Genomic DNA, 56,254 nt, shown 5'->3' with positions numbered 1-56,254 from the left:
GCCCTGGTGGCCGACGGCCTGGTCGCCGTCGCCCTGGCCGAGCGACTGTTCGGCATTGCCCATCGATTTGCCGGCCTCGCCAAAGCCCTCATTGGGCTCCATGCCCATGCCTTCGAGGCCTTTCTTCAACTGATCGAGCTCGCTCTGCAACTGGCCCTGGCCTTCCTGCAGCTGCTTCAGCGCATCGGCCAAATCCTTCGGCGACATTTTCGGCCGGCCCAGCGGATCGCGGTCCTGGCCGGGACCGGGCCGCTGCTGCTGGTCGTCGGACTGGCCCTGTTCGCCATCCTCGCCAAGCTGCTGCTGCTCGCCGCCTTCGCCACGCTGCCCGCGCTGCATCTGGTCCAGCCGGAAGGTGTCGTTCATCATTTCCTGCTGGCGGCGCATGATATCGCCGAGCTTGTCCATCTGCTGGCGCATCTCGCTGTCCTGCTCGCCGCCCGGCTGCTGGCGGCCGGCCTGCAGGTTGTTCATCATGTCCTGCAGCTCGGAGAGAAGCTGCTGGGCCTTGTCGCGATCGCCCGATTTGGCCAGATTCTCGATCTGGTCCATCATGCGGTCGATATCGCTCTGGCGCAGCTCGCGGCCGTTCTGCTGCATCTGCGGCGCATTCGGGTTCTGCTGCGCGCGCTGGGCGAATTCCTGCAGGAACTGGTTCATCGCCTCGCGCAGTTCCTTCATCGCCTTTTCGATCTCCTGATCGCTGGCGCCGTTCTTGATGGCGTCCTGCAACGCCTGCTGCGCCTGGCGCAGCCGCCGCTCGGCGGCCGACAGATTGCCTTCCTCGATGCCGAGCGCGATCTCCCACAGATAGGACACGACGTTGCGCAACTGATCGTCGCTCTCGGAGAGCTTCAGCCGGCTCCTCGCGCTCATGATGGCGAGATAGTTCGACATGTTGTCGAACGTGTCCTCGGGCCGCAGCGTGACCGCATCCATCAGGTCGAGAACGCGCGGCTTGGCATTGGTGTCGAGCGCCACCAGCCGGCGCTGTTCGATCACCGCTCTAGCCAGCGGATTGGCGAAGGGCCGCTCCGGCATGACAAGCGTTTTGGTTTCACTGGTGGCCGTGTGGCCGGCGTCGTCCGTTGCAGTGAGCGTCAGCTTGATGTTGCTGCCGGCCCAGACATGCTCGGTCAGGTCCTTGGTCGTCTTGGCCGCGCTCGGCTTGCCGCCGCGGCGCGGCAGCGTCAATGGCATGTCGGGCGCGCCGTAGAGCGGATGCGCGTTGGCGGCAGGCGGATCCGACAGCTCGAAAACGGCCTTGGCGGAGGCTGCACCATAGTCGTCGGCGATCTCGTAATTGAGCTCGATGGCGCCGTTGACGGCGCGCTTCGGCTCGCCGATGAAGCGGATCGTCGGCGGCTTGTCGGGAATGACGGCAAAGGCCCAGTGGCCAAGATCGCCTTCGCCGGATTTCAGCGTCAGCGTGCCGTTGGTGTTCAGCTTGCCGGAGAACTGGCGCACTTTTGGTGCGGTCTGGCCGGCGGCAGGCGCGGGGCCTTTCGGCGCGGCGGGCTCGATGGCGCGGTCATTGCCGCCTTGATCGGCATAGCTCAGCGTCTCCTCGCCCGAACCGCCGGTGACGCGCAGCGAGATGTCGCTGCCTTGCGGAACGGAAAAGGTCTGGACGGCCTGGTTGGCATCGGCCGTCAGGAACACCGGGGCCTTGCCGGTGTAGGCAGGCGGCGTCACCCAGGCGTCGATGCGCGGGGGCACGGCATCGTGCGCGGCGCGGGCGACAAAAGCGTCGCTGGCCCTGCCGCCAAAGGGTCCGAAGGAGAAGGCAAGCGCCGTGACGAACAGCAGCCCCGCCACGGCGCGCAAGCCCCAGCGGTCGTAGTCCGGCACGCCGGTGCGCGGCCGGTCGGCGCCGAGGCTCGAAAGCCGTTCGGCCATGCGCTTCTGGTGCTCGCGCCACAGCGCCTGCGAGAAGATGCTCTCGGCGCCGCTCGGCCGGTCGGTCTGCACCTGCACCGGGCTGTGCAGCAATTCGTTCGCCGCCTCGATGCGCCTGTCGATCTCGGCTGCCGAGGGCATGCGGAAGAAGCGCAGCGGGTAGAGCGCGGCGACCGCCGCCAGCGCGAACAGGATCAGAAGGCCGACGCGCGCCGCGTCGGGCAGGCGCGGGAACAGGCCAAACCACGAAAAGCTGAAGAACAGGCTGGCGACGACCAGCAGCGGCAGCACGAGCGGCCAGGCGCGCTCGAAGGTCATGGAGGCCCGCGTCGCCAACCGGCTGAGCGCCAAGCGCCCTGCAAAGCCGCGTCCATCGCTGGCCCGGCTGCGTTCGCCGCTGGAAATGGGTCGTTCGGTCATCGGCCCTTCCTGCCCGGGCACGATAGCCCGGACGTCATCGCCAGAAGGATACCAGCAAACACGGCAAAGGCGAGGCGGGTTCCAAAAAACGTGAAGCGGTTTGGCCGGGTTATGATCAGAAATTGGCGAGATTCGTGTTCGAGCCGCAGACGAGGACGGCCACGCGCTCGCCGTCTCCGGGCACATAGCGTCCGGAAAGCAGGGCGGCGAAGGCGGCGGCGCCACCCGGCTCGGCGATGATTCGCACGCGGTCCCACAGCGCCTTCTGCGCCGCGACGATGTCGTCGTCGCTGACCAGGATCGAGCCCTCGACGAAGGCCTCGGCGATCGGAAACATCATTTCGCCGACGCGCTTCGGCGCCAGCGAATCGGCGGCGATGCCTTCGGCGGGCGCATCGACCGGCTCTCCGGCCTCCAGGGCGCGGTAAAGCGTCGGCGCTCCCTCGGGCTCGATGGCGACGATGCGGATGCGGCCAGCGAACCAGGCCGCGATGCCGCCGATAAGGCCGCCGCCGCCGACCGCGACCAGCAGCGTGTCGATCCCAGGCAGGTCGGCCTCGACCTCCATGCCGAGCGTGCCCTGGCCGAGCAGCGTTTCCTCCTGGTTGAAGGCGTGGATCTGCAGGGCGCCGGTTCTGGCCGCGAAGTCTTCGCTGGCGGCCAGCGCTTCGGCATAACGCGCGCCGCCGACGACCAACTCGGCGCCGTAGCCGCGAATGCGCGCGAGCTTCGCCGGCGGGCTGACCTCGGGCACGAAGATGGTCGCCTTGTGCCCGAGCTTCATGGCGGCGTAAGCGACGGCGGCACCATGATTGCCGCCGGACGCGGCGACCACGCCGGCTTCGGGCACTCGGCGTTCGAGCAGGTTGGTGAAGGCGCCGCGCGCCTTGAACGAGCCGGAATGCTGGAGGCATTCGAGCTTCAGGTCGACCGGAAAGGCGGGCCGGTCGAAATCCGCCATGTCGACGCGCATGACCGGCGTGTGGCGTACATAGGGCCGGATGCGCGACTCCACGGCGCCGATGCGTTCGCGCGTGATCGTCTTTTTTTCCAGCATGGGCCAGCTCCTTGAGGCGCGCCGCTCGGTTACTTCAGCCAGTCGGGGACCGAATCCAATCCAATCAGGTCCTCATAGGTCTGGCGCGGCCGCACGACGTGAAAACGGTCGCCATCGACCAGCACCTCGGGCACCAGGAGCCTGGTGTTGTAGGTGCCGGCCTGCACCGCGCCATAGGCGCCGGCGGTGGAAACCGCGATCAGGTCGCCCGACTTCAATCTCGGAAGGTCGCGGTCGAGGCCGATGAAATCGCCGGTCTCGCAGACCGGCCCGACGACGTCGACTTTCATACGCGGTGCCGAAGCAGGCGGCTGCACCACCGGCCTGATGTCGTGGAAGGCGTCATAGAGCGTCGGCCGGATCAGGTCGTTCATGGCGGCGTCAACGACGAGGAAGTTCTTGGCGTCGCCTTCCTTCACGTAGATGACCTCAGACACGAGGATGCCGGCATTGCCGACGATCAGGCGGCCGGGCTCGAACATCACCTTGAGGCCGAGCTTGGTGACGTGCTTCCTGACGATTTCGGCGTAAGCGTCGGGCAAAGGGGGCGGGCTGTTGTCGACGCGGTAAGGAATGCCGAGGCCGCCGCCGAGATCGACATGCTCGATCTCATGCCCGTCGGCGCGCAGCGCTCCGACCAGCTCGACCAGCAATGCGAAGGCATCGTCGAAAGGCTGCAATTCGGTGATCTGGCTGCCGATATGGGTGTCGATGCCGGTTACCTTGATCCCGGGCAGTTCAGCCGCGCGGGCATAGACCTGCCGCGCGCGCTGCCAGGGAATGCCGAACTTGTTCTCGGCCTTGCCGGTCGAGATCTTCTTGTGGGTCCTTGCATCGACATCCGGATTGATGCGCAGCGAGATGGGCGCCACCTTGCCGAGGGCCACGGCGCGCGCCGACAAAAGCTCCAGCTCAGGCTCGGATTCGACGTTGAAGCAGAGAATGCCGGCCGAAAGCGCAAAGTCCATCTCGCGCGCCGTCTTGCCGACGCCGGAAAACAGGATCTTGCCGGCCGGGATGCCGGCGGCCAAAGCGCGGCGCAATTCGCCTTCGGAGACCACGTCGGCGCCTGCGCCCTGCCTGGCCAGCGTCCTCAGCACGGCCTGGTTGGAATTCGCCTTCATGGCGTAGCAGACCAGTGCGTCGAGGCCGGAAAAAGCCTCCTTGAAGACGCGGAAATGCCGGGTCAGCGTCGCGGTCGAATAGCAATAGAAGGGCGTGCCGACCTCGGCTGCGATGTCGGGAATGGCGACGTCCTCGGCATGAAGCACGCCGTCGCGGTAATCGAAGTGGTTCACGGTGTTGGTTCCGGAAAGTTGAAGCTCGATGAGACCGGGTCGATCTCACCGGCTCTACAGCAGGGGATCGAGGATGAACTTCCTGTCCTTGACGGGTTTTTCCGGCTCGGGCGGCACCGGCTGCTTGGCGCGTTCGGCATCCTTGCGCGCCTGCTCCGCCGCCTCATAAGGCGTGTCGAGGCCGGTCTTCCTGCCGCAGGCCGTGACGGTGACTACCGCAGCCAGCAGCGCCAGCGTCACCAAAATCCTGCTACGGGTCATCGATCCATCCGTTCGAAACTGATTGCGTGCTGCGCTTTTAGCCGAGTTCTCAGCGCTTTGCATCCCGGCAATTGTTTTGATGCATGTCGTTGTCCCAGAACCGCTGCACCCTTGTGGGCAACATGCATTAAGCCTTGGCGAGCCGCTTTTTCCAGTAACGGATCTGCTTTCGCACTTCCGACGGCGCGGTGCCGCCGAAGCTCGTGCGGCTCTTGACCGAATTCTGCACGGCAAGCACCGAGAAGATGTCGTCGGTGATGCCCGAATGGATCGAGCGCAGGTCGTCCAGCGAGAGCTTTTCCAGCCCGAGCTTCTTCTCCTCGGCCAGCGCCACGGCGCGGCCGGTGACATGATGGGCTTCGCGGAAGGGGAGGCCCAGATTGCGCACCAGCCAGTCGGCCAGGTCGGTCGCGGTGGCGTGGCCGGCGCCTGCGGCCTTCTTCATGGCGGCGGCGTTGACGGTCATGTCGCGCACCATGCCGGCGGTCGCCGCCAGCATCAGGTCGAGTGTCTCGGCGGCGTCGAAGACCGCTTCCTTGTCTTCCTGCATGTCCTTGCCATAGGTCAGCGGCATGCCCTTCATCACGGTCAGCAGGCCGACGAGATGGCCGTTGACGCGGCCGGTCTTGCCGCGCACCAGCTCGGCGGCATCCGGGTTCTTCTTCTGCGGCATGATCGAGGAGCCGGTAGAGAATGAGTCCGACAGGCGGATGAAGCCGAATTGCGGCGTCGACCAGATGATGATCTCCTCGGCGAGCCTGGAGAGGTGCGTCGCGCAGATCGCGGCAAGGCTCAGGAACTCGAGCGCGAAATCGCGGTCCGAAACGCTGTCGAGCGAATTGCGCGTCGGCTCGCGGAAACCCAGCGCCTTCGCCGTCATGTGGCGGTCGATGCCGAAGCTCGTGCCGGCAAGAGCCGCGGCGCCTAGCGGGCTTTCATCCATGCGCTCGATGGCGTCGCGGACGCGCGAGAGGTCGCGGCCGAACATCTCGACATAGGCCATCAAGTGGTGGCCGAAGGTCACCGGCTGCGCCGCCTGCATATGGGTGAAGCCGGGCATGACGGTCGCTGCATGCTCCTCGGCGCGTTCCAGGAACGCGGCGATCAGGTCCTTCAGCGCCAGGGCGACGCGCTGGCATTCCTGCTTGACCCAAAGCCGGAGATCGACCGCCACCTGGTCGTTACGCGAGCGGGCGGTGTGCAGACGTCCCGCCGCCGGGCCGATCAGGTCGGCAAGGCGGGCCTCGACATTCATGTGGATGTCTTCCAGCTTGGTCGAGAATTCGAACGTGCCGGCCTCGATCTCTTTCAAGATCGTGTTCAGCCCGTGAGCGATTTTTTCTTGATCGGCGGCCGAAATAATGCCCGTTTGAGCCAACATCTCGCTATGGGCGATCGATCCGCTTATGTCCTGCGCATAGAGCTTGCGGTCGAAGCCGATCGACGCATTGATCGCTTCCATGATCGCGGCCGGACCCGAGGCAAAACGTCCGCCCCACATCTGGTTGCTGGCCTTCTTGTCGCTCATCGCTATAACCCGTGCTCCGGAGCAGTTTTGAAAATGGCAGACGGCAATAGGTTCTTTTTTCCGGCCACGCGCCTCATCCTCGCCGCTTTGGTGGCGGGCGTGCTGGCCGGCGCGGTCGCGGTATATGTCAGCGAGAGCGGTTCTGGCAACAACGCTCCCGAGAAGGCCGTCGCGGTCGCCGGCAAGGACGATGCCGCCTGCGCGGCCAAGGCCGACCGCGCCAAGCAGGTTGCCGCCAAGGCCGTCGGCCAGGTCGCGGCCCTGCAGCCGGCCGATCCGCCGCAGTCGCTGAAGAGCCTTGCCTTCAACGGGCCCGACGGCAAGCCAATGACGATCGCCGACCACGCCGGCAAGACCGTGCTGCTCAATCTGTGGGCCACATGGTGCGCGCCGTGCCGCGCCGAGATGCCGGCGCTCGATGCGCTGCAGAAGGAAAAGGGCAGCAATGCCTTCGAGGTCGTCGCGGTCAATGTCGACACCGGCGACGATACGAAGCCGAAGAAGTTCCTCAAGGAGATCGGCGTCGAGACGCTCGGCTTCTACCGGGACCCGACGATCGCCCTGTTCAATGAGGCGAAGACGCGCGGGCTGGCGCTCGGGCTTCCCGTGACCATGCTGATCGACGGCGAAGGCTGCCTGATAGCGCATATGAACGGCCCGGCCGAATGGTCGAGCCCCGACGCCAAGCGGCTGGTGGAAGCGGCGCTCGAACCCTGATCGTGGCCGCTATCTTACCCGCACCGTAACCACCAGCGCCTCGTGGTCGGCGCTCGGGCTGCCGTCCGGCAACACCGCCGGCAGCGTCGCCGGCGCGCTTGCCGCAAGGCCGCGGGTGAAGAACCAGTCGATATGGCCGGTGGGCGTGCTGTCGCCCGCCGGGCGCCGCTGCGTCGGCTTGTCCAGCGCGTTGGCGCCGCGCCAATCGTAGCCACGCCCGGCCATGATGGCGAAGAGGGGCTCGTGGCGGTCGGGGCACATCAGCCGGTCCGGTTCGGCGTCGATGCGCGCCTGCCATGCGGCCGGATCGGTGTGACGCTCTTCATAGGTTGCGGTCAGCGTGTTGAAATCGCCGCCGATCAGGACCGGCGCTCCCACATCGTATCTGTCGATGGCGTCGAGGAGGTGGCGCGTCTGGTCGGCACGGCCGGCAGGCGTCGTACGGTTCTCGAGATGCACCGAGACGACGGTGACGCGGCGGTCGCCGACCATCACCTGGCCGCCAAGCGCCATGCGGCCGCCGACGCGCGGCTGGCCGTGCTCCGGCAGGAACCAGGCGCCGGCCGCATCCAGCCGAACGAGGAAAGGCCGCAGCAGCGAGACGGCGCTGGTTATGGCATTGCCGTGGAAGCCCTCGATGTTCTCGGCGCCGCCATTTGCCGCTTGCTCCGCCTCATTGCCGGCGCCGAGTTCGAGGAACTCGACGCCATAGGCATAGGAATGGCCTAGACGATCGGCAAGCCGACTCAGAAGATGGCCGTTGCCGGAGCGCGCCATGCCCTTGTCGACTTCGGACAGCAGCACGACGTGCGGCGCCCGGCCGGCGATCGTAGCAGCGATCGCATCGACATGACGCAGCCGCTCGACATTCCACGTCATGACGGTCAGGCTTTCGCCGGCGCTCTCGTGCGACGCCTTGCCGCCGATCTCGATCTCGCCGAGGGCGGGAACGGCGGCCGCGTGGCGCAGATGGGTGGCGCTGTCGCGCGGTCCGTCCCGCATGGCGTTGCGGGCGGCGACGGGTACGTGCGTGAGCTGCGGGACCAGCATGTCTCTTCTCATCCAGTTAGCCGGTTAATCACGGAGGCCTTTTCGACGCTTCGCAGCGCCCTAGCTTCCTAGAGCGCCGATGTGACGTTTTCATGCCGGCGCGACCGCTGCCAGGGGAGGAGAGACTGGCTGTCCATAGGGCCTCAGGGCCACAACAGAACTGTCACATACCTTCTCTATGAGAGCGGGCAAGGACTTGCGCAAAACCTTGTCACACTGCCACTCAAGAGGGAAAAACCATGACGATCATCAAGCGGGGCTTTGCCGCCCTTGCCGCTGGCGCGCTCAGCACCGCGCTTGCGATTCCTGCATTTGCGGAGCCGGTCAAATTCGATTTCTGGTTCGGTCTTTCGGGCGATCTCGCCCGCGTCGTAGACACGCTGTGCAAGAACTTTAACGATTCCCAGAAGGACTACCAGGTCGTCTGCACCAGCCAGGGCAATTACGACGCCACCCTGCAGAACACGATCGCCGCCTTCCGCGCCGGCAAGCAGCCCACCGTCGTCCAGGTCTATGACGTCGGCACCGCCACCATGATGCTGTCGGGCGCCTACAAGCCCGCCGACAAGCTGATGGAAGAGAACGGTTACAAGATCGACTATAGCGACTATTTCCCAGGCATCGCCCGCTACTACGCGACGTCGAAGGGCGAGATGCTGTCTTTCCCGTTCAACTCCTCGACGGCGCTGATGTACTGGAACAAGGACGCCTTCGCCAAAATTGGCAAGACCGAGGCGCCGAAGACCTGGGAAGACGTCGCCGCCGACCTCAAGGCGCTGAAGGACGCCGGCTATGATTGCCCGATGGCGATCAACATCTCGGCCAATGAAAGCTGGCAATTGATGGAGCAGTTCTCGGCGCTGCACAACCAGCCGATCGCCACCAAGAACAATGGCTATGACGGTCTCGACGCGCGTCTGGAAGTCAACAAGACCAAGTTCGTCCAGTACGTCACCGATCTCAAGAAGTGGTATGACGCGGGCCTGGTCAAGATCAAGTCCAAGGACCTCGGCCAGGACATGGTTCAGGCCTTCGCCACCGGCACCTGCCAGCTCATCCTGACCTCGGTCGGCGATCACGGCACGGTCGGCCGCACCCAGAAGGAAGGCATGAAATGGGACGTGGCCGAGCTGCCGGTCTATGCCGGCACCGAGCGCAAGAACTCGCTGGTCGGCGGCGCTTCGCTGTGGGTGCTGTCGGGCAAGTCGGACGCGGAATACAAGGGCGCGGCAGCGTTCCTCAACTTCATCCACGACCCCAAGACCGCTTTGTTCTGGTCGACCAACACCGGCTATATCCCGGTGACGAAGTCGGGTTTCGATTTCATGAAGTCCAACGGCTTCTACGACAAGGCGCCCTATAAGGGACGTGAAGTGGCGATCGCCAGCCTGACCGCGTCGGAGCCGACCGAGATCACCCGCGGCATCCGCCTCGGCAACTTCACCCAGATCCGCGCCGAGTTCGGCACGCAGATGCAGGCGATCTTCGCCAACAAGGTCAGCGTGCAGGAAGGCCTCGACGCGCTGGTCAAGAATGGCGACGCGATCCTCGAGCGCTTCCAGCAGACCTATCCGGGTAAGACCCTGCCCTGATCCCGGATACTGGAACGGCCGCCCGCCGAGCATCGACGGGCGGCCATTTCATATGGATTTTGATTTGGGCATGTCTTTGTCTCCCGAAACCGGTTCCCACTTTCGGGAGACATGCCTTAGTCTTGTGCCGCGCGAGCGGGTTGGCGGTTCAACGACATCGGCGGATCGATGGAAAAACGCGTCACTTTCAGCAAATGGACGATCGGCATCCTGTTCGCGGTGCCGCAGCTAATTCTGATCTTCACCTTCTTCTACTGGCCGGCCGGGCAGGCCGTGTACTGGTCGCTGACGCTGCAGCAGCCCTGGGGCGGCGGCAATATCTGGGTCGGGCTCGACAATTTCCGCTCGATCCTGTCCAACGCCAGCTACTGGGACTCGATCACCGCCAGCATGATCTTCGCCGGCATCAGCACGGGACTTGCGATGATAATCGCGCTGGTTCTCGCCGCCTTGACCGACCGCCAGCTTGCCGGCTCATGGCTTTACCGCGTGGTGCTGATCTGGCCTTACGGCATCGCCGCACCGGCGCTGGCGCTGGCGTTTCGCTTCATCCTGGCACCGGAAGCCGGCTTCATGGCCGTGGTCAACCAAGTCTGGCCCGGCTTCTGGGACCCCGGCCTTGACGGCACCGACGCCATGGCCTCGATCATCATCGCCTTCTCGTGGAAATATGTCGGCTATAATTTCATCTTCTTCCTCGCCGCCTTCCAGGCGATTCCGCGCTCGCTGATCGAGGCGGCGGCGATGGACGGCTCCGGCGTCATCAGGCGCTTCTGGGATATCCAGTTTCCGCTGATCACGCCGACCATCTTCTTCCTGCTGGTCATCAACATCACCGAGAGCTTCCAGGATTCCTTCGGCATCGTCGACATCATGACCGCAGGCGGACCGGCCAACGCCACCAATCTGATGGTCTACAAGATCTATTCCGACGGCTTCAAAGGCCTCGATTATTCGGGCGCCGCCGCGCAGAGCATCATCCTGATGCTGCTCATCATCGCGCTCACCATCGTCCAGTTCCGCTTCATCGAGCGGCGCGTGCATTATCGTTGAGGCGGGCCATGGTCGAGCGCACCCCGATCCTCAATTTCTTCACGCATCTGATCCTGTTCGTCGGCTTCGTATTCTGCGTGGCGCCGTTCGTCATCGTAGCGATCGCCGCCTCGCATAATCTAAAGGACGTCAACGACGTGCCGATGTCGCTGCTGCCGGGTAGCGATTTCTGGGTCAACATCAGGACGGCCTGGACGACCGCCGACCTCGGTCCGAAGCTGCTCAACTCCTTCATCATGGCGTTTGGCGTGGCCGCCGGGAAAGTCATCATCTCGGCGCTGACCGCCTTCTCGATCGTCTATTTCCGTTATCCCGGCCGCATGCTGATGTTCTGGCTGATCTTCATCACGCTGATGCTGCCGCTCGAGGTGCGCATCGTGCCGACCTACGCGGTGGTCGCCAACGTGCTCGAGCCCTATCAGGCGATCATGGACCTGACCGGCCTCTCCTGGCTGATCGAAAAGGTCTCGGGCGTGCAGGTTTCGCTCAGCCTGGGATTGCTCAATTCCTATAGCGGCCTGATCCTGCCGCTGGTCGCGACCGCCACCGGCACCTTCCTCTACCGCCAGTTCTTCCTGACCGTGCCGGACGAGTTGACCGAGGCGGCGCGCATGGACGGCGCCGGTGCGCTGCGCTTCTTCGTCGATATCCTGCTGCCGCTATCGCGCAACAACATGGCGGCGCTCGGCACCATCATGTTCCTGTGGGCCTGGAACCAGTATCTGTGGCCGTTGCTTATCACCACCGACCAGTCGCATGCGATGGCGGTGACAGAGCTGAAGCAGCTCATCCCCAATGTCGGCGGCGCGCCCGAATGGCATATCGCCATGGCCGGCACGCTGATCGTCATGCTGCCGCCGCTGATCGTCGTGGTGCTGATGCAGCGCTGGTTCGTGCGCGGCCTGATCGCCACCGAAAAATAGGGAGACGGAAAATGGCCTCCATCGCCATTCGCGGCGTCAAGAAGAACTACGCCAAGACGCAGGTCGTGCATGGCGTCGACCTCGACTTCGCGTCGGGCGAATTCGTCGTCATCCTCGGGCCGTCCGGTTGCGGCAAGTCCACGCTGCTCAGAATGATCGCCGGGCTGGAAGAGATTTCCGACGGCACGATCGCGATCGACGGCACGGTGGTCAACAAGCTCGAGCCGCGCGAGCGCGGCTGCGCCATGGTGTTCCAGAACTACGCGCTCTACCCGCATATGAGCGTGGCGCAGAACATCGGCTATTCGCTGAAGGTGGCCGGCGTTCCGTCGGCCGAACGCGCCCAGCGCGTCCAGGCGGTGGCGCGCGTCCTGAAGCTGGAGCACCTGCTCGACCGCAAGCCGATGGCGCTGTCCGGCGGCCAGCGCCAGCGCGTCGCCATGGGCCGCGCCATGATCCGCGAGCCGAAGGTGTTCCTCTTCGACGAGCCGCTCTCAAACCTCGATGCCAAGCTGCGCGTGCAGATGCGCTCCGAGATCCGCAAGCTGCACCGGCGCCTCAGCGCCACCTCCGTCTTCGTCACGCACGACCAGGTCGAGGCGATGACGCTAGCCGACCGGCTGGTGGTGATGAATGGCGGCCGTGTCGAGCAGGTGGGCACACCGGCGGAAGTCTATAGCCGGCCGGCCAGCCGCTTCGTCGCCACCTTCGTCGGCGCGCCGGCGATGAACATGCTCGAAGGCACCGTCACGCTCGACGGGCTGTCATTGCTCGGCGGCAGCCGCAAGCTCAACGTGTCGCGCACGGGCGTTCCCGTGGGCTCGAAAGTCGCGGTCGGCATCCGGCCGGAGGCGGTCCGCATGGTGGCGCCGGGCACGCCGGGAGCGCTCGCGGCGACCGTCGACCTCATCGAGGAATTGGGCGCCGGCCGCGTCGTCTATGTCGATCTCGACGGCGCGCCGTTCTCTGTCGTGACGTCGGAGATCGTCCACTCCGAACCGGGCAGCACGATCGGCCTGCAGTTCGCCGAAGCGGACTTGCACTTCTTCTCCTCGGAGACGGGCGGCAGGCTCGACGTGTTCAAGGCCTCGGTGCCGGAACCGGTGCTGTAAGGCGGGCCTTGCAAGGCTGACTTTGCAAATTATCTGAGGGTTCACGGAATGAAGATCATCCAGGTCACCGACGTCCATCTCGATCGTCGGCGCCAGATACGCTATGGCGCGGATCTGAACGAGCGGCTCGATCGCTGCATAGATCATATCAATGCTCGGCATGGAGATGCGGCGCTCTGCATCTTCACCGGCGATCTGGCCGACGACGGCGAAGCCGAGAGCTATGCCGATTTGAAATCGGCGCTGAGCCGGCTCACTGCGCCTTACCAGCTGCTGCCTGGAAACCATGACCGGCGCGCCAATCTGATCGCCGCCTTTCCGGATAACGGGACGGACGGCAACGGCTTCGTGCAGTCGGTACTCGACACGCCGGAAGGGCGACTCGTTTTTCTCGACAGCATGGCGGAGGGCCGCGTCACCGGCGAGTTGTGCGACAACCGGCTTGCATGGCTCGACGCACGGCTTGGCGAGGCGGCAGGCAAGGCCGTTTATTTTCCTGCATCATCCACCCGTCGAGCTTGGGCTCACTCTGCTCGACCCGCTCGGCCTCGAACAGCCGCAGCGGCTCATCGACGTGCTGACCCGCCACGGCAATGTCCGCTACATCTTCTTCGGCCATGTGCATCGCGACATCGCCGGCACCGTCGCCGGCATTCCGTTCTCGGTGCAGCGCGGCCTGCATGCCCGCTTCATGCTCGACCTGGTCGGCGACGAAGTGGTCGAGCAGGCGCCACCCGCCTATTCGATTATCCTGATCGATGGGCAGCGCGTGGTCATCCACAGCGTTGATTTCCTGGAGCAATGGCCGCTTTGGTCGCCTGCAACTGGGCAGCGCGTGCGCTGAGGCATGCCGATATTCAGGTGAGGCCGGCCTGCAAACGGCGGTTTCCTGCGCTTCCGGTGCTCACGTACTTCAAGTACGCTCCGCTCCGGTTCTCGAAACCCGCCGTTTTCGGCTCGGCCTGACCTGAATATCGACACGCCTCAACCCCGACCTAAGCAAAGACATGCGCCTTGCCGGTGACGGTCAAGCGCACGATCTCGCCGATCTCCGGCGCGTCCATGCCTGTCCTGCGCAGGATCAGCGGCGTGTTGCCGATGGCGGCCGCATCGGGCGGGTCCGGGCTGTTGAGCAGCCGCACCGCGACGGTGCAGACCGAACCCGCGAACTCGCAGTCCGTCACTTCGCCGAACAGCATGTCGGGTGTGCCCGACATGCCTTCGCGCGAGGTCCGTTTGAGCAGGATCTGCTCGGGCCGCAGCATGATGCGGGCGACATCGCGCCGTCCCTTCGTGTCGACGGCGATGCGGCCGAGCCGCGAGACGGCGAAGCCGTCCGCGATCCTGGCCGGCACGATGATGGCGTCGCCGAGGAACTCGGCGACCATCCTGTCCCTGGGTTGGAAATAGAGCTCTCGCGGCGTGCCGACCTGCGAGAACAGCCCTTCGCGCATCACCGCCACCTGGCTGGCGAAGGACAGCGCCTCGGCCTGATCGTGCGTGACCAGGATGGTGGTGATGCCCGCCTCTTCCAGAAGCTCGGCCACCGCCTTCCGCATCGAAGCGCGAAGCCCGGTGTCGAGCGCCGAGAACGGTTCGTCAAGCAGCATCAGCCGGGGCTTCATCGCCATGGCGCGGGCAAGCGCCACGCGCTGCTGCTGGCCGCCGGAAAGCTCGTGCGGCCGGCGCTTCAGGATCGCCTTGTCCAGCCCCACGATGTAGGCGAGCTCGACGATATGCTCGGCTCGCTTGTCGGCATTCCGCGGGATGCCGAAGCCGATATTGTCGGCGATGGTGAGATGCGGGAACAGGGCACCGTCCTGGGCCACCACGCCGATGCCGCGGCGATGCGCGGGCACGGCCGCGCCGCCGTTGGCGAGCACCTTGCCGTCGAGTGCGATGCGGCCGCGGTCCGGCGCCTCGAAACCGGCGATCAGCCTGAGCAAGGTGGTCTTGCCGCAGCCGGAAGGCCCGACGATCGCGGTGCGGCTGCCGCTTTCCACCGCAAGGTCGACGCCGGCGAGCGCCGTCACCGGGCCGTAGCTTTTCGCGACGCCGCTGAGTTCGAGAAAGCTCATCGTCCGGCCATCCGCTTCGACTGGATGTAGAGCCACCAGGTCATCGGCAATGACATCGCCACCATGATCAGCGCGTAAGGGGCGGCGGAGGCGTAGTCGATCTCGCCGCTATAGGACCAGAATGCCATCGCCAGCGTGCGGGTGCCGTTGGGCGCCAGCATCTGGGTGGCGGTGAGCTCGTTGGTGATGCCGAGCGCCACCATCGCCATGCCGGCCGCGGCGCCCGGCGCCGAAAGGCGGATGGTCGTCGACCACAGCGCCTTGACCGGCGGACGGCCGAGGCTGGAGGCGGCGCGCTCCAGCTCCACAGGCGCCTGCGCGATCGAGGCGCGCAGGCTTATCAGCGCGCGCGGCAGGAACATCAGCGCGTAACCGAACACGATGGTGAACAGCGTCTGGTAGAGCGGCAGCGCGACGCGCACGGTGATGGTCACCAGCGCCAGCGCGATGACCACGCCCGGCAACGCGCCGACGATATAGTTGCAGCTCTCGAGCAGGCGCTGCAGCGGCCCCGGCGCGCGGATCGAAATCCAGGCCATGGGCATGGCGGCAACCGTTGCAAGCACCGCGCCGGCGATGGCGAGGAACAGCGTCTGGCCGAGCGCCAGGCCGATCTCGTCCCAGCGCCAGACTTCCGTGCCCCCGGCGATCAGCCAGCGGCTGACCGTGACGAAGGGCACGCCGAGCGACAGCAGCGCGACGCCGGCCGGCAAAAGCAGGCATGGCAGGGTGGCGCGGCCGAGGCGAGCGCGCTGCTGCTTGCGCGCGGCGCCGGAACCGACGCGGGCATAGCGCTCCTCGCCGCGTATCATCACCTCGAGGGCGAGCAGGAAGAGGCAGCAGACCACCAGAACGGCGGCCAGCATGTTGGCCGCCGGACCGTTGAAGGTCGACTGGAACTGGTCGACGATCGCGGTGGTGAAGGTGTCGAAACGGATGAAGACATAGAGGCCGTATTCGGCCAAGAGATGCAGGCCGACCAGCAGCGAGCCGCCGCAGATGGCGAGCCTGAGCTGCGGCAGCACGACGCGCGCGAAGACCCGCCACGGGTCAAGACCGAGCGCCGCGGCCGCATCCTCCAGCGCCGGATCGAGGCGGCGCAGCGCGGCGGCGATCGGCAGGTAAAGGAATGGGAAATAGGCGATCACTGAGACCAGCACGCCGGCCCACAGCCCATGCAGGCCCGGAACGAAGCTGATCCAGGCATAGGAGTGCACGAACGCGGGGATAGCGAGCGGCGCGACCGAAAGCCACGACCACCAGCGATTGCCGGGCAGGTCGCTGCGCTCTGTAAGCCAGGCCAGCGCCACCGACAGCACGATGGCGATCGGCACCGTGACGACCACCAGGAGCACGGTGTTGACCAGCAATTCGCCGACGCGCGGGCGGAAGATCAGCGCCACCACGGTGTCCCAGCCGGTCTGGATCGCGACCCAGACGATGAAGGCGAGCGGCAGCAGCGCGATGAGCGAGATAAGAGCCGCGGCGAGCGTGATCCATGATGTGGGCCGGCGCTCCTTCATCCGGGCCGCAGGCAGTCTTGCCGGCGTCATGTCGATCGCCGATTGCATCAGGCAGGCCGCTGGGTCGCCTCCGCCTGCCGGCGGAAGCGGTCCGATGTGCCACTCAGGCGGGTCGAAGCGCAGTCGACTGTCATCGACGAAGCGATCTCCAAACAAAAACGCTCCCGCGGAAGGCAAATTCCCGCGGGAGCACGGTCGTTGCCCTTTTAGGACGAACGCGAACTAAAGCAAGCCGGCTTGCGTCATCAGGTCGATGACCTTCTTGGAATTCAATCTCGCCGGATCGACTTTCGGCGCCTGCAGATTGGCCAGCGGCACCAGCTTTGGGTTGGATTGGGCATCCTTGCCGATCGCATATTCATAGGACGTTCCGGTCTTCAGCACGTCCTGGCCGCCCTTGCCGGTCACCCACTTCAGGAATGCCTGGGCTTCCTTCGGATGCCTGCTGGAAGCCAGCACGCCGCCGCCCGACACCGAAACGAAGGCGCCCGGATCCTGGTTCTTGAAATAGTGAAGGCCGATATTCCCGCTGTTCTCGCCGGTCTTGGCCTGATCGCCGAAATAGTAATAGTGGTAGATCACGCCGCCATCGATCTCGCCGGCATTGACCGCCTTCATCACTGTCGAGTTGCCCTTGTAGGCGGTGAAATTCTCCTTCATCGCCTTCAGCCAGTCGGCGGTAGCGGCCTCGCCCTTGAGCTCCAGCAGGGCACTGACGATGGCCTGGAAGTCGGGGCCGGACGGCGAGGCGGCCCAGCGGCCCTTCCAGCTCGGATCGGCAAGATCGAGCAGCGACTTCGGCAACTGGTCTTCCTTCAGCTTGGCCTTGTTATAGGCAAAGACGGTGCTGCGGGCGGCAACGCCGACCCATTTGCCAGTCGACGGCTGGTATTCCTGCGGAACCTGCGCCAGCGTATCGGCGTCGACCGGCGCGAACAGTCCGGCGGCTTCGACCAGCGCCATTGCCGGCGAATTCTCAGTCAGGAACACGTCTGCCGGCGAGGCCGCTCCCTCGGCGACGATCTGGTTGGAGAAGTCGCTGTCGCCGCCGTTGCGCAGCGTGACCTTGATGCCGGTTTCCTTGGTGAAGCCCGCTGCCCATTCCTTGGCGAGGCTCTCATGCTGGGCATTGTAGACGATAATGCCTTGATCCTCGGCCTTGGCCGGGCCGGCGATCAGGCCGAGCGCCAACGCGGCGCCGGCGAGTGTGGAAAGGGCAATTTTCATAGGCATCGTCCTTAAAAATCAAACAAGGGTTCAGGGCAGGGCTGCTCCTACCAATACATGATTACAATAGTCAAGATTGAGCGTTGCTTCAATTGGTCGCCAAGGGCACGGCGAAAGCCCCCGTGTGTCGGAGTCTGCAGACATCCGGTCACAATCTGGGACTTGCTCGAGTCAGCATTGGAGCGCTTTTCAAGCCGAACAGGAGGATCGATGGCCGTCTGACGCAGGCCTCAAGGTCCAGTCGCCAGCCCTTGGCGACCGTGGACAGGGCTTCAAGCAGAGCGGCCAATTCTAGCCTCGCGACATGTTGCCCCAAGCAAATATGCAGGCCGGTGCCGAATGTGAGAGTAGACGGTACTCGCGACCTTAAATCCAAGCTGTCGCCGGCGGGAAAGACTGCTTCATCCCTGTTGGCGCTGGCCAATACGGGTACGATACCTTGACCGGCCTCGATGAATTGGCCAGCAAAGTGCAGGTCCTCGGCGGCTATGCGCGCTCCCGCGTAGTGCACAGGAGCGCAGTACCGCAGCAGTTCTTCGGCTGCGGTTTGCCAAGACACGGTCTGGCTCTCCAACAGCTCAAACTGCTTCGGGAATGCGGACAGCGCGAAGAGGGCATTCCCAAACGTGTCCACCACTGTTGCCTGACCGGCGAAAAGAAGGAACACCACATTGGCTACAACATCATCCCTCTCCCATCTGCCCAGCTCTGCCTCTGAAAGCATGCGAGCAACCAAGCCGCCCGCGCTAATCCTGCCGGTCTGAAGGATGTGATATACCCATTCGGACAACTCGCGGCAGGCCTGATTTGCATCCTCACTGACCTGGGCCGTTCTAATGTCCAGCGCATCGGCCATGCGTTGCGCGAGATCAGCCACGCGTGAGGGTTCCTCGATGTCGATTCCAAGTATATTAGCCAGCACGCCCACCGAAAACGGTATAGCAAGTTCTCGGATTGCGTCGAACCGTCGGCCGGCTACGGCGGCGCGGGTCAGCGCCAATGCATCTCGCCGGAGATCTGCGGTCATGCTATGGCTGGCCGAACCGGTCATCTGGCCCGACAACGGCCGGCGCAGTTGCAGGTGACGAGGTGGATCCGACAGCAGCATCGATCGAGTTAGAAGACCGAGCGCGTCGCTCGACGTAATCTTCTGCCGTACCTCCTGGTATGCGCCTGGTGGGGCCTGCAGGAGCAGAGGATGTTTCAAGGCCTCGGAAACGAGTTTGTGACTGAACACATACAAAGCCCCGTTCAACTCGGGGTATGGCGGCTTCCCCCAAGCGCTTCCGCCGGCCTTGCGTCGGCTAGCGAACGCCGGAAATGGATCGCCGCCGAGTGCCAACGGGTCGAACAGGTCTCGACGCTCAGTCATTTACAGAGGTCAACTGCGAAAATAACTCGATACCCGCCAGAGCTAACGTCCTCGGGAAGAAAGGCTGGCGCAAGATGAAGAAACTCGCATTTCAAGATTCGATGGTAGAAGTTGAGCAAAGGATCCTGTGTCAAATGGCCGACCGACGGCATGATTCCCGTGCGGTGCCATTCGTCAATCGTTCTTCGGAAGTCGGCATTTATCTCCACCTTATCGGGAGAATCTTCTTGAGCTCCGCCATAAGAAGGGCAGCGACCGTCGCCGACTATCCAGCGCGTCCCTGCCTCCCGGCCATAATCAACAAGATGTGCCAATAGCCGTCGCGAGAGGGGAGTTCCCCGAAACTCCGGGCGTACACCCAAATTGTAGACATAAAGAGAATTTGGGGGAACGGAGCGGGTCAACGAAGAATAAGCGGAAAACGTCGCCGGGAAGGTTGCCTTGTCGCGTGGATCATGAGCGGTCTCCACAAAGCAGACGGCTCCGGCGATGGTTGTCTCCTGAACGGCTGCGATCATGATGTGGCCGAGCGACAGGCGCTGGCGGATCGTCGCCTCGGTTGCACCCAACGAGCCCCAAGTTGCCGCTTCCATCGCGGCCATACGGAGAATGCCGTCCTCTCCAATTTTGTGGAACGTGATTTTCGTCATTTTCGAAAAGTAGGTTGTCTGAGCACAGCCTTATAAAGTGAGGACCTTGATTTTGCCACCCACCGAGGCAGGTTGGGGGAGGGCGGGTGAATCATGATTTTTTATGTTTGTCAGCGATCGCATTCGTATACGCAGGCCTGTCTGCTTCTTTATTATCGGACGGACCTTCAGCGGATTTTTCGTCTGGTCGGGTATGACGAAATCGATCTACTTCTGAAATTGGAGCGGGGAACCATCATCTGGTCGGACATGGACCGGCTTGATCCGACCGAAGTCGCCAACGCGGGCCAAGTTCGCGACCAGATTGACCGGCATCGACCCGAGATCGCTCAACTTAACCATCCTCGCGATAGCCTGCGGCGATACGATTTGCTGCGCATGCTGTTTGATGAGGGGATCAATAATTTCCGGGTATCTAGGCCCCATCCATTGCCGGAGTCGTTGCGGTATCCGGTGTTTTTGCGTGACGAGGTCGGCGCCGCCTATAAGCCCCCGCGCCTCTTGCGATCTATAACTGACATCAGTTCAGCCCTGGCCGAATTGCAGACGCTGAATTGGGCCAGTCCCATGCTCGTAGAGTTTGGGTCCAGGCCCGACGCAGATGGATACTACCGTAAATATTCAGCCTATCGGGTCGGCGACAACAGCTATGCCCAGCACTGTTTTGCGAGCCGGGACTGGTTCATAAAGGATCCCGGACGTGGTTTGTCGGGCCGGCATTTGGACGAGCATCACCTGTTCGTCCGTACTCATCCGCATTCGGTCGAACTCCAGAAGGTCTTTGAGATGGCCCGGATTTCATACGGCCGTATTGACTACGCCATCGTAGAAGGCCGCATCCAGGTGTTCGAGATCAACACCAACCCTACGATACTGAGCTACCCGCCGACGCCCTTCGATACCTATGATTCTTCACCTTACGCCAACATGCATGCTGATGCCCTGCTTACGCTGCCAGCAGCTCTCGATGTGGCTTCGGATCCTCGGATCGACGAGAGCCATCTGAAGATATTAGCGGAGTTGAGACAGCGGTATCGAAAGAGACGCCGAAAGTTGACCGTGCGGAAAGGATTAAAGCTCCTGAAGGACTCTTTATTGATCCTGAAGGCTTAACCCGACGTGCACACGGGGCATTCCCCGCAAACTTTCGTGATTTACCGGCAGTTTGGCTTGGACATTATTTCGCCGGCCACGTAACAAACCAGGGCCGAGACGCGAACATTGGGGGTAAACTCTTGTGACCGGCAAGGACGAGGCCGAGCTTTCCCGGCTGCTCAGGGCCGCGATCGCGGGAGACGAAAGGGCTTATGCCGACTTTCTGCACGGGATCGCCGCCCTCGTTCGCGGCTTTGTCCGGCGCAAGATCGTTCAAGGCGGGGTCGATCCCGAGGATGTCGTGCAGGAAACCTTGCTGGCCATTCATGTCAAACGCCACACCTGGCGGCCTGATGCGCCGGTGCTGCCCTGGGTCTATGCGATCGCCCGCTTCAAGCTGATCGATGCGTTCCGCCGGCGCGGGCGGCGCATCGAGGTCGAGATCGACGAGATCGCCGAAACCTTCGCCGAGCCGGAGGCGGAAACGGTGAGCGAGCGCGACATCAACCGGGCGCTCGACGGCCTGCCGCCGGCGCAACGCTCCGTGGTGGCATCGATCTCGGTCGATGGCCATTCGATCGGCGAGACGGCGAGCAAGCTCGGCATCAGCGAGACGGCGGTGCGCGTGTCGCTGCATCGCGGCCTGGCCGCGATCGCCAAAAGATTTGGACGAACAGCGACATGAGGACAGAGGATCTCATCAAGGCGCTCGACGCCGATGCCCGCGACGAGGCGATGCCGATGGGCAGGGCCTGGTGGCTGGCGGTCGGCGTGGCCATGGCGATCGCGGCGATGGTCTTCTTTGCGACCATCGGGCCGCGTCCCGACATCATGCCGGCCATGCACACGATGCGCTTCATGTCCAAATTCGTGTTCACGCTGACGCTCGCCGCCAGTGCTTTCGCGCTGATTCGCGCGCTGTCGATGCCGGGTGCTTCGACCGTGCGGGCGATGGCCTGGATGATCGCCGCGCCGCTTCTGGTGGTGCTGGCGGTGGTTCTCGAGCTTTTCGTCGTGCCCGAGGCCGATTGGGGCAAGCGGCTTATCGGCTCGAACATGATGATCTGCATGAGCTTCATCCCGCTGATCGGCATCGGCCCGCTGGCTATCTTCCTCGGCATGCTGCGCTATGGCGCGCCGACGCGGCCGGTGTTGGCGGGCGCGGTGGCCGGCCTGCTCGCCGGCGGGCTCGCGGCGACCTTCTACGCCGCGCATTGCTTCGATGATTCGCCCCTCTTCGTCGCTACCTGGTATACGGTCGCGATCGCCTTCCTGACCGCGCTCGGCGCGCTAGGCGGACGGTTCTTCGTCCGCTGGTAGGATTAGACACAGATCCTTCGGTACAGTTTTGAAACAGTACCTTAATCATACCGGCAATTGTTTGCCGGTTATCGGAGCGGCCGCTGCCGCTCATGCAACCATTCCTTAAAATCGATCCGCCAGAGTTGTGGCAACGCGCAGTCGCGCATTGGGTGGGATCGCATTGTGGCGTGGTTGAGTTGGAAAGGTCCGCGGGCCGGCAAGCGCGCCGTGCCCGTCTTGATGGCAGCCGGACTCGTTGCCTTGACTGCATCGGTCCTGTTGCCGGCCCTGGAACTCGGCACGGACGCGTTGAAGGTCTGCCTGCAGATATCCGTCGCCGTCACGGCCGTCACGCTGTTTGTCTCCGCGCTGTCCATCCGCAAGATCATCGACGACCGCCGGCAGATTGCCGAGAGCGAGCAACGCTTCCGTCGGGCCATGGAGGATTCGGCGATTGGCGTCGCCATTGTCGGCCTCGATGGCCGCATCCTTCAGGCCAATCCTGCCTTTGCCGACATGCTCGGCTACACACGCTCGGAAATCGAGGCGCTGACCTTCTTCCAGATCACGCATCCCGACGATCTGCAGATCGGCCGCGAGACGATGACGAGCCTGAAGGAAGGCAAGATCCACTCCTTCCATTTCGAGAAGCGGTATCTGCGCAAGGACGGCACCCCGGTCTGGGCGCAGCTCGCCGGCTCGGTCATACGTGAAGAGGAGACGGGTCGTCCGCTCTATCTGGTGTCGCAGATCGAGGACATCGATGCGCGCAAGCAGGCCGAGGCGCGCATCGCCGAGGCAGAAGACCGGTGGAATTTCGCGCTCACCAGTGCCGGACAGGGTATCTGGAGCCTCGATATGCGCAGGGGCGGCACCACCTATTCCGAAACCTGGGTGAAGATGCTGGGCTATGCCGATGGCGAGCTCGACGGCGACCCCGATCGCTGGCTGGCCATGATCCATCCCGACGACCAGGAACGCGTCGCCGAGGCGGATCGCGCGCACCTTGCCGGCGAGACGCCCTTTTTCGAGGCCGAGTTCCGGATGCGGCACAAGGACGGCCGCTGGGTCTGGATACTCGACCGCGGCAAGGCGATCGAGCGCGATGGCGAGGGCCGGCTGATCCGGGCAATCGGCAGCCTGACCGATATCACGGAACGCAAGGAGGCCGAGGCGCGGCTGATGGTTTCGGCGGCCATGCTGGCCGACGAGAAAGAGCGTCTCAGGGTGACGTTGCAGTCGATCGGCGATGCGGTGATCTGCACCGATGCCGCCAACCGCATCACCTTTATGAATCCGGTCGCGGAAAAACTCACCGGCGTCGTGGTCGGCGAGGCCCTGGGCAAGCTGCTCGGCCATGTCTACTGGGCGGTCGACGAGGAAAGCGGGCAGAAAATCGGGCTCTCGCGCCCTTCCGCGAGCGAGCAGCCGCACTGCGACCAGAACACGCGCGCTGTGCTTGTCCGGCGCGACGACACGCGCTGCAGCATCCGCCAGGTGGTGTCGCCGATCATGAACGACCGCGACGAGTTCTGCGGCCTCGTTATCGTCTTCCAGGATTTCAGCGACGCGCGCGCCCTGCAGCGCCAGCTGGCCTACGCCGCCGCCCACGACGCGCTGACCGGGCTCGCCAATCGCTCGAGCTTCATCCGCATCATGGAAGATCTCGTTGACCAGTGCCGCCTCAATGGCGGTGAGCATCAGTTCATGTTCGTCGATCTCGATCACTTCAAGGCGGTCAACGACACCGGCGGCCATGCCGCGGGCGATGCGCTGCTCAAGCGCGTGGCCGACGCCCTGCGCAATGTGCTTGGCCCGGAAGACATCGTCGCGCGGCTTGGCGGCGACGAGTTCGCCGTCGTCCTCAAATCGGGCGCCGCGGCGTGCGGGCCGATCGCGGCGCGCTCGATCATCGACGCCATCGGCAATCTCGACTTCAGCTGGGACGGGCGCCCGCATTCGATCGGCGCCAGCATCGGGCTTGCGCCGATCCGCGCCGGCTGCGGCGAAGTGGACGAGATCATCGCCCGCGCCGACGCCGCCTGCTATGCCGCCAAGGCGGCCGGGCGCGGCTGCGTTTCCGCCGCGCCCGACGAAGTTTCGACAGGCGAAATTTCGAACGGCGGCGTGCCACTTCCGCCGCTCGCCGCGGCATCCTGAGCCGTTTCGAAAGGGTTCAGCCGGGGAAGATCAGCGCGTCGGCACCGGATGGTCGCCGCGATAGTCGTAGAAGCCGCGGCCGGTCTTGCGGCCGAGCCAGCCGGCCTCGACATATTTCACCAGCAGCGGGCAGGGACGATATTTCGAATCCGACAGGCCCTCATGCAGCACCTGCATGATCGACAGGCAGGTGTCGAGGCCGATGAAGTCGGCAAGCTGCAGCGGTCCCATCGGGTGGTTGGCGCCGAGCCGCATGGCGGTATCGATGGCGTCGACCGTGCCGACGCCCTCATAGAGCGTGTAGATCGCCTCGTTGATCATCGGCAAAAGGATGCGGTTGACGATGAAGGCAGGGAAATCCTCGGAAACGGTGATCGTCTTGTCGAGGTGCTTCACATAGCTCTTGGCCGCCTCGAAGGTCTGGTCCTCGGTGGCGATGCCGCGCACCAGCTCGACCAGCTTCATCACCGGCACCGGGTTCATGAAATGAATGCCGATGAAGCGTTCCGGCCGGTCGGTCTGCGCGGCAAGCCGGGTGATCGAGATGGACGAGGTGTTTGTCGCCAGGATCGCTTCCGGGTTGAGCTGCGGGCAAAGCTGCGCGTAGATCTTGCGCTTGACCGTCTCATCCTCGGTCGCCGCTTCGATCACCAGATCGGCGGCCGCGAGATCGGCCATGGTCGGGGCGGCGGAAATACGCGCCATTGCTTCGTTGCGCGCCTTCTCCTCGAGCTTGCCGGAACCGACCTGGCGCGCCATGTTGCCGCTGATGGTGGCGATGCCCTTCTCGATACGGTCGGGCGACACGTCGTGGATCAGGACCTTGTAGCCGCCCAGCGCCGAGACATGGGCGATACCGCCACCCATCTGACCCGCGCCGACAATGCCGATCGTCTCGATCTTGCTCATGACCCCGATCCCGTCCGGAGCATCTTCCGCGTCTTGAAGCGCGGAAACGCTCCTGTTGTTCATTTCCTGCAATCCGGACGCAAAACCGCCGGATTGGCTTCAGGCCTTGATGGCCCGCTTTTTGTGCAGTGCAAACTAAAAGGGCGGGGCGACTTCGTCTACCCCACCCTTCCGATTTTAATATGCCAGAACCGGTGGCGTCAAAGCGCCTTTTGCAGCTCCGGCAGGATGACGAAGAGATCGCCGACCAGGCCGTAATCGGCGACCTGGAAGATCGGGGCTTCCTCGTCCTTGTTGATGGCGACGATGACCTTCGAGTCCTTCATGCCGGCCAGGTGCTGAATGGCGCCGGAGATGCCGACGGCGATGTAGAGATCGGGCGCGACCACCTTGCCGGTCTGGCCGACCTGCCAGTCGTTCGGCGCGTAGCCGGCGTCGACCGCGGCACGCGAGGCGCCGACCGCGGCGCCGAGCTTGTCGGCGACCGGCAGGATGACTTCCTGGAACTTCTCCGAGGAACCAAGCGCGCGGCCGCCCGAGATGATGATCTTGGCCGAAGTCAGCTCCGGACGGTCGTTCTCGGAAAGCTTGTTCTCGATGAAAGACGACAGGCCGGGGTTGGCGGCGGCGTTGACCGTCTCGACCGCGGCCGAGCCGCCTTCGGGCGCCGCCGCGAAGGACGCGGTGCGCACCGTGATGACCTTCTTGGCGTCGGTCGCCTGCACGGTCTGGATGGCGTTGCCGGCATAGATCGGCCGCTTGAAGGTGTCGGGCGAGACCACCTCGATGATCTCGGACACCTGGGCGACGTCGAGGAGTGCCGCCACGCGCGGCGCGACGTTCTTGCCCGACGAGGTCGCGGGCGCGACGATCGCGTCATAGGAGCCGGCGAGCGAGACGACCAGCGCCGCCGTCGGCTCGGCGAGACGCTCGGCAAGCTCGTCGGCCTCGGCGAGCAGCACCTTGCGCACACCCTTCAGCTTGGCGGCGGCATCAGCCGCGCCCTTGGCGCCCTTGCCGGCCACCAGCACGTCGACATCGGAGCCGATCTGGAGCGCCGCCGACAGCGCCTTGGCGGTCTGGTCGGAAAGGCTTGCATTGTCATGTTCGGCGATGAGGAGAATTGCCATTTTCTTTGTCCTTTCCCGATCGCTTTAAAGCACGCCGGCTTCGTTCTTGAGCTTTTCGACCAGTTCGGCCACGCTCTTGACCTTGACGCCCGCCTTGCGGCCGCCCGGCTCCTCGGTCTTGATCACCTTGAGGCGCGGCTTGACGTCGGCGCCGTAGTCGGCCGGGCTCTTCTCGTCGAGCGGCTTCTTCTTGGCCTTCATGATGTTGGGCAGCGAGGCATAGCGCGGCTGGTTGAGGCGAAGGTCGGCGGTGACGATCGCCGGCATCTTCAATTCCACCGTCTGCAGGCCGCCGTCGACCTCGCGCGTCACCTTGGCCTGATCGCCTTCGAGCACGATCTTGGACGCGAAGGTGCCCTGCGGCCAACCAAGCAGTGCCGCCAGCATCTGGCCGGTCTGGTTCGAATCGTCGTCGATCGCCTGCTTGCCGAGGATGACGAGGCCGGGCTTCTCGGCTTCGACCACGCCCTTCAGCACCTTGGCGACGCCCAGCGGCTCGGTCTGCTCGTCGGTCTTGACCAGGATGGCACGGTCGGCGCCCATGGCGAGCGCGGTGCGCAACGTCTCCTGCGCCTGCTGCGGGCCGATCGACACGACGATGATTTCTTCCGCCTTGCCGGCTTCCTTGATGCGGATCGCTTCCTCGACCGCGATCTCGTCGAACGGGTTCATCGCCATCTTGACGTTGGCAAGCTCGACGCCCAGTCCGTCGGCTTTCACCCGGACCTTGACGTTGGCGTCCACAACCCGCTTCACGGGCACAAGGATCTTCATTTTCCTGTCACCTCTCCTGAGATAGTCGGGGCGCTATAGCAGCGTGCGCCCTGTCAGAGTTGTCGAAAGCCGACATCGCGGACGGAATATCCGCCCAACTGTGCCGTTTCCGTAGTGGCGACAAATCGGCGCGTCAATATCCCACGACGCACCCAAATCGGTTCAGTCCCGGGGCGCCGCTGCGCCACGGCCCCATTGCGCCGCCGGCTGCGCCGGATCGCTCGCGGCCGGCTCGACAGGAACAGGCGGCTGCTGGATGTTGGGCGTCGGGTCCGGCTCGCCGTCGGCGCCGGCCAGCAGCGGCACGCCCCGGCTGCGCAGCACCAGCACCAGGATCGATCCGGCGATGATGCCGCCGATATGACAGGCCCAGGAGATCTGGTCCTCGCCGCCTGCTGCAAACATCACGACCTGGAACAGGATCCACAGGAGCAGCGGAATGAAGGCCGGGATGCGCAGCGGAATGCGGGCAAAGGCCAGCACCCAGACCTTCACCCGGGGGTAGAGGATCAGGTAGGCGGCGACGACGCCGGCGATGGCGCCCGAGGCGCCGATCAACGGCACCTGCGAATCCCAGGCCACCAACCCCTGGAAGAAGGCCCCGGCGACGGCGCAGGCGAGGTAAAAGATCAGATAGCGGATATGGCCGAGCGCATCCTCGACATTGTCGCCGAACACCCAGAGGAACAGCATGTTGCCGCCGAGATGGAAGATGTCGGCATGCAGGAAGGAATAGGTGAGGTAGCTCAGGCTCTCGGGGATGACGACGAATTCGGGCGAGAGCTCGACCTTGTCGTGAACCACCGACGGGATGAAGCCGAGGCCGAGAACCGCGGCATTGGTGAAGTTCTCACCGCCGAGCGTGGTCGCCAGGTAGACCAGCACGTTCGCCACGATCAGGCCGATCGTCACATATTGCAGCCGGATGTGACGCAGCCTGTTGGTGTCGTAAAGCGGGATGAACATCGGACCCTCCCGCCTGCGGATTCAGCGGTTCTTGCCGGGAACCCATAGCACGTCGGCCTTTCCATTGTCATTGACGGCGCGGGCGGCGACGAACAGGAAATCCGAGACGCGGTTGATGTATTTGAGCGCCTCGCGGTTGACATGCTCGGCCGGATCCTGCGCCAGCGCCACCATCAGGCGCTCGGCGCGGCGCGCCACGGTGCGGGCAAGATGGAGCGCGGCCGCGGCCGGCGTGCCGCCGTTCAGCACGAAGGATTTCAGCGGCTGCAGTTCCTTGTTGAGCGCGTCGATGTCCTGCTCGACGCGGTCGGTCTGGGCGGCGACGATGCGCAACGGCTCGTATTCCAGCGGCTTGCCGTCGTCCGGCACGGCGAGGTCGGCGCCCAGATCGAACAGATCGTTCTGGATACGCGACAGCATGGCGTCGATCGCCGGATGCTCGGCGCCGGTGTGGACGCGGGCCATGCCGATGCAGGCATTGGCCTCGTCGACGGTGCCATAGGCGTCGACGCGCAGGTCGGATTTCAGCCGCCGCTCCCCGGTGCCGAGCCCGGTAGTGCCGTCGTCGCCGGTGCGCGTGTAGATCTTGTTGAGCTTGACCACGCCGTCCTCTCTGAGATCCTCTATTTGCGCGTGAAATAGACAACCAGCAACAGCAGCGCCAGGGCCACGGCCTGCAGCATGATGCGCGCCTGCATCAGCTTGTTCGAGGTGAAGCCGGAGCCGCCGCGCATCATGTTGATCAAGCCGCGAACCAGCACGATCACCACGGCGGCCATCGCGACGATGGCGAGGATTTTGAAGATGATGAGCATCTGGCTGGCTCCGGTTCAGGTTCGGTCAGGCGCGCCTGGCGAGCACGCGGTAGAGCAGGGAGGCCGGCAGGATGCGTTTCAGCGCCGCGCCGATCCTGGCCGGCAGCGTTACCACATAGTGCGGGCGCGGGCGCTGTGACAGAAGCGCGTGGCGCAACGCCCTGTGCACGATCTCCGGTCCCGGCTTCAGCTTCGACACGCTGCCGCCCGCCTGAAGCCTTGCGAGCTGCGCCTGATAATCGGCGCGGTGGACGGAATTCTCGACGTCGATATTCTTCAAGAACCAGGGCAGGCCATTGCTGGCGATCTTCGACCTCACCGGTCCCGGTTCGATCAAGGATAGGTGGATGCCGCTGCCTTCGAGTTCCTGGCGCATGCACAGCATCAGGCCTTCGATGGCATGCTTGGAGGCCGAATAGGCGCCGCGGAAGCGGACCGGAGCCAGTCCGAGGATCGAGGAGCAGTGGACGAGCCGGCCATGCCCCTGGCGGCGCATGACCGGCACGACTCGCCGGGTGAGATCGTGCCAGCCGAAGAAATTGGCCTCGAACTGCTCGCGAAGTGCTGCGACCGGCAGGTCCTCGACGGCGCCGGGCTGGGCGTAGGCGCCGTTGTTGAAGAGCGCGTCAAGCGTGCCGCCGGTCCGCTCCAGAACCGCATCGACCAAGGCGGCGATGGATTCGGGCTCGCGATAGTCGAGATAGAAGGCCTCCAGGCCGTCGGCCTCAAGGGCTGCGATGTCGGCCGGCTTGCGCGCCGTGGCGAACACCCGCCAGCCTTCCGCCTTCAACGCCCGCGCGCAGTAGGCGCCGATACCGGAGGAGGCGCCGGTGACGATGACGGTGCGCAACTCTTCTGCCGCGGGGCGCGTTGTGGGACCTGGGGTTGCCATTTACCGCAATCACTTCCCATATTCGCGGCGTCGACACAATCGAGCGGAGCGCGGGTCCTTGCTGCGGAATATCGTTGCCCTCAAGCGCGTGCTCTACGATGCGATTGGCCATTTCAATACCGATGACGGCTGGGCGATGGCCAGCCATCTGGCGATCACCTCGCTGATGGCGCTGTTTCCGTTCCTGATCTTCGCCACCACGCTGGCCAGCTTCCTCGGCGCGCGCGCATTCGCCGACACGGCCGTGCATCTGGTCTTCGATACATGGCCGGAGCAGATCGCCAAGCCGATCGCGCATGAGGTGCAGAACGTGCTCACCGTACGGCGCACCGACCTTCTAACCTATGGCGTGCTGTTGGCGGCCTATTTCGCTTCCAACGGCATCGAGGCGCTGCGCACCTCGCTCAACCGTGCCTATCGCGTTACCGAGACGCGCGGCATCGTCCACCGCAGGGTGCAAAGCATCATCTTCGTCCTGATCGCCACCGCCTGCTTCCTCGCCATCAGCGTGCTTCTGGTGTTCGCGCCGCTGCTGGCGCGACTGGCGGAAGCGCATCTGGAATGGATCAAGCCCTATATGGGAACGATCACCATCTGGCGTTACGTGATCGCCTCGACGGTCATCGTCATCGGGCTGTTCTCCGTGCATATCTGGCTGCCGGCCGGCAAGCGGCGCTTCGTCTCGATCATACCGGGCATCGTCTTCACGCTGGTCGCCTGGCTGGTCGGGTCGACGATCTTTGCCACCTATCTCAACCATTTCTCGTCCTATGTGACGACCTATGCCGGGCTCGCCTCGATCATGATCGCGGTCGTCTTCCTCTACATCATCTCGGCGATCTTCATCCTGGGCGGCGAGCTCAACGCCGCGATCAGCCGTTATCTCGAAGCCCGAGCGCGGGTCGGGTGAGTTGGCGCCGGTCAGAAGAGGAACTGAAGAACTGGAGAATTGAAGAATTGAAGAATTGAGGAACTGGGGAAAATGCGCCGACGCTTGGCTTCGCCCTTCTTCTTCAATTCTTCAATTCCTCAATTCCCCAGTTCCCCTTTGCTCGCCTGTCGCGCCGTCGCCAGGGCGACGCCGAGCGTGGCGATCGCCATGCCGGCGATCTGCAGCAGATTGAGCTGCTCGTTGAAAAGCAGCCAGGCGATGACCGCGGTTACGGCCGGCACCAGGTAGAACAGCGAGGCGACCTTCGACATCTCACCATCCCTGATCATCACCATCAGCAGAAATATGGCGCCGACCGACAGCACCAGGACCAGCCAGGCCATGGCGAAGATCAATTCGCCATTGACGGTGACGGCGCGGGTCTCGAAGGCGAGCGAGCCCAGGATCATCACGGCGGAGCCGCCGACATACTGCCACATCGTCGCCGACACCAGATCGCCGCCTGAGGCATAGCGCTTCTGCCAGATGGTGCCGGCGCTCATGCCAAGCACGGAGACGAGCGAAGCCGTCAGGGTCGCCGACGTGACGCCGCCGCCCAGCGCGCCCAGCTTCGGCCACAGCACGATGACGACGCCGAGAAGGCCGACGGCGAGGCCGGCCCAATGGCGCGGCAGGATCGCTTCGCCGAGGAACTTTCCGGCGAGCACGGCGGTGATCAACGGCTGCAGGCCGACAATCAGCGCCGAAAACCCGGCCGGCATGCCCCTGTGGATCGCCCAGAAGACGGCGCCGAGATAGACACCATGCATGAGGACGCCGGCCACCGTTGCGTGCAGCGCCTCTTCGCGCGTCGCCTTGCGCGAGCCAAGCAGAACGGTCAGCCCCGCGAACAGGGCCGCCGCGAGCACGAAGCGGATGGCAAGGAAGGTGAAGGGTTCCGCCCAGGGCATGGCATAGCGCGCGCCAATGAAGCCGGTCGCCCACAGAACGACGAAGGAGGCGGGAATGAACCGCTTGATGCTCTGCATGGGGGAGGCTGCCGGGATGAACGGTTGATGACGGCAATTGCTCTAATGCCGTTCAATCCCGCAAGCAAAACGAAACGGTTGATCCATAAGCTAAGTTGAATTCATCAAACCGTGCCAACAGGGGCATGGCGCATCGCCGCGCCGTGGTGGGGCATGTTTTTGCATCTGGACACGACCTGGCTGTTGTTCGCCTTCGCGATCATCGCCGGCTTCGGCTTCTTCTTCGGCACGGCGCTCGACGCGATCATGGGGGAGAGCGGCTTCGGCCCGACCGGCAACACGCTGCTGTTCATCTTCGGCTTTTTCGTCGCGGTGGGGGTCGCAAACAAGCATGGCATCAGCCTGAGCGATCTCAAGCTGGCGGTGGCCTGCGGGCTGGGCGGCGCCTTTGTCTTCATCAGCGTGCTGGCGCTGATCAAGGCCGGGATGGCGCGCCTCTAGCCAGCTAAAAACCGACCAATCGTCTGACGTCCTGCGGCGACATGCCCGCCTTCCGGAGGGAGGCCAGGCCGGTGTCCTTGAGGCTCTTTGAGAGTTTCCTGCCGTCCGCACCGAGGATCAGGCGGTGGTGGAAATAACGCGGCTGCGGCAGGCCGAGCAGTTGCTGCAGCAGGCGCTGCACCCCGGTCGCCGAATAGAGGTCCTGGCCGCGCACGACATGGCTGACAGCCTGCAGCGCGTCGTCGACGACGACGGCGAGATGATAGCTGGTCGGGATGTCGCGGCGGGCGACGATGACGTCGCCCCAGGCCCGCGGTTGCGCTTCGATTGCTCGCGTCGCCGACATCGTCTCGTCGGTGAACTCCACCCATGACAGGCCGGCCGTGACGCGCGCCATCGCCGCCTCGACGTCGAGCCGCCAGGCGAAGGGCATGTTGTCCGCGATCCGCCGCTTGCGTTCCTTCACCGGCAAGTGCTTGTCGAGCGGCGGATAGAGCGGCACGCCGTCCGGATCGCGCGGCCAGTCGCGGCCGCCGGTCTCGGCGATAAAGGCGCGGATCTCGCCGCGGCTCATGAAGGCCGGATAGACGAGTTCCTCGGCGATCAACCGGTCCAGCACCTCCCGGTATTCGGCGAAATGCTCGGACTGGCGGCGCACCGGTTCTTCCCAACGCAATCCCAGCCATTCGAGGTCGCGAAAAATGCCGGCTTCGAATTCGGGCGTGCAGCGCAGGACATCGATATCCTCGATGCGCAGCAGCAGGCGCCCGCCGACCTGCGCCGCCATGCGCTGGTTGAGCAGAGCCGAGTAGGCATGGCCGAGATGCAATTGGCCATTGGGGCTCGGCGCGAAGCGGAATGTCAGGAGTGTCATATCTCGGGCGGTATTCGGGTTGAAAGGCGCTTCCGCCGGTTGCTAGTTAGCCATCAATTGCCATTTCGCGGGCGCCCTGGGAACAAGCAACGTGCAACGCATCGCCTCGCTGGACGACATTGCGACAGGGCTCGACGCGCTCTGCCGGATCGATCCGCGGCTGGCGACCGTGCGCGGCCGGGCGGGCGAAGTGCCGCTGCGGCTGTCGGAACCTGGCTTTCAGAGCCTCGCTTCCATTATCGTTTCACAGCAAGTTTCCCGCGCCAGCGCCGACGCCATCTTCGGGCGGCTGGTGAAGCTTGTCGACCCGCTGACGCCGCAGGCGATCCTTGCCGCCGGCGAGGGCGTGTTTCGCGAGGCCGGGCTGTCGCGGCCGAAACAGCGCGGGCTGCTCGCCGTGGCCGAAGCGGTGGCCGGCGGGCTCGATCTCGATCACCTGTGCACCCTGGACGCCGGCGAGGCGATCGCGGCGATGACGGCCGTGCCCGGCATCGGTCCATGGACGGCGGAATGCTACCTTTTGTTTGCCGCCGGCCACCCGGATGTGTTTCCCGCGCGCGACGTCGCACTGCAGACGGCGGTCGGCCATGCGCTCGGCATCAACCCGCGCCCGCCGGAGAAAATGCTTATCCGGCTGGCCGAATCATGGAGCCCGTATCGGGGTGTCGCGTCACGGCTTTTTTGGGCTTATTACCGGGAATTGAAGGGCAGGGATGCGGCGCCGACTGTCGAAATGGCAAAAAAAGCCTGAAAATCATGCGGTTTTGGCGATTTCGACGCACGACAATCCGCTTCACATCCCTGTCATGTCGGGCTTACAGTATCCGCGCCGTTCGGTTCTAGAAGCAAGGAGGCGAAGGACGTGACGGTTGCCGTATCTCCGGATGGGCTTCCCGCGCTGGTGCTGAACGCGGACTACCGTCCGCTCAGCTATTACCCCCTGTCGCTCTGGTCGTGGCAGGACGCCATCAAGGCCGTCTTCCTCGACCGGGTGAACATCGTCGCCGAATACGAGCACGCCGTCTCTTCGCCGACCTTCTCGATGAAGCTGCCGAGCGTGGTCAGCCTCAAAGCCTATGTGAAGCCGTCCAGGCATCCCGCCTTCACCCGCTTCAACGTCTTCCTGCGCGACCGCTTCCAGTGCCAGTATTGCGGAACGCCCGAGGATCTGACGTTCGACCATGTCATCCCGCGCCATCGCGGCGGAGCGACGACCTGGGAGAATGTCGTCGCCGCCTGCTCGCCTTGCAACCTCCGCAAGGGCGGCATGATGCCGGCCCAGGCCAAGATGTGGCCGCTGCAAAAACCCTATCAGCCGACGGTGCACGACCTGCACAACAACGGCCGCCTGTTCCCGCCCAACCATCTGCATGAAAGCTGGATGGATTATCTCTACTGGGATGTCGAACTCGAACCTTGAGATCGTTCGAGAATTCGGGAGGCTGGCCGTCTGAAGCAAGCGTCTGCGCTTCCGGCGCTCACGTACTGTAAGTACGCTCCGCTCCGGTTCTCGACGCTCACTTCATACGACTCATCCTGCCGAATTCTGCGCCGCTTTGGTGCCGGCTCAGTCCCGTGCGAGCGCGCTGCGGAAGGCGACGGCGGCGAGGACGAGGCTGGCGATGGCGTTCCAGCCGGCGAGCGACAGGCCGAGGATGCGCAGCGCGGCCTTGTCGCAGGAGGGCGGCACGAACTTGTCGAGCGCGTCGAGCACACCCTTGCCGCCGGTGTCGACCGGACCGGCGCCGGCGGTGCAGTCGGCCGGACCTTGCCACCAGGCCCATTCGACGCCCGAATGATAGACGCCGAGATAGAGGCCGTAGAGCATCAGCAAGCCGCCGATCGCGAGCAGGCCGCGCGTCACCCAGGCCGGCGCGCGCAGCATCGAGGCGATCGCCGCCAGCACCATCAGCGGTACACCGATATAGTAGGGCGTGCGCTGCTCCAGGCAGAGATGGCAGGGGATGTAGCCGCCGATATATTGGAAGGCGAGCGCCGAGCCGACCGTCGCGGCCATGGCGACGGCGAGAAAGAGCGCCGCGCGCATGCGCTGGCGTCCGGTATCGGCATTCATGGTCGCGGTCATCTATCGGGTCCGTTGTTGCGTCGCTATCCGTGGGCGTATCTGACGAGGATATAGAGCAAAATCAGGGCAGCGGCGCCGGCGCCGACAATCAATCCCAAGCGCTTTTCGATGAACTCTCTGATCTCCTCGCCATAGCGGCGAAGCAGCCAGGCAAGCAGCAGGAAACGCGCGCCGCGCGCCACGATCGCGAGCCCGATGAAAAGCAACAGATTGACGCCGATGACGCCCGACAGGATCGTCACCACCTTGATCGGCGGCAGATGGGCCGCGCCCGAGGTGACCAGCATCAGGATGATGAAGCCGACGCCGGACGAGGTGCGCAACTGCTCGAACTCATCATATTTGCCGTAGAATTCAAGCACCGGCTTGGCGACTGCCTCATAGGCATAGTGGCCGATGAACCAGCCGGCGACGCCGCCCAGGACCGAAGCGACCGTGGCGATCAGCGCGTAGCGATAGGCGCGCTGGGGTTTGGACAGCGCCATCGGCAGGAAGAGCACGTCGGCCGGCACCAGGAAGACCGAGCTTTCGACGAAGGCGATGAAGGCCAGCCACCATTCGGCCGATTTGCGCGCCGCCAGCGACAGGGTCCAGTCGTAAAGTCCGCGAAGCATCGGCTCTCCTAATGCGATTGACACAATTCCGGACGGAAAACCGCTGCGCTTTTCCTGGAATTGCCTAATGCATGTCACCCCAAACGGCGCAGCGGTTTTCGGCCACCGGCATGCACGAAACAAGGACCCAAAGCGCCGCAGCCGCCATTATCGACCGAGCACCTTAAACATTCGCCTCTCTAGAAAGGTTTCCCGCGGCGCACAATGGCGGTGGTCCTTACAAGACCGCCGGATGCTGTTTGGCCGAAGCGGTGCCGGCAAATCCGCAACAGGCCAGTTGACGAAAGGCTGTCCAACCGTATAGTCCGCGCCCATCCAGGCCGCCCGGCCTGAGCCCCTATGGCGGAATTGGTAGACGCGCTCGACTCAAAATCGAGTTCCGCAAGGAGTGCTGGTTCGATCCCGGCTAGGGGCACCATTCTTCGCTCTGCGAGCTTCGGATGGCAGGCCACCCTTTTTGAGCTTCGGGTGGCAGGCCATTGCCCTTACGAGCTTCGCATGGCAGGCCATCCCGAACGCCCTACCGCATATTCCCCGTATGCCCCTGCGAGTAGCGCCCCGGCTGCGGCCACACCGTCAGGCCATGCGGCTCGGCGCCGACGCGGATTTTCGTCACGGCGCCGCTGGTGGTGTCGATCATATAAACCTCGCTGTCGAAGCGGCCCGACAGCCATAGCTGCCTGCCGTCGGCGCTGACATTGCCCATGTCGGGGCTGCCGCCGCCGGGGATCGGCCATTGCGCGACCACCGCGCGGGTGGCGAAGTCGATCACCGTGACGCTTCCCGGACCCCTGGCCTTGCCCTGCTCCATCCTGTGCGAGCCGCGGTTCGAGACGTAGAGCCGCTTGCCGTCGCGGCTGACGACGAAGCCGTGCGCGCCGATGCCGGTCGGGATGAAGCCGATTTCCCGAAAACTGTCGCCGTCGACCAGGAACACGCCGTCATTCATCATGTCGGCGACGTAGAAGACCTTGCCGTCGGGCGACAGGCGGATGTCCTGCGGCATGCCCATCCTGGAGAAGTCCAGATGGCCGAGCAACTTCTGGTTCTTCAGGTCGATCTTGGCCAAGCCGCCGTCGCCATATTCGCAGGTGAAGATCGCATAGGAGCCGTCGGCAGAGAAGTCGGCATGGTTGATGCCCGGGCAAGTCGGCGTCGGCAGGCTCGATTTCAACGCCATGGTGTGCGGGTCGCGGAAATCGAGCTGCTCCATCGCCTCGTCGACGACGATTGCCGCGCTGCCGTCCGGCATGAAATAGAGATTGTAGGGGTCGTCGACCGCGATCTGCTGGCCGGGCATGGCCGTCATCGGGTCGATCGGCGTCAGGCTGCCGTTTTTGCCGGTGCCGTTGTTGGCGACCCACAGCGTCTTCAAATCCCAGGACGGAATAACATGCTGCGGCTTGCTGCCGACCGGGAAGCGGCCGACCTCCTTCAAGGTGACGGTGTCGATCACCGAGACGCTGTTGGAGGAGCGGTTCGGCACATAGACGCGCGGCAGCGCGCCGGCGGTGGCGGGGCTCAGATGGCCGGCCGTGGTCTGGCTGTAGATATTGACCGGGGGAGGCGCCGGATCGCTGCAATCCTCCGGGCAGGTGTCGGCCACGGCTCGAGCCGGAAGCATGGCGAGCAGGACAAGCGGCGCACAAAGGCGGGCGAAGCGCAGTACGGTATCGATCATTTGAAGTGCTTTGTGGTGAAGGCAGGCCGGGTCCGGCCGCCGCAAGCCATAGCCGGTGTCTCGCCGCCCATCTAGCGTCTTTTCAGCAGGCTCCGCATGCGGTTGCGCAAGATGCGCGCCATGTTGCGGGTCTCGCGGTAGAGATGCAGTTGCGAGGCGGCCTGACGGGCCAGCCGGTCGGCGTCCGGCGTCAGCCCGATCACCAGCGTGCCCATCGGCTTGCGCTCGCTCCACAGACGGCTCATCACCGGATGGTCCGGAACCGCGCAGGAATCGGTCATGACGATGTTGGGATCGTCGAGATGCTGCCTGGTCACCTCGATCATCAGCAGCGTTCCTGGCGAATAGGCGGAGAGCGTCTCGTCATAGGCCGTCTTCCAGGTGTAGGCGACGCCGGCCTCGACGAAGACGACCAGGCAGGCGATGGTGCGGCCGTCGAGCGTCAAGAGGTGGATGCGGCACATGTCCTGCTCGGCCAGCCTGTGCACGGCCTCGCGGGCGAAGGCGGCGCGGTAGCGGTCGATCGCCATCGCGGTGCGCTCGCGGCCTTTCCAGCCGGCCGCTTCCAGCGTCAGGAAGCTTTCGATGGCGTGGCGGATCTCGTCCGGCCCGCGCGCCACGGTGTGCTCCAGCTTGCCGAGGTCGGCGAGACGCCGCTTCAGGCGGCGGAATTCGCGATAGTGATGCGCGCGCAGCGATGCCTTGAGGTATTCCTCGCCGTCGGCGTCGCTATCGAGCACCGGACGCTCGACCTTACCGGTGGTCACCATGGTCAAGCCGCGGCTGTCGGCAAAGGAGGTGAGCAGGCTTGCCACCGGGCCGTCGAGGCGCATATCGGGCAGCACGAAGACCTTGGGCAGCTTGAGATGCGGCCGCGACAGCATCGAGAAGAAATCCTCGATGACGCCGACCGGATCGTCGCGATCGACCAGCGGCGTGCCGAGCGGGCCGAACGGGCTCGACCATGTGCGCATCACCGGGACGCCGAGCGGGATCGCCGGCCGCTCGACCGAGAACGGCGCCAGAAGCCGAAGCCGGTTGCGGTATTCGTCGCCGTCGCGGATGACGGCCAGCCGCACCTCGCGGTCTTCCAGCCGCGGCATCGCCGGCGCCAGGAAGCGCGGGTTGAAGAAGACGTTCGGCTCGATTGTGCGGGCGCTGAGATAGTCAAGCTCCTCGACAAGATCGAAGCCGGCCGAGGCCGGATAGATGGCGAGCTTGCGCTCCGGCCTGTTGCTGGCGAAGAGCTCGATATGGGCGGGGTCGACCTCGCGCGCCAGGCCGGCAAGGTTGGAAACCATGGCGCCGGCGGTGCCGCCGCTGGTCTCTTCGAGCAACGGGACGGCGGCCATCAGGCGACTTCCTTGTTTGCGGGCACAAAGATCGCCATCACGATGCCGAGCTTGCGCCAGACGGTGAAGGAGAGCGCGCTGGCCTCGAAGACCATGGCCAGGCTGGTGGCGATTGCCGCGCCCCAGAGGCCGAACAGCGGAATGAGGATCACGTTGAGGCCGATGTTGAGCGCAAGCGTCATGGCATAGACGGCGGCGCAGATGTTCTGGTTGCCGCTCATGGTGAGCAGGCTTTCGCAGGGGCCGACTGCGGCGCGCGCCACGACGCCCAGCACCAGCAGGAAGAGCAGCGGGTAGCCGGCGGTGAATTCGGGACCGAACAGCACCAGCATCGGCTCGCCCAGCGCCAGCACCATGAGCGCCATCAGCAGCGAGGGCCAGAAGGTCCAGGAGACGGTCTCGCGGGCGAAGGCGGCGAGCCGATGCGGTTCGCCATGCGTGAACTGGGCGTAGCGCTGTGCAACACCGGCCTTGACCGCGAAATAGACGAAATGCACCAGCGCCAGCGTCTTCATCGTGGCGAAATAGACAGCGACGTCGTTGGGGTCGAGATAGGCGCCCACCATCAGCACGTCGGCATTGGTGAGCAGGAAGAAGAAGCCCTCGACCAGGAAGATCGGCAGCGAAACGAGGATCCACTGACCGAAATGCACCGCCATCGGCCCGGCCGGGATCTTTTTCTCCATGCGCGAGGTGACAGCCATCAGCTGGCCGAGCGTGGTGACATAGGTTGCGGCGATGGAGGCGAAGATCGCGGTCTTGGCGTCGGGCACATAGTGCAGGCCAAGCATCAGCGCCATGAATGCCAGGATCAGCACCGGCCGCACCAGATAGGTGGGCGACAGCGCCAGCAGCGCCCAGGAATTGGCGCGCGCCAGCCCTTGCAGGAGATCGCCGAGCGCGATCATCGGCAGGCAGATGACGCCGAGGATGAAGGGGATGACGTAGTAATTCTCGATCCAGTCCGAGGCGAGCCAGACGCCAAGCGCGCCGAGGCCTGCCACCAGAGTCGAGGCGACGAGCACGAAAAGGCGGCTCGCCTGCACGATGCCGCGCAGCTCGGCCAACATGCCGCGCTCGCGATATTCGGGAATGAAACGGATGACCGAGGTGTGGAAGCCGAGGCAGGCGAGATTGCCGACGATGACCATCGTCACCCAGACCAGCACCGAGATGCCGTATTCGAACGAGCCCATCCAGCGCGCCATCAGCACCTGGCTGACAAAGGCGATGAAGGCGCTGACGATGCGGATGGAGAAGGCGATCAGCGACATGCGCCCGGCTTCGCCGCGCTCGTCGGCGGTGGACAGCACTGCGTCGATGCGGCCAAGCAACGGCCGCATGCGCAGCGCCCAGCGCTGCGGCAGGAACCGCCCGGCAGTCGTTGCCGCGGAAAAGCGCACCCCGAATACTCTCCGTTTTCCGCCTCTTTCCAAGGTTTCGGGTCTATCCGAAACACCTTAAGAAAGGGTGGGTGGGGTGCGGGCTTTTCCTTCTCCCCTTGCGGGAGAAGGTGTCGCCGAAGGCGACGGATGAGGGGTGTTCCAGGGAACGCGGACCTCTCACTCCGCTGGAACACCCCTCATCCGTCTCGGCGCTATCGCGCCGATCCACCTTCTCCCACAACAAGGGGAGAAGGCTAGAGCGCTGCTCACATCCCCTGCATGGCGTCGCAGGAGACGTTCGGGTTCATGTCGGCGAAGGCGCCGGTGGGGTTTTGCTTCCAGGCCCAGACATGCAGTTCGTAGAAGGGGCCGAGGCCGTAGCGGTTGGGCGCGGTGTTGAAGTTGAACAGATGGCCTTCGAGCGAGGCCGGGCCCTTCGCGGTGATGTATTCGACCGCGATCAGCTTCAGCGTGCCGTCGGCCATCGGCTCGTACATCACGGCTTCCGGCTTGGCGACGTCGACGGCGTCGTCCTTCAGATAGCCGGCGTTGACGTAGTGGATGCCCATGGCGCCGCCGGTGAGGCCGCTGGCGCAGGGGATCGGCGCGTAGCCTTCGGCTTTCGCCAGGGCGACGTCCGCGAAGCGGCTGTCGAGCGTCCGCACCTTTTCGGCGAGCGGATTGACGGTTTCGGCCGTGGCCGCGCCCGCCATCAGCATGATGATCGAGGCAGAAGCGCCGATAACGCATTTGGTTAAGGTCTGAACGTTCATTTGTCTCTCCAATTGAGGCGGGCAAGCGGCGGCAGTCGGCCGGTAGGCCAACTCCGAACGCCGGCGGCGCTGTCGCTAAAAGGGATGGTCGCTGATCCCGACCAGAGCGGTTCACCGAACGAACCGCTCCAAGTCATTGCTTTGCGCAATTCGGGACGGAAAACAGCTGCGCAGTCTTCCTGGAATTGCCCGGTGCGGGATCAGCTGTGATGCCACCAATATTCCCAGTACTCGCGCGGGTTTTCCCGCTCGTGCAGGCCGACGTCGCGTCTCAGGTAGTCGTCCTGCGGCGGCAGAAGGCGTCGCCGGTTTCGCAGGGGCGAAAGCAACGCCGACACAGCCCGTCGCATGAAGCCGCGCCGTGGCGGGACGATGTCCGCCGCGGCGGATACGGCCACGTCCTCTGGCACGGCGTCAGGTCCGCCGGCGACGGGTATGGTCTGCCCGACATGGGCTGCCCGATCAGCGATAAAAGTAGGGGTTGAGCACCCGGACCTCCGTGATCTTGTCGACGGGAAGCGAATTCTTCTGCGCGGTGCTGCGGATCGCCTCCGGCGAGGGCGCATCGTAGATGCAGAAGCTCTTGCTCTTGTCCGGCGAGACGAAGGATTGCACCCAGGTGACGCCTTTCTCGGCGTTGCGGGCGATGACGCCGCCCATCGCGGTTGCGCCGGCATCGTTCATCGGCACGTGAAGTCCATCGGGGAAGGTACGTTCAATCAGGTAACGAGGCACGATCGGTTTCCTTTCATTGGTGAGTTGCGCTCGGTTCAAGCGCGACCCAGCAGAAATCACCTTCGCGGCAGGCGCGCATCGGAGCCATTCCCCATATTGGCCGGGACGAATCCCTATCTTTGCGACGTTTTATGTGGAAGATGGCACCTCAGTGTGTGGAAAGTCACATTGTCGCGCCGTTTCCCACGCTATCGCGGCGGCGGCCCGCCACGATGGAAATTCTGATTTGGCGAGAGAGTGACGATGCTTCTGGAACGGCAGACGCAGCTGCAGCAAATGGATGCCTTGCTGGCGGATGCAACAGGCGGCCGCGGCCGCGTCGTGGTTTTGTCGGGGGAGGCCGGCGCCGGCAAGACGGCGCTGGCCGAGGCGTTCTCAGGCCGCTTGGGCGAGGGGCTGCCCGTTCTTCGCAGCGCCTGCGAGGACCTCTCCATTCCAGATCCCCTGGGGCCGCTTTACGATCTGGCCCGCGAGGCGCAGTGGGAGCCGCCGCGGGCGATCGACGACCGCCAGGTGCAGCGGCTGCCCTTGTTTTCCGAGGCGCTCGACGTCTTCGAAGCGAAAGGTCCTTGCCTGCTCGTCATCGAGGACCTGCACTGGGCCGATGACGCGACGCTCGATTTCGTGCGTTTCCTCGGCCGGCGCATTGCAAACACGCACATCCTGCTTCTGATCACGGCGCGCACCGACCGCAGCGAAGGACAGATGCGCGTGCGCCGGGCGCTCGGCGAGATACCGGCCGGCAACATCCAACGCATAGAAGTGCCGCTGCTCAGCGAAAGCGCGGTGCTCTCGCTCGCCGCGGCGGCCGCGCGCGACGGCGACGCGATCTACCGCGCAACGGCGGGCAACGCCTTCTTCGTCACCGAGCTGCTCGCCGCCGCGGTCGATGGCGCCTTGCCGGCGAGCGTCCGCGACGCCGTGCTGGCGCGCGCCGAAAGATTGTCGCCCGGCGCCCGCTCGATGCTCGACGCGGTCTCGGTGTTTCCGCGCCGCGCCGATGCCTGGGCGCTGAGCGGCCTTTGCGGGATCGCCGCCGCCGGCCAACTCGCCGAATGCGTCGCCAACGGCCTGCTCGACGATTTCGGCGATGGCTATGCTTTCCGGCACGAGATCGCCCGCACGGCCATCGAGATGGCGCTGACGCCCAGCAAACGACGCGAGTACAATGAGCGCGCGCTGGCGGCGTTACGGGAAAATCCGCAAGTCGCCACCGCAAGGCTGGTGCATCATGCCGTGGAAGCGCAAAGCCTCGACGTGGTGCGCGAGCTCGCGCCGGTTGCCGCGCGCGAGGCATCCCGCGTCGGCGCGCATCGCGATGCGGCGGGCTATTACGAGGTCGCGCTGCGCTATGCGGATATCCTGCCGATCGAAAAGCGGGCTGAACTTTACGAAGGGCATGCTTTCGAGTGTCACCTGATCGGCCGCGTCGAGGCGGCGATGGAAGCGCAGGGCCGGGCGCGCCAGCTGCGCCAGGCGCTGGGCGACCGGCTCAAGGAAGGCGACAGCCTCAGATGCCTGTCGCGCTTTGCCTATCTGCTCGGCGATCGCGAGGCAGCGGACCGTTTCGGAGAGCAGGCCGTGGGGCTTCTGGAGACCGCGCCCGACAGCGCCGAGCTGGCGATGGCTTATTCGAACCTCTCGCAACTGGCGATGCTGGCCGAGCGGCTCGAGGACGCGCTTTCGCTCGGCGGCAAGGCGGTCGAGCTGGCGGAGCGGCTCAACCGGGCGGACATTCTATGTCATGCGCTGAACAATGTCGGCGCCGCCAGACAATGGCTGGATTTTGCCAAGGGGCGGCGCGATCTCGCCCGCAGTCTTGGGATTGCGCTGTCGGGCAACTACCAGGAGCATGCGGCGCGCGCCTTCACGAACTGCGCGTGCGTCGAGATGAACAGGCTCAACTTCAAGGAGGCGGCGTCGTTCCTGGATCGCGGCATCGGTTATTGCGTCGAGAACGATCTCGCGACATGGCGCGACTACATGCGCGGCGTGCAGGCGCAGCTTTTGCTTCGCCGCGGCTTGTGGAACGACGCCGCGACAATGGCGCATGAGGTTGTCGACGACGACGCAACGACGCCGCTGGTGCGCTATCCGTCGCTGGTGGCGCTGGCACGATTGCGCATCCGCCGCGGCGACCCGTCGGCCGAGCCGATCGTCGAAGAGATGAGGCGGTTCCTGGACAAGGGCATGGAGCTGCAGCGCCTGGTGGCGTTTGCCCAGGTGCTGGCCGAATCGGCCTGGCTTGGGCAAGCCGACAGGCAGGAAGCCTTGCGGCTGATCGCGGTTGCCGAAAATCTCGCGCCAACGCCGGCCGTGTTCGGCGAACTTGCCACCTGGCGGGAACTGTTGTCGCCGGGATCCGAACCCGGCGACACGGACGGCATGGCGGAGCCGCACCGCCTGCAACTGACGGGCGACTGGCGCGCCGCCGCCAGGCTATGGGCCGAAATGGGGGCGCCTTTCGAACAGGCAATGGCCTTGCTGCTCGGCGACGAAGCGGCGCAGCGCGAGGCGCTCGCCATTTTCGAGGACCTTGGCGCGAGGGCGGTCGCGCAGCAGGCGCGCAGCCTTATGCGGGAAAGCGGCGTCGGTCACATCGCGAGAGGGCCGCGACAGGCGACGCGCGCCAATCAGGCCGGCCTCACGCAGCGCCAGATGGAAGTCCTGGAACTTCTCGAGCGAGGCTTTTCCAACAAGAAGATTGCCGCGCATCTGACCATTTCGCCCAAGACGGTCGATCACCACGTTTCGGCCGTGCTGGAGAAGCTGGAGGTCATCTCGCGCGGCGAAGCGGCTGCCGCGGCGCGCGCGTCGGGTCTGGTGTGAGGCTTGTTTTCTGCGCCTGAAGGAAACCGCCGGCCCCGGCGCCGCCCCTCATCCGCCCTTCGGGCACCTTCTCCCCGTTGAACGGGGAGAAGGAAATAGGCGTCAGGCGAACGTGCCGTGGCAGTGCTTGTACTTCTTGCCGGAACCGCAGGGGCAGAGTTCGTTGCGGCCGACCTTGCCCCAGCTCGCGGGGTTCTTCGGATCGCGGTTTTCCGGTGCGACGACGGCGTTGGTGTCCTGACGCACCAGAAGCGCGGTCTCGCCGCCCTGGAAATCATCCTCGCCGGTGGAGCCGTCGATATGGCTGCCGAACATCTCGGGCGCTTCAGGCGGCGGCGCATCGGCCGCCTGGCGCACCAGCTCGACGCGCATCAGCTGCGCGGTGACGGCCTGCTCCAGATTGCCGAGCATGGCCTGGAACAGCTCGAAGGCCTCGCTCTTGTATTCCTGCAGCGGGTCGCGCTGGGCATAGCCGCGGAAGCCGACGACCGAGCGCAGATGGTCGAGATTGACGATGTGCTCGCGCCACAGATGGTCGAGCGTCTGCAGCACCACCGAGCGTTCGACATAATTCATCACATCGGGGCCGAAGCGGTCGGCTCGCTCCTTGGCGGCGGCATTGGCGGCGGCCGTGATGCGCTCGCGAATGTCGTCCTCGGCGATGCCCTCTTCCTTGACCCATTCCTCGACCGGCAGGTCGAGGTTGAGGTACTGCGCCACTTCCTCCTTGAGACCGGCGACGTTCCACTGCTCGGCATAGGCGTTTTCGGGGATGTTCTTGGCGACGATCTCCTCGATGACGCCTTCGCGCATCTCGGCAATGGTTTCGGCGAGACCTTCTCCGTCCATCAGCTCGATGCGCCGCTGGAACACCGCCTTGCGCTGGTCGTTGGCAACGTCGTCATATTTCAGGAGGTTCTTGCGGATGTCGAAGTTGCGCGCCTCGACCTTCTTCTGCGCTTTCTCGAGCGCCTTGTTGATCCAGGGATGGATGATCGCCTCGTCTTCCTTGAGGCCGAGCTTCTGCAGCATGCCGTCCATGCGCTCGGAGCCGAAGATGCGCATCAGGTCGTCCTGCAGCGACAGGAAGAATTTCGACCGTCCGGGATCGCCCTGTCTTCCCGAACGACCTCTAAGCTGGTTGTCGATGCGGCGCGATTCGTGGCGTTCGGTGGCCAGAACATAGAGGCCGCCGGCGGCCAGCGCCTTTTCCCTCAGGCGCTCGACGTCGGCGTGGATTTCCCTTTCCCTGGCCTCGCGCTCGGGGCCCTCGGGCATGTCTCCAAGTTCCTCCGCGATGCGCATCTCGGCATTGCCGCCGAGCTTGATGTCGGTGCCGCGGCCGGCCATGTTGGTGGCGATGGTGATGGCGCCGGGCTTGCCGGCCTGGGCGACGATGGCCGCTTCGCGCTCATGGTGACGGGCGTTCAGCACTTCGAAGTCCTTGAAGCCGTCCTTGCGCAGGCGCTCGGCCAGCTGCTCGGATTTCTCGATCGAGGTGGTGCCGACCAGCGTCGGCTGGCCTTTGGCGCTGGCTTCGCGGATTTCCCTGACGATCGCCTTGTACTTCTCCTCGACCGTCCGGTAGACCTCATCGTCCTCATCCTTGCGGATGACAGGCAGGTTGGTCGGGATTTCGGTGACCTCGAGGCCGTAGATGTTGCCGAATTCCTCCGCCTCGGTCAGCGCCGTGCCGGTCATGCCGGCGAGCTTCTTGTAGAGGCGGAAATAGTTCTGGAAGGTGACGGAGGCCAGCGTCTGGTTCTCGGGCTGGATCTGCACGTGCTCCTTGGCCTCGAGCGCCTGGTGCAGGCCTTCCGAATAGCGGCGGCCCGGCATCATGCGGCCGGTGAACTCGTCGATGATGACGATCTCGCCGTTGCGCACGATGTAGTCCCTGTCCTTCTGGAACAACAGATGCGCCTTCAGCGCGTTGTTGACGTGATGGACGATGGCGACGTTCTCGACGTCATAGAGCGACTCGCCTTTCAACAGGCCGGCGTCGCGCAGCATGTTTTCCAGCTTCTCGGTGCCGTCCTCGGTGAAGATCGTCGTCTTCTGCTTCTCGTCGACCTCATAGTCGGCCGGGCTGAGCTTCAGCATGAAGGCGTCGATGGTGTTGTACATTTCCGAGCGGTCTTCGAGCGGACCGGAAATGATCAGCGGCGTGCGCGCTTCGTCGACCAGGATGGAATCGACCTCGTCGACGATGGCGTACGAGTGTCCACGCTGCACCATCTGCGAGCGCTCATACTTCATGTTGTCGCGCAGATAGTCGAAGCCGAGCTCGTTGTTGGTGGCATAGGTGACGTCGCAGGAGTAGGCCTCACGGCGTTCCTCGTCGGAAAGGCCGTGGACGATGACGCCGACGTTGAGGCCGAGGAATTTGTAGACGCGGCCCATCCATTCGGCGTCGCGCTTGGCGAGATAGTCGTTGACGGTGACAACATGCACGCCCTTGCCGGCGAGCGCATTGAGGTAAACCGGCAGGGTGGCGACCAGCGTCTTGCCCTCGCCGGTGCGCATCTCGGCGATGCCGCCATTGTGCAGCACCATGCCACCGATCAATTGCACGTCAAAGGGACGCATGCCAAGCACGCGGCGGGCCGCCTCGCGCACTGTGGCGAAGGCCGGAACCAAGAGATCGTCGAGCGCAGCGCCGTTGGCCAGATCCTGGCGGAACTTTTCCGTGCGCCCCGCAAGCTCGGCATCGGAAAGCGCCCGCATCTCGTTTTCCATGGCGTTGATGGCTTCGACCCTCGGCCGGGTCGACTTGACGCGGCGGTCGTTGGAAGAACCGAAAACCTTACGGGCGAGACCGCCGAGACTGACCATCCAATGGCCCTTTCGATAGCAATTTAGCCGTTTGCGACAGGCACCTGGCGGGCCCATCAAATCCGCGTGAGTGCGGACAAACGCAAAAAGCGCCCGGAAAACGGTTCTGGACGCCAAGTCGTTGGACAGATAAGAGGGGGCTCAATCGATGTCAACGCCGCGTTAGCCCTATCGGCAGCGCCAAATTCCGCCACAATTCGACTGATCTGGAACCCTTCCGCTCACGCGATCCTTATTGGCAATCCCCATTGGAGTTTATCTTGATGTCCCTGTCGATCCGCCGCGCCTCGCTCGCCAGCCTCGGTCTGGCCTTCGGGCTCTCGGCTCTTTGCCTGTCGCCGCTGATGGCGCAAGAGACCAAGCCCGCCCAGCCGGACGCCACGGCGCCCGCGGCTGCTCCGGTCGATCCCAATGCCGTGATCGCCACCGTCAATGGCGAGAAGTTGACCGAGGCCGATCTTCGGCTCGCCGAAGGGGAACTGTCGCAGCAGTTCGCGCAACTGCCGCCTGAACAGCGCCGCGCTGCGGCCCTCTCGGCGGCGATCGAAATCCGCGTCATGGCCAAGAAGGCCGTCGACAGCGGCCTCGACAAGGACGCCGACTTCCAGCGCCGCATGGCTTTCCTGCAGGCGCGAGCCCTGCATGGCGAGGTCGTCGAGAAGGAAGTGGTCGACAAGGTGACGGACGCCGAAGTGCGCGCCCGCTATGACCAGGAGATCGCCAACACGCCGCCGGTCAACGAAATCCATGCCCGTCACATCCTCGTGAAGACGAAGGAAGAGGCCGAGGCGATCATCAAGCAGCTCGACGGCGGCGCCGATTTCCAGAAGCTCGCCAACGAACACACCAGCGATCCGAGCGGCAAAACCAGCGGCGGCGATCTCGGCTGGTTCGGCCCGGGGCAGATGGTGCCGGAATTCGACAAGGCGGCGTTCGCGCTCGACGTCGGCAAATATTCGAAGGAGCCGGTGCAGTCGCAGTTCGGCTGGCACGTCATCAAGGTCGAGGACAAGCGCGCCAAGCAGCCGCCGGCCTTCGACGACGTCAAGGACCAGGCCAAGCAGGCGGTGATCCGCGACAAGTATTTCGCCATGGTCAAGGAGCTGCGCGCGGCCGCCAAGGTCGAGATCCCGGACGAGAAGCTCAAGAAGGACATCGACACGCTGGAAGCCGGCAAGTAATCCGCTTGCGGCTGGATAATTCCGAAAGGGCGCCCTCGGGCGCCCTTTCGCTTTCGGGGGTCAAGCGTTCATTATGCCCCGCGTGATGTAGCGAATGGCGGCGCGGATCGCCGCCTTGTCCTCGTCGAGCCGTTCGGTCAGCAGATGCCGCCAGGCGAAAGAAGCGACCAGGTCGGCGACGATCCCGGCATCGACGTCGGCCGCCACCTCGCCGCGCGCCTTGGCCCGCTCGATCATCCGGCCGGTATGGCTGCGGCGTCCTTTTGAATATTCGGCAAGCGCGGCCGCGGCCGTCTCGTCCGACTGCGCCTCTGCGATCAGCGAGCGGAAGATGTTGCCCGACGGGGTGTCGCGCCAATGCGCGAACAGGTTCTCGAGGAAGCCGGCCAGATCGTCCTCGACGTTCCCGGTGTCGGGCGTCTCGACGCGCTTCTGCCGCTGGTAAACCTCGATCAGCAGGGCCGCCTTGCTCGGCCACCAGCGATAGATGGTCGGCTTTCCCGCCCGCGCCCGCCGGGCGACGGCCTCGATCGAGAAGCCGGCATAGCCCGCCTCGCGCAACACCGCCTCGGCGGCGTTGAGGATGGCATCGGCGCTCTCGGGACTGCGTTTTGCGCCGATCGACTTGCGCCCGCGAGCGGCGGCTTCGCCCATCGAGGTCTTCCTTGGCCGGTGAATCTGCAGCCGATCATATTGGCTTCGGCGACGAAACGAAACGACGTGTTTCCAATTGCAAGGCCGCCGGCCAAGCCGGCAAGGCGCGGCCAGAACGCCTCTTGCGCCGGCGCGCGCTATCGGGCAAACCGGCTTCCTTCCTTTCGTGTTCTTGCCGCTCCGGGATACCGATGTCTGCTACGATTTCGCCGCTCGCACCGAAGAAATATCCGAAGATGCCGGTCATCGAGGGTGTGCGCATCGCGACCGCCGAAGCCGGTATCAAGTACCGCAACAGAACCGACCTGCTGGCCATGGCCTTCGACCCGGGCACCGCTGTCGCCGGAGTGTTCACCAGGTCGAAATGTCCGTCGGCGCCCGTCGACTTCTGCCGTCAGAACCTGCCCGCCGGCAAGGCGCGTGTCCTGGTGGTCAATTCCGGCAATGCCAACGCCTTCACGGGCAAGAAGGGCCAGGCTTCGACCGCGCTGACCGGCGAGGCGGCGGCGAAGGCCGCCGGATGTTCGCAGAGCGAGGTGTTCCTGGCCTCGACCGGCGTCATCGGCGAGCCGCTCGACACGACCAGATTCAGCCATCTGCTCGCCGGCCTGATCAAGGACGGCAGGCCGGATCAGTGGACCGAGGCGGCCAAGGCGATCATGACCACGGACACCTATCCGAAGGTGGCGACGGCGACGGTCAAACTCGGCGACACCGACGTCACCATCAACGGCATCGCCAAGGGCGCCGGCATGATAGCGCCCGACATGGCGACGATGCTCTCCTTCATCGCCACCGACGCGCCGATCGCAGCTCCCGTGCTACAGGACCTGCTGTCGCGCGGCACGGCCAAGACCTTCAATGCGGTGACCGTCGACAGCGACACCTCGACCAGCGACACGCTGCTCTTCTTCGCCACCGGCAAGGCCGCGGCGCGCGGCGCGCCGCCGATCGGCGATCCCAAGGATGCGCGGCTCGGCGCCTTCCGCCGGGCGCTCGGCAAAGTGCTGAAGTCGCTGGCGCTGCAGGTGGTGCGCGACGGCGAGGGCGCGCGCAAGCAGGTCGAGGTCACCGTCACCGGCGCGAAATCCGCCCGCTCGGCCAAGCGCATCGCGCTCTCGATCGCCAACTCGCCGCTGGTCAAGACGGCCGTCGCCGGCGAGGACGCCAATTGGGGCCGCGTGGTCATGGCCGTCGGCAAGGCCGGCGAGCCGGCCGACCGCGACCGGCTGTCGATCTGGTTCGGCGACAACCGCCTGGCGCATGAGGGCGAGCGCGATCCGGCCTATTCGGAGGAAGCGACCTCGGCCTATATGAAGCGCGACGATATCCGCATCCGCGCCGATCTCGGCATCGGCCGCGGCAAGGCGACGGTGTGGACCTGCGACCTCACCAAGGAATATGTCGCCATCAATGGCGATTACCGGAGCTGATGGCGCCGGTGTCGAGGCATCCGGCAAGCGTGCTCGCGGTTGTGCGTCGCTACGAGGCGGCGGGTTTTCGCGCCTGGCCGGCGGCCGCCGTCCATTATGACGGGACCTGGGTCGTGCGGCTGACCGCAGGTCTCCCCGCCAAGCGCCTCAACTCCGTCAATCCGCTCGATCCGGGCGACACGCACGCCATCGAAGAGCGCATCGGCCGCGCCGCAAGACGCTTCGACGCCTATGGCAGGCCGCTGACCTTTCGCATGTCGCCGCTGTCGGGACAGGTCTTGTCCACGCATCTCGACAAGGCCGGCTGGAACATGTTCGACGAATCCCTGGTGATGCGGTTGCCGCTGAAGGAGGTCGAGCTTGGCGCGGCCATGGACCAGATTCCGCTCAAGGACATCAGCCGTTTCATCGGCGCTTCGCTGAGGACGAGCGGCTCGGACGCCTCGCTGCGGCCCGGCCTGTCCGAGGTCATCGGCGCCATCCAGCCGGAAGCGGGGCTGTTCGCGCTCGAGGACGGCAACGAGCCGCTGGCGACGCTGATCTGTGTTCATGACGGCGATCTCGCGGGTCTGTTCGAGGTCGCCACCGAAAAGTCGGCGCGCAAGAAGGGCCATGGCCGCAATCTCATCCTGTCGGCGCTGAAATGGGCACGGCTCCGCGGCGCGCGGGAGGCCTGGCTACAGGTCGAGGCCGGCAATGCGCCGGCGCTCTCGCTCTACCGGTCGCTCGGCTTTGAGGAAATCTATCGCTACCACTATCGTCGGCCGCCGGGCGCATGAGCGAGGTCAAGCCGGCCGGAAAGCGACTGCTGCTGGTCGCCGCCTGCGCGCTGGTCGATACCGACCGGCGCGTGCTTCTGGCGCAGCGCCCGGAAGGCAAGCAGCTTGCCGGCCTGTGGGAGTTTCCAGGCGGCAAGGTCGAGCCCGGCGAGACGCCGGAGGAGTGCCTGGTCCGCGAGTTGCATGAGGAACTCGGCATAGAGACCGAGATCCCATGCCTGGCGCCGCTCACCTTCGCCAGCCATTCCTATGACGATTTCCATCTCCTGATGCCGCTTTATGTCTGCCGCCGCTTTCGTGGTATCGCGCAGCCCAGGGAAGGCCAGGGGCTCAAATGGGTCAGGCCGCGGCAGATGCGCGACTATCCGATGCCGCCGGCCGATGCGCCGCTGATCCAGTTCCTCATCGACCTTTTGTAGTTTCGCGCCGACTTGGCGGCAGGTCGGCGTTTCCCGGGCGGCCGAGTGTTTCCGCACGTTTCCGGGAGCTGGTTTAGTCAGCGTTAATGGAAGATTTATCCCGACGTGAAAAATTGCGCGAGGCCGTTTCGCGCGGCGATATCGTCGATGACTGGGAAACACGGCATGAGCCTTGAAAGAGACTGGGATTCGATCCGGCCCGACCGGGGATTTCGCGCGGTGGACGCCGGCATGGGCATCCTGCGGATCACGCTTCTCTTCGGCTCGGCGGCGGTGGCGCTGGCGCTGATCGCAACGCCTTTCCTGGACAACCAGACCCGGCCGCAGAGCGTTCGCGATGGCTTCGCGGGCGGGCTCGACATGACCGCGACCGGATCGATCGGCCACCGCCCCAATACATATACGGTGCGCCGCAGCGTGCTGCAGCCCTTTCCCAGTTCAATCTGCGTCATCCGCAATGACGGCAGCCGCAGCGGCGAGTGCTGACTTGGTTAATGATTTTCCGGCGCGACGGCGTTTCACTCGCTGTTAAGCTTTTGCCGTTAACCTTTCTTAACGGGTAGGGCATTAGAGTTTCTGCATGAGGGATCGGTGATCATGAAAAACCTGCTGCAGCAATTCATTCAAGACGAAACGGGCGCTACAGCCGTCGAATATGGTCTGATCGTCGCGGTGTTGTCGCTGGCCATCATTGCCGGGGTCAAACAGGCGGCAGACGGGCTGGTGTGGCTGTTCACCGACAACAACAGCAAGCTTGCCAACGCCTTCGCTCACTGACGGCATCACGGGGGGGCGCTCAGGTCCTGGACGGGTTCTCCAGGACCGTCTTGAGCGAGACCTTGGCGGATCCCGGCTTGAGCGGCTTTTGCTGCGAGGCGTCGGGCGCCCAGCCGGACATCCAGACAATCGAAAAACTCGCGCGGATACGGCCATCCGGATCCGCAAACCGCTCGGCGTAGAGCTCCGCGGCGCGGGCAAAAAGGCGTCTGCCGGCCGGCCTGCGGCTGCGATCGACGAGCGCGCTTGTTTCGCCCATGGCGCGCAGGTCGGCGGCGAGGTCGAACAGCGTGTCGTAGCGCACCGCGACTGTTTCGACATCGGCGACCGGCAATGCCAGGCCAGCGCGCTGCAACAGCGCGCCCGCGTCGCGCACGTCGGTAAAGGGAAGGATGCGCGGGCTTGCGCCGCCGTAAAGCTCCGTCTCGGCCGCCAGCATGCTCTCGCGCAATTCCGCCAATGTGCCCGCGCCGGCGAAAGCGCCGAGGAAAAGCCCGTCCGGTCGCAACGCCCGGCGGATTTGCGCAAGCACGCCGGGAATGTCGTTCATCGCATGCATCGAGAGCAGGGAGACGACGAGATCGAGGCTCGCCTCCTCGAACGGCACGGTCTCAGGCGGCGCTATCAGGCCGCTGCCGCCGGCCAGAAGCGCTTCGTCCATCTCGACGCGCACGATTTCGCCGACCTTGCCGCTGCCGGCAAGCACGTCCGCGGCCGCTGAAGTCTGGCAGAACAGCGCGGCCGCCTTGCCGAAGCGGCGTTCGACGGCGCCCAGCCGGTCGGCAAGGTCCTCCGCGGCGCGGCGCATCAGGAAATCGGCGCCTTCGACGGGGCGCGCGAGTGCCCGGCGCTTGCGAGCGAGCCAGAGCTCGGTGTCGACCAAGGGCTGCAATGAAAAGCTTCCTGTTGTCCGCGCGTGCCGGAGTGGTGTTAAGGTGGCGCGGGGTTTCCTTTCACGTGGCCGATCCGGTGCACAAGATCAAGACCACAGCGGTCCAGGATATGACGCGGCAGGCACTGGCCTGGCCGGCGCGGCTGTTGTTTCCGCCGGTTTGCGCCGGCTGCCGTCGTCATGTGTCGCAACCCGGCGTGCTGTGCGGCGCCTGCTGGCCGAAGCTTAGGCTGCTGGAAAAACCCTGGTGCCCGGTGATGGGCACGCCCTTCACGCACGACATGGGCGAGGGGTTTCTTTCCGCCGAGGCGATCGCCGATCCGCCGCCCTTCGAGCGGGCGCGGGCCGCCGTCCTCTATTCGGGCGTCGCGCGGCAGATGGTGCAGGGGCTGAAATATCAGGACCGAACCGACCTAGCGCCCTGGATGGCGAACTGGATGATGCGGGCCGGCGCCGAACTGATTGCGGAGGCCGACCTGGTCGTGCCGGTGCCGTTGCACTGGCGGCGCTTCTTCCGGCGTCAATTCAACCAGTCCGCGGAACTCGGTCGGGCCGTTGCAAAGCTCAGCGGGCTGCCCTTCTCGCCATCCGCGGTCAGGCGCGTGAAGCTGACGCGCCAGCAGGTCGGGCTCGAACGGCACGAGCGCGAGGAGAATGTGCGCGCCGCGTTTCGCGTGCCGCCGGACGCTGAAATCGAGATAGCGGGGCGCCGGGTGCTCGTGGTCGACGATGTCTATACCACCGGCGCAACGGTGCGGGCCCTCGCCAAGGCGCTGAAGAAAGGCGGCGCCGGAGCGGTCGACGTGCTGACCTTCGCGCGCGTTCTGCCGGGGGACTTCCGAGCCGATGAGTCTGCAACTATATAGTGCTTAAGTTGTTGTTTCGGTGCAGGTCGTTTACGCACAAGCGTCGGGCGATGTGCACAAGCAGGATTTTGCTGATGGTCGATGTGACGATCTATACGCGCATGATGTGCGGCTATTGCACGGCCGCCAAGCGGTTGCTCGAGCGCAAGGGTGTGACCTATACCGAGCACGACGCTTCATTCTCGCCGAAATTGCGCCAGGAAATGATTTCACGGGCACATGGGCGCACCACTTTTCCGCAGATATTCATCGGCGACACGCATGTCGGCGGCTGCGACGATCTCCATGAACTGGAGTCGCAGGGCCGGCTGGATGTGCTGCTTGCCAACGAAGCGAGGGCTTGATCATGGGCGTTTTCAAGGCGGCGGCGGTGCAGATGCGTTCGGGGACCAGCCCGGATCGCAATGCGGCCGACATGGAAAGGCTGGTCCGCGATGCCGCTCATCGGGGCGCCACCTACGTCCTGACGCCGGAAATGACCGGTGCGCTGATCCGCGACAAGCAGGCGGGGGCGGCCGCCTTCACCACCGAAGACAAGGACGTGGTCGTCGCGACCGCGCGCAGGCTGGCGAAGGAGTTCGGCATTTTTCTGCATGTCGGCTCGACGGCGATTCTGCGCGCCGACGGCAAGCTCGCCAACCGCGCGTTCCTGTTCTCGCCCGACGGCGCCCTTATTGCCGGTTACGACAAGATCCATATGTTCGATGTCGACCTCGACAATGGCGAGAGCTGGTGTGAATCCGCCTCCTACGAGCCGGGAACGGAAGCGGTCGTGACCGATATCGGGGGGACGAGGCTCGGCTTTGCGGTGTGCTACGACCTGCGCTTTCCGCAGCTGTTTCGCGCCGAGGCGATGGCCGGGGCCGAGGTGCTGACGGTGCCGGCCGCTTTCACGCGCCAGACCGGCGAGGCGCATTGGCATGTGCTGTTGCGCGCCCGCGCCATCGAGAACGGCGCCTATGTCATCGCCGCCGCGCAGGGCGGCCTGCATGAGGACGGGCGCGAAACTTATGGCCATTCGCTGATCGTCGATCCGTGGGGGCGCATCGTCGCCGAGGCCGCGCATGACGAACCCGGGGTGATCGTCGCCGAGATCGATCCGGCGCAGTCGCTTGCCGCGCGCCGCAAGATCCCCAATCTGAAGAACGCGCGGGATTTCACCGTCAATGCCGGGACAAGCGAAGCGCCGCGTTTCAGGGGTGCCGCCTCTTGATCCGTTTTTCCCTGATCTGCGAACACGAGCACGAATTCGAAGCCTGGTTCCGCAGCAATGACGACTTCGACACCCAGAAGAAGCGCGGTTTCGTCGATTGCCCGCGCTGCGGCTCGCACAGGATAGAGAAGGCGCTGATGGCGCCCGCCGTCTCAACGTCCCGCAGCCGAGAGAAGGTCGCTTTGGCCATCGGCGAGGCGCAGAAGCAGGCGCTGGCGCAGCTCAAGGCACTGGCCGAGAAGGTACGCGAAAATGCCGACTATGTCGGCGACAAGTTCGCCGAGGAAGCGCGCAAGATCCATTTCGGCGAGACCGATCCGCGTGGCATCTATGGCGAAGCGACGCCCGAAGAGGCGCAGAGCCTCGTCGAGGACGGCGTCGAGTTCATGCCGATTCCGAGCTTTCCGGACGACCGGAACTGAGGTGTGTCGATATTCAGGTGATGCCGGCCTGCGAATGGTGGCTTCCTGCGCTTCCGGTGCTCACGTACTTTAAGTACGCTCCGCTCCGGTTCTCGTAAGCCACCATTCTCGGCTCGGCCTGACCTGAATCTCAATACACCTTGGCGCAAGTTCACGAAGGTGGAAAGCAGGAGGCATACGCTAGGCAGAGGTTTGGCCCAAGCTTCCGATCAGTTTTTCCAGCAGTTTCGCCAGCATGTCCCGGTCCTCGCGTGTCAGGCCGGCGAGGATTTCGTGCTCGTTGGCGACGT

At 64.5% G+C, this 56,254-nt stretch carries 55 protein-coding genes, 1 tRNA gene and 1 pseudogene (1 of these 57 cut by a window edge); 27 read left to right on the top strand and 30 right to left on the bottom strand.

The window, feature by feature from the left end:
* From LB520_RS06715 to argH, 5 genes are all read right to left on the bottom strand, one after another.
* Positions 1 to 2,319, bottom strand: the 5' portion of a protein-coding gene (locus LB520_RS06715) for a TIGR02302 family protein (protein WP_224636912.1). 297 nt of this gene lie to the left of the window's left edge; only the first 2,319 of its 2,616 coding nucleotides appear in the window; it begins with the start codon at positions 2,317 to 2,319; the stop codon falls past the left edge of the window.
* A gap of 115 nt (positions 2,320 to 2,434) precedes the next feature.
* Entirely contained in the window at positions 2,435 to 3,376 is a 942-nt protein-coding gene (locus LB520_RS06710) for a threonine/serine dehydratase (protein WP_224636910.1), read from the bottom strand.
* A gap of 29 nt (positions 3,377 to 3,405) precedes the next feature.
* Positions 3,406 to 4,674, bottom strand: coding sequence for a diaminopimelate decarboxylase (gene lysA / locus LB520_RS06705; RefSeq protein WP_224636908.1), 1,269 nt, complete (start codon positions 4,672 to 4,674; stop codon positions 3,406 to 3,408).
* A 54-nt stretch (positions 4,675 to 4,728) separates the two neighbouring features.
* The gene (locus tag LB520_RS06700) at positions 4,729 to 4,935 is read right to left on the bottom strand and encodes a lipoprotein (protein WP_095767477.1); all 207 of its coding nucleotides are present in this window, start codon (positions 4,933 to 4,935) and stop codon (positions 4,729 to 4,731) included.
* Between the two features lie 127 nt (positions 4,936 to 5,062).
* A complete protein-coding gene (gene argH / locus LB520_RS06695) occupies positions 5,063 to 6,463 on the bottom strand; it encodes an argininosuccinate lyase (protein WP_224636906.1) in 1,401 nt (466 codons plus the stop codon).
* Between the two features lie 33 nt (positions 6,464 to 6,496).
* On the opposite strand from argH, the gene tlpA reads away from it, so the two are divergent.
* Entirely contained in the window at positions 6,497 to 7,180 is a 684-nt protein-coding gene (gene tlpA, locus LB520_RS06690; RefSeq protein ID WP_224636904.1) for a thiol:disulfide interchange protein TlpA, read from the top strand.
* Between the two features lie 9 nt (positions 7,181 to 7,189).
* Here the strand turns inward: tlpA and LB520_RS06685 are convergent, their stop codons facing one another.
* Complete coding sequence (locus LB520_RS06685) at positions 7,190 to 8,230, bottom strand: endonuclease/exonuclease/phosphatase family protein (RefSeq protein ID WP_224636903.1); 1,041 nt, start codon at positions 8,228 to 8,230, stop codon at positions 7,190 to 7,192.
* 239 nt (positions 8,231 to 8,469) lie between these two features.
* Between LB520_RS06685 and LB520_RS06680 the strand changes: the two genes are divergently transcribed.
* The 6 genes and pseudogenes from LB520_RS06680 to LB520_RS06655 all read left to right on the top strand — a co-directional run bounded on the left by LB520_RS06680 (position 8,470) and on the right by LB520_RS06655 (position 13,754).
* Positions 8,470 to 9,822, top strand: coding sequence for an extracellular solute-binding protein (locus LB520_RS06680; RefSeq protein ID WP_224636902.1), 1,353 nt, complete (start codon positions 8,470 to 8,472; stop codon positions 9,820 to 9,822).
* A gap of 168 nt (positions 9,823 to 9,990) precedes the next feature.
* Positions 9,991 to 10,875 (top strand): ABC transporter permease subunit, encoded by an 885-nt coding sequence (locus LB520_RS06675; protein WP_224636901.1) that lies wholly within the window; start codon positions 9,991 to 9,993, stop codon positions 10,873 to 10,875.
* Positions 10,876 to 10,883: 8 nt separating this feature from the next.
* On the top strand, positions 10,884 to 11,798 hold the full coding sequence (locus LB520_RS06670) for an ABC transporter permease subunit (protein WP_095767483.1): 915 nt from the start codon (positions 10,884 to 10,886) through the stop codon (positions 11,796 to 11,798).
* A gap of 11 nt (positions 11,799 to 11,809) precedes the next feature.
* Complete coding sequence (ugpC, locus tag LB520_RS06665; protein ID WP_224636900.1) at positions 11,810 to 12,910, top strand: sn-glycerol-3-phosphate ABC transporter ATP-binding protein UgpC; 1,101 nt, start codon at positions 11,810 to 11,812, stop codon at positions 12,908 to 12,910.
* Between the two features lie 48 nt (positions 12,911 to 12,958).
* Positions 12,959 to 13,177: pseudogene (locus LB520_RS06660) on the top strand (metallophosphoesterase); the annotation flags it as partial.
* A 196-nt stretch (positions 13,178 to 13,373) separates the two neighbouring features.
* A complete protein-coding gene (locus tag LB520_RS06655) occupies positions 13,374 to 13,754 on the top strand; it encodes a hypothetical protein (RefSeq protein ID WP_224637228.1) in 381 nt (126 codons plus the stop codon).
* Positions 13,755 to 13,905: 151 nt separating this feature from the next.
* Here LB520_RS06655 and LB520_RS06650 read toward each other — a convergent pair whose 3' ends face one another.
* The 5 genes from LB520_RS06650 to LB520_RS06630 all read right to left on the bottom strand — a co-directional run bounded on the left by LB520_RS06650 (position 13,906) and on the right by LB520_RS06630 (position 19,760).
* Complete coding sequence (locus LB520_RS06650) at positions 13,906 to 14,988, bottom strand: ABC transporter ATP-binding protein (RefSeq protein WP_095767486.1); 1,083 nt, start codon at positions 14,986 to 14,988, stop codon at positions 13,906 to 13,908.
* Positions 14,985 to 16,559: an ABC transporter permease gene (locus LB520_RS06645; RefSeq protein WP_224636899.1), complete on the bottom strand. Its 1,575-nt coding sequence runs from the start codon at positions 16,557 to 16,559 to the stop codon at positions 14,985 to 14,987. Before LB520_RS06645 ends, LB520_RS06650 begins: the two co-directional genes overlap by 4 nt.
* A 174-nt stretch (positions 16,560 to 16,733) precedes the next feature.
* Complete coding sequence (locus tag LB520_RS06640) at positions 16,734 to 17,738, bottom strand: iron ABC transporter substrate-binding protein (protein ID WP_140845908.1); 1,005 nt, start codon at positions 17,736 to 17,738, stop codon at positions 16,734 to 16,736.
* A 148-nt stretch (positions 17,739 to 17,886) separates the two neighbouring features.
* Positions 17,887 to 19,110 carry a cytochrome P450 gene (locus LB520_RS06635; protein ID WP_224636898.1) on the bottom strand — a complete coding sequence of 408 codons (1,224 nt, stop codon included), beginning with the start codon at positions 19,108 to 19,110 and terminating at the stop codon, positions 17,887 to 17,889.
* Positions 19,107 to 19,760 carry a GNAT family N-acetyltransferase gene (locus LB520_RS06630; protein WP_224636897.1) on the bottom strand — a complete coding sequence of 218 codons (654 nt, stop codon included), beginning with the start codon at positions 19,758 to 19,760 and terminating at the stop codon, positions 19,107 to 19,109. The genes LB520_RS06635 and LB520_RS06630 overlap by 4 nt, the downstream gene beginning before the upstream one ends.
* Positions 19,761 to 19,853: 93 nt before the next feature.
* On the opposite strand from LB520_RS06630, the gene LB520_RS06625 reads away from it, so the two are divergent.
* The 4 genes from LB520_RS06625 (at position 19,854) to LB520_RS06610 (ending at position 24,317) form a co-directional block, all read left to right on the top strand.
* Positions 19,854 to 20,873: a hypothetical protein gene (locus tag LB520_RS06625; RefSeq protein ID WP_224633295.1), complete on the top strand. Its 1,020-nt coding sequence runs from the start codon at positions 19,854 to 19,856 to the stop codon at positions 20,871 to 20,873.
* A gap of 124 nt (positions 20,874 to 20,997) precedes the next feature.
* Positions 20,998 to 21,540, top strand: coding sequence for a sigma-70 family RNA polymerase sigma factor (locus LB520_RS06620; protein ID WP_095767489.1), 543 nt, complete (start codon positions 20,998 to 21,000; stop codon positions 21,538 to 21,540).
* Positions 21,537 to 22,175 carry an NrsF family protein gene (locus LB520_RS06615; protein WP_224636896.1) on the top strand — a complete coding sequence of 213 codons (639 nt, stop codon included), beginning with the start codon at positions 21,537 to 21,539 and terminating at the stop codon, positions 22,173 to 22,175. Before LB520_RS06620 ends, LB520_RS06615 begins: the two co-directional genes overlap by 4 nt.
* A gap of 243 nt (positions 22,176 to 22,418) precedes the next feature.
* Complete coding sequence (locus LB520_RS06610; protein ID WP_224636895.1) at positions 22,419 to 24,317, top strand: PAS domain S-box protein; 1,899 nt, start codon at positions 22,419 to 22,421, stop codon at positions 24,315 to 24,317.
* Positions 24,318 to 24,347: 30 nt separating this feature from the next.
* Here the strand turns inward: LB520_RS06610 and LB520_RS06605 are convergent, their stop codons facing one another.
* The 7 genes from LB520_RS06605 to LB520_RS06575 all read right to left on the bottom strand — a co-directional run bounded on the left by LB520_RS06605 (position 24,348) and on the right by LB520_RS06575 (position 29,803).
* Positions 24,348 to 25,226, bottom strand: a complete 879-nt coding sequence (locus LB520_RS06605) for a 3-hydroxybutyryl-CoA dehydrogenase (RefSeq protein WP_140632869.1) — start codon at positions 25,224 to 25,226, stop codon at positions 24,348 to 24,350.
* Between the two features lie 200 nt (positions 25,227 to 25,426).
* Entirely contained in the window at positions 25,427 to 26,356 is a 930-nt protein-coding gene (locus LB520_RS06600; protein WP_224636894.1) for an electron transfer flavoprotein subunit alpha/FixB family protein, read from the bottom strand.
* A 24-nt stretch (positions 26,357 to 26,380) separates the two neighbouring features.
* Positions 26,381 to 27,130 (bottom strand): electron transfer flavoprotein subunit beta/FixA family protein, encoded by a 750-nt coding sequence (locus LB520_RS06595; RefSeq protein ID WP_224636892.1) that lies wholly within the window; start codon positions 27,128 to 27,130, stop codon positions 26,381 to 26,383.
* A gap of 162 nt (positions 27,131 to 27,292) precedes the next feature.
* Positions 27,293 to 28,096, bottom strand: coding sequence for a rhomboid family intramembrane serine protease (locus LB520_RS06590; RefSeq protein WP_140845911.1), 804 nt, complete (start codon positions 28,094 to 28,096; stop codon positions 27,293 to 27,295).
* A gap of 21 nt (positions 28,097 to 28,117) precedes the next feature.
* Positions 28,118 to 28,699, bottom strand: coding sequence for a cob(I)yrinic acid a,c-diamide adenosyltransferase (locus LB520_RS06585; protein WP_224633289.1), 582 nt, complete (start codon positions 28,697 to 28,699; stop codon positions 28,118 to 28,120).
* A gap of 20 nt (positions 28,700 to 28,719) precedes the next feature.
* The gene (locus LB520_RS06580; RefSeq protein ID WP_095767495.1) at positions 28,720 to 28,911 is read right to left on the bottom strand and encodes a twin transmembrane helix small protein; all 192 of its coding nucleotides are present in this window, start codon (positions 28,909 to 28,911) and stop codon (positions 28,720 to 28,722) included.
* A 25-nt stretch (positions 28,912 to 28,936) separates the two neighbouring features.
* A complete protein-coding gene (locus LB520_RS06575; RefSeq protein ID WP_224636891.1) occupies positions 28,937 to 29,803 on the bottom strand; it encodes an SDR family oxidoreductase in 867 nt (288 codons plus the stop codon).
* Positions 29,804 to 29,861: 58 nt separating this feature from the next.
* On the opposite strand from LB520_RS06575, the gene LB520_RS06570 reads away from it, so the two are divergent.
* Entirely contained in the window at positions 29,862 to 30,713 is an 852-nt protein-coding gene (locus tag LB520_RS06570; protein ID WP_224630016.1) for a YihY/virulence factor BrkB family protein, read from the top strand.
* Between the two features lie 119 nt (positions 30,714 to 30,832).
* On the opposite strand, the gene LB520_RS06565 is transcribed toward LB520_RS06570, so the two are convergent.
* On the bottom strand, positions 30,833 to 31,723 hold the full coding sequence (locus LB520_RS06565) for a DMT family transporter (RefSeq protein ID WP_224636890.1): 891 nt from the start codon (positions 31,721 to 31,723) through the stop codon (positions 30,833 to 30,835).
* A gap of 153 nt (positions 31,724 to 31,876) precedes the next feature.
* On the opposite strand from LB520_RS06565, the gene LB520_RS06560 reads away from it, so the two are divergent.
* A complete protein-coding gene (locus tag LB520_RS06560; protein WP_140845915.1) occupies positions 31,877 to 32,164 on the top strand; it encodes a hypothetical protein in 288 nt (95 codons plus the stop codon).
* Positions 32,165 to 32,168: 4 nt separating this feature from the next.
* On the opposite strand, the gene gluQRS is transcribed toward LB520_RS06560, so the two are convergent.
* Positions 32,169 to 33,038 (bottom strand): tRNA glutamyl-Q(34) synthetase GluQRS, encoded by an 870-nt coding sequence (gene gluQRS / locus LB520_RS06555; protein WP_224636889.1) that lies wholly within the window; start codon positions 33,036 to 33,038, stop codon positions 32,169 to 32,171.
* 91 nt (positions 33,039 to 33,129) lie between these two features.
* Here gluQRS and LB520_RS06550 point away from each other — a divergent pair, with 91 nt between their 5' ends.
* Together LB520_RS06550 and LB520_RS06545 are read left to right on the top strand one after the other, a co-directional pair.
* Complete coding sequence (locus tag LB520_RS06550; protein WP_224527495.1) at positions 33,130 to 33,789, top strand: DNA-3-methyladenine glycosylase family protein; 660 nt, start codon at positions 33,130 to 33,132, stop codon at positions 33,787 to 33,789.
* A gap of 111 nt (positions 33,790 to 33,900) precedes the next feature.
* Positions 33,901 to 34,458 carry an HNH endonuclease gene (locus LB520_RS06545; RefSeq protein WP_027167440.1) on the top strand — a complete coding sequence of 186 codons (558 nt, stop codon included), beginning with the start codon at positions 33,901 to 33,903 and terminating at the stop codon, positions 34,456 to 34,458.
* Positions 34,459 to 34,605: 147 nt separating this feature from the next.
* Here LB520_RS06545 and LB520_RS06540 read toward each other — a convergent pair whose 3' ends face one another.
* Together LB520_RS06540 and LB520_RS06535 are read right to left on the bottom strand one after the other, a co-directional pair.
* On the bottom strand, positions 34,606 to 35,124 hold the full coding sequence (locus LB520_RS06540; protein WP_095767503.1) for a disulfide bond formation protein B: 519 nt from the start codon (positions 35,122 to 35,124) through the stop codon (positions 34,606 to 34,608).
* Positions 35,125 to 35,147: 23 nt separating this feature from the next.
* Positions 35,148 to 35,738: a YqaA family protein gene (locus LB520_RS06535; protein WP_224527497.1), complete on the bottom strand. Its 591-nt coding sequence runs from the start codon at positions 35,736 to 35,738 to the stop codon at positions 35,148 to 35,150.
* Between the two features lie 333 nt (positions 35,739 to 36,071).
* Between LB520_RS06535 and LB520_RS06530 the strand changes: the two genes are divergently transcribed.
* Positions 36,072 to 36,156, top strand: a tRNA-Leu gene (locus LB520_RS06530).
* 102 nt (positions 36,157 to 36,258) lie between these two features.
* Here the strand turns inward: LB520_RS06530 and LB520_RS06525 are convergent.
* From LB520_RS06525 to LB520_RS06505, 5 genes are all read right to left on the bottom strand, one after another.
* On the bottom strand, positions 36,259 to 37,419 hold the full coding sequence (locus tag LB520_RS06525; RefSeq protein WP_224527499.1) for a YncE family protein: 1,161 nt from the start codon (positions 37,417 to 37,419) through the stop codon (positions 36,259 to 36,261).
* A 71-nt stretch (positions 37,420 to 37,490) separates the two neighbouring features.
* Positions 37,491 to 38,771, bottom strand: a complete 1,281-nt coding sequence (locus LB520_RS06520) for a GNAT family N-acetyltransferase (protein ID WP_224546059.1) — start codon at positions 38,769 to 38,771, stop codon at positions 37,491 to 37,493.
* Positions 38,771 to 40,174 carry a lipopolysaccharide biosynthesis protein gene (locus LB520_RS06515; protein ID WP_224636888.1) on the bottom strand — a complete coding sequence of 468 codons (1,404 nt, stop codon included), beginning with the start codon at positions 40,172 to 40,174 and terminating at the stop codon, positions 38,771 to 38,773. Before LB520_RS06515 ends, LB520_RS06520 begins: the two co-directional genes overlap by 1 nt.
* A gap of 248 nt (positions 40,175 to 40,422) precedes the next feature.
* Positions 40,423 to 40,875: a hypothetical protein gene (locus LB520_RS06510; RefSeq protein WP_224637210.1), complete on the bottom strand. Its 453-nt coding sequence runs from the start codon at positions 40,873 to 40,875 to the stop codon at positions 40,423 to 40,425.
* 516 nt (positions 40,876 to 41,391) lie between these two features.
* Entirely contained in the window at positions 41,392 to 41,664 is a 273-nt protein-coding gene (locus LB520_RS06505) for a DUF4242 domain-containing protein (RefSeq protein WP_224636887.1), read from the bottom strand.
* Positions 41,665 to 41,907: 243 nt separating this feature from the next.
* Here LB520_RS06505 and LB520_RS06500 point away from each other — a divergent pair, with 243 nt between their 5' ends.
* Positions 41,908 to 44,493, top strand: coding sequence for a helix-turn-helix transcriptional regulator (locus LB520_RS06500; RefSeq protein ID WP_224637208.1), 2,586 nt, complete (start codon positions 41,908 to 41,910; stop codon positions 44,491 to 44,493).
* A 102-nt stretch (positions 44,494 to 44,595) separates the two neighbouring features.
* Here LB520_RS06500 and secA read toward each other — a convergent pair whose 3' ends face one another.
* The gene (gene secA, locus LB520_RS06495) at positions 44,596 to 47,328 is read right to left on the bottom strand and encodes a preprotein translocase subunit SecA (protein ID WP_224636886.1); all 2,733 of its coding nucleotides are present in this window, start codon (positions 47,326 to 47,328) and stop codon (positions 44,596 to 44,598) included.
* Positions 47,329 to 47,591: 263 nt separating this feature from the next.
* On the opposite strand from secA, the gene LB520_RS06490 reads away from it, so the two are divergent.
* Positions 47,592 to 48,509: a peptidylprolyl isomerase gene (locus tag LB520_RS06490; protein ID WP_095767510.1), complete on the top strand. Its 918-nt coding sequence runs from the start codon at positions 47,592 to 47,594 to the stop codon at positions 48,507 to 48,509.
* 60 nt (positions 48,510 to 48,569) lie between these two features.
* Here LB520_RS06490 and LB520_RS06485 read toward each other — a convergent pair whose 3' ends face one another.
* A complete protein-coding gene (locus LB520_RS06485) occupies positions 48,570 to 49,163 on the bottom strand; it encodes a TetR/AcrR family transcriptional regulator (RefSeq protein ID WP_095767511.1) in 594 nt (197 codons plus the stop codon).
* 191 nt (positions 49,164 to 49,354) lie between these two features.
* Between LB520_RS06485 and argJ the strand changes: the two genes are divergently transcribed.
* The 5 genes from argJ to LB520_RS06460 all read left to right on the top strand — a co-directional run bounded on the left by argJ (position 49,355) and on the right by LB520_RS06460 (position 52,571).
* A complete protein-coding gene (gene argJ / locus LB520_RS06480) occupies positions 49,355 to 50,596 on the top strand; it encodes a bifunctional glutamate N-acetyltransferase/amino-acid acetyltransferase ArgJ (RefSeq protein ID WP_224636885.1) in 1,242 nt (413 codons plus the stop codon).
* The gene (locus tag LB520_RS06475) at positions 50,596 to 51,375 is read left to right on the top strand and encodes a GNAT family N-acetyltransferase (RefSeq protein ID WP_224636884.1); all 780 of its coding nucleotides are present in this window, start codon (positions 50,596 to 50,598) and stop codon (positions 51,373 to 51,375) included. Before argJ ends, LB520_RS06475 begins: the two co-directional genes overlap by 1 nt.
* Positions 51,372 to 51,794, top strand: coding sequence for a (deoxy)nucleoside triphosphate pyrophosphohydrolase (locus LB520_RS06470; RefSeq protein ID WP_095767513.1), 423 nt, complete (start codon positions 51,372 to 51,374; stop codon positions 51,792 to 51,794). Before LB520_RS06475 ends, LB520_RS06470 begins: the two co-directional genes overlap by 4 nt.
* 165 nt (positions 51,795 to 51,959) lie before the next feature.
* Entirely contained in the window at positions 51,960 to 52,280 is a 321-nt protein-coding gene (locus LB520_RS06465; protein WP_224546082.1) for a hypothetical protein, read from the top strand.
* A gap of 111 nt (positions 52,281 to 52,391) precedes the next feature.
* Positions 52,392 to 52,571: a Flp family type IVb pilin gene (locus LB520_RS06460; protein ID WP_095767573.1), complete on the top strand. Its 180-nt coding sequence runs from the start codon at positions 52,392 to 52,394 to the stop codon at positions 52,569 to 52,571.
* A gap of 19 nt (positions 52,572 to 52,590) precedes the next feature.
* Here the strand turns inward: LB520_RS06460 and LB520_RS06455 are convergent, their stop codons facing one another.
* Positions 52,591 to 53,463 carry a methyltransferase domain-containing protein gene (locus LB520_RS06455; RefSeq protein WP_224636883.1) on the bottom strand — a complete coding sequence of 291 codons (873 nt, stop codon included), beginning with the start codon at positions 53,461 to 53,463 and terminating at the stop codon, positions 52,591 to 52,593.
* 65 nt (positions 53,464 to 53,528) lie between these two features.
* Between LB520_RS06455 and LB520_RS06450 the strand changes: the two genes are divergently transcribed.
* From LB520_RS06450 to LB520_RS06435, 4 genes are all read left to right on the top strand, one after another.
* Positions 53,529 to 54,329: a ComF family protein gene (locus LB520_RS06450; protein WP_224636882.1), complete on the top strand. Its 801-nt coding sequence runs from the start codon at positions 53,529 to 53,531 to the stop codon at positions 54,327 to 54,329.
* 74 nt (positions 54,330 to 54,403) lie between these two features.
* Positions 54,404 to 54,673: a glutaredoxin 3 gene (gene grxC / locus LB520_RS06445; protein WP_140543583.1), complete on the top strand. Its 270-nt coding sequence runs from the start codon at positions 54,404 to 54,406 to the stop codon at positions 54,671 to 54,673.
* A gap of 2 nt (positions 54,674 to 54,675) precedes the next feature.
* Entirely contained in the window at positions 54,676 to 55,542 is an 867-nt protein-coding gene (locus LB520_RS06440) for a carbon-nitrogen hydrolase family protein (RefSeq protein ID WP_224636881.1), read from the top strand.
* Entirely contained in the window at positions 55,539 to 55,964 is a 426-nt protein-coding gene (locus LB520_RS06435) for a DUF1178 family protein (protein WP_140692522.1), read from the top strand. The genes LB520_RS06440 and LB520_RS06435 overlap by 4 nt, the downstream gene beginning before the upstream one ends.
* Positions 55,965 to 56,254 lie beyond the last annotated feature (290 nt).

Origin of the sequence: Mesorhizobium sp. CA12, assembly GCF_020165255.1 — a bacterium.
Taxonomy (GTDB): domain Bacteria; phylum Pseudomonadota; class Alphaproteobacteria; order Rhizobiales; family Rhizobiaceae; genus Mesorhizobium.
This window is presented reverse-complemented; position numbering and strand designations above follow the sequence as displayed.

Coding starts and splice junctions, on each gene's coding strand:
- LB520_RS06680 (WP_224636902.1), top strand. CDS start 8,470: ATGACGATCATCAAGCGGGGCTTTGCCGCCCTTGCCGCTGGCGCGCTC.
- LB520_RS06490 (WP_095767510.1), top strand. CDS start 47,592: ATGTCCCTGTCGATCCGCCGCGCCTCGCTCGCCAGCCTCGGTCTGGCC.
- gluQRS (WP_224636889.1), bottom strand. CDS start 33,038: ATGACACTCCTGACATTCCGCTTCGCGCCGAGCCCCAATGGCCAATTG.
- LB520_RS06615 (WP_224636896.1), top strand. CDS start 21,537: ATGAGGACAGAGGATCTCATCAAGGCGCTCGACGCCGATGCCCGCGAC.
- grxC (WP_140543583.1), top strand. CDS start 54,404: ATGGTCGATGTGACGATCTATACGCGCATGATGTGCGGCTATTGCACG.
- LB520_RS06580 (WP_095767495.1), bottom strand. CDS start 28,911: ATGCTCATCATCTTCAAAATCCTCGCCATCGTCGCGATGGCCGCCGTG.
- argH (WP_224636906.1), bottom strand. CDS start 6,463: ATGAGCGACAAGAAGGCCAGCAACCAGATGTGGGGCGGACGTTTTGCC.
- LB520_RS06575 (WP_224636891.1), bottom strand. CDS start 29,803: ATGGCAACCCCAGGTCCCACAACGCGCCCCGCGGCAGAAGAGTTGCGC.
- LB520_RS06540 (WP_095767503.1), bottom strand. CDS start 35,124: ATGACCGCGACCATGAATGCCGATACCGGACGCCAGCGCATGCGCGCG.
- LB520_RS06475 (WP_224636884.1), top strand. CDS start 50,596: ATGGCGCCGGTGTCGAGGCATCCGGCAAGCGTGCTCGCGGTTGTGCGT.
- ugpC (WP_224636900.1), top strand. CDS start 11,810: ATGGCCTCCATCGCCATTCGCGGCGTCAAGAAGAACTACGCCAAGACG.
- LB520_RS06440 (WP_224636881.1), top strand. CDS start 54,676: ATGGGCGTTTTCAAGGCGGCGGCGGTGCAGATGCGTTCGGGGACCAGC.
- LB520_RS06600 (WP_224636894.1), bottom strand. CDS start 26,356: ATGGCAATTCTCCTCATCGCCGAACATGACAATGCAAGCCTTTCCGAC.
- LB520_RS06535 (WP_224527497.1), bottom strand. CDS start 35,738: ATGCTTCGCGGACTTTACGACTGGACCCTGTCGCTGGCGGCGCGCAAA.
- LB520_RS06595 (WP_224636892.1), bottom strand. CDS start 27,130: ATGAAGATCCTTGTGCCCGTGAAGCGGGTTGTGGACGCCAACGTCAAG.
- LB520_RS06685 (WP_224636903.1), bottom strand. CDS start 8,230: ATGCTGGTCCCGCAGCTCACGCACGTACCCGTCGCCGCCCGCAACGCC.
- LB520_RS06670 (WP_095767483.1), top strand. CDS start 10,884: ATGGTCGAGCGCACCCCGATCCTCAATTTCTTCACGCATCTGATCCTG.
- LB520_RS06650 (WP_095767486.1), bottom strand. CDS start 14,988: ATGAGCTTTCTCGAACTCAGCGGCGTCGCGAAAAGCTACGGCCCGGTG.
- LB520_RS06605 (WP_140632869.1), bottom strand. CDS start 25,226: ATGAGCAAGATCGAGACGATCGGCATTGTCGGCGCGGGTCAGATGGGT.
- LB520_RS06640 (WP_140845908.1), bottom strand. CDS start 17,738: ATGAAAATTGCCCTTTCCACACTCGCCGGCGCCGCGTTGGCGCTCGGC.
- argJ (WP_224636885.1), top strand. CDS start 49,355: ATGTCTGCTACGATTTCGCCGCTCGCACCGAAGAAATATCCGAAGATG.
- LB520_RS06520 (WP_224546059.1), bottom strand. CDS start 38,771: ATGGCCGCCGTCCCGTTGCTCGAAGAGACCAGCGGCGGCACCGCCGGC.
- LB520_RS06510 (WP_224637210.1), bottom strand. CDS start 40,875: ATGCTGATGGCGGGCGCGGCCACGGCCGAAACCGTCAATCCGCTCGCC.
- LB520_RS06460 (WP_095767573.1), top strand. CDS start 52,392: ATGAAAAACCTGCTGCAGCAATTCATTCAAGACGAAACGGGCGCTACA.
- LB520_RS06675 (WP_224636901.1), top strand. CDS start 9,991: ATGGAAAAACGCGTCACTTTCAGCAAATGGACGATCGGCATCCTGTTC.
- LB520_RS06565 (WP_224636890.1), bottom strand. CDS start 31,723: ATGCAGAGCATCAAGCGGTTCATTCCCGCCTCCTTCGTCGTTCTGTGG.
- LB520_RS06635 (WP_224636898.1), bottom strand. CDS start 19,110: ATGACTGAGCGTCGAGACCTGTTCGACCCGTTGGCACTCGGCGGCGAT.
- LB520_RS06590 (WP_140845911.1), bottom strand. CDS start 28,096: ATGTTCATCCCGCTTTACGACACCAACAGGCTGCGTCACATCCGGCTG.
- secA (WP_224636886.1), bottom strand. CDS start 47,328: ATGGTCAGTCTCGGCGGTCTCGCCCGTAAGGTTTTCGGTTCTTCCAAC.
- LB520_RS06560 (WP_140845915.1), top strand. CDS start 31,877: ATGTTTTTGCATCTGGACACGACCTGGCTGTTGTTCGCCTTCGCGATC.
- LB520_RS06500 (WP_224637208.1), top strand. CDS start 41,908: ATGCTTCTGGAACGGCAGACGCAGCTGCAGCAAATGGATGCCTTGCTG.
- LB520_RS06525 (WP_224527499.1), bottom strand. CDS start 37,419: ATGATCGATACCGTACTGCGCTTCGCCCGCCTTTGTGCGCCGCTTGTC.
- tlpA (WP_224636904.1), top strand. CDS start 6,497: ATGGCAGACGGCAATAGGTTCTTTTTTCCGGCCACGCGCCTCATCCTC.
- LB520_RS06630 (WP_224636897.1), bottom strand. CDS start 19,760: ATGACGAAAATCACGTTCCACAAAATTGGAGAGGACGGCATTCTCCGT.
- LB520_RS06710 (WP_224636910.1), bottom strand. CDS start 3,376: ATGCTGGAAAAAAAGACGATCACGCGCGAACGCATCGGCGCCGTGGAG.
- LB520_RS06700 (WP_095767477.1), bottom strand. CDS start 4,935: ATGACCCGTAGCAGGATTTTGGTGACGCTGGCGCTGCTGGCTGCGGTA.
- LB520_RS06625 (WP_224633295.1), top strand. CDS start 19,854: ATGATTTTTTATGTTTGTCAGCGATCGCATTCGTATACGCAGGCCTGT.
- LB520_RS06470 (WP_095767513.1), top strand. CDS start 51,372: ATGAGCGAGGTCAAGCCGGCCGGAAAGCGACTGCTGCTGGTCGCCGCC.
- LB520_RS06465 (WP_224546082.1), top strand. CDS start 51,960: ATGAGCCTTGAAAGAGACTGGGATTCGATCCGGCCCGACCGGGGATTT.
- LB520_RS06645 (WP_224636899.1), bottom strand. CDS start 16,559: ATGCAATCGGCGATCGACATGACGCCGGCAAGACTGCCTGCGGCCCGG.
- LB520_RS06485 (WP_095767511.1), bottom strand. CDS start 49,163: ATGGGCGAAGCCGCCGCTCGCGGGCGCAAGTCGATCGGCGCAAAACGC.